This is a genomic window from Diaphorobacter sp. MNS-0 (assembly GCF_019602835.1).
Taxonomy (GTDB): Bacteria; Pseudomonadota; Gammaproteobacteria; order Burkholderiales; family Burkholderiaceae_C; genus Diaphorobacter; species Diaphorobacter nitroreducens.
The window spans coordinates 1116242-1172606 of the sequence record NZ_CP080761.1 but is presented as its reverse complement, the minus strand read 5'-3'; the positions used below and the strand labels follow the sequence as shown (position 1 = coordinate 1172606).

Sequence of the window (56365 nt, the reverse complement as noted above, 5' to 3'; positions counted from 1 at the left end):
CGTCCAAAGGGGGCGCAATGCCGAGGTGCTTTGCCCCAGCCATGCGAGTTGCTCCATAGCCAGCGCAACCACCGCCCCTGCGGCGCCGTAGCCAATCAGGCGCCCCGCGTGAAACTGCGCTACCCGTTGGAGGATTCCGCGGCGGGACGCCCATTGAATGGCGTGGGTGGCGTCCGGCGTGCCACCCAGCCCCGTAAGCGCCGCGCAGGGAACAGAACACATCGCCAAACAGTGAGCCCCTCCCATCAGCCCCATCAGGAAGGCCGTCGTGGCCAGCGCCCACAGCATGGATCAAATAATCCGGGAAAAGCGAGCGCGGTTACGGTCAGCCTGCAGATACTTGTCGAACACCATGGCCACGCCGCGCACGAAATACCATCCCATGGGCGTGACTTCAACGCCCTCATCACTGATTTTCACCAAGCCCTGAGCCGCCATTTCTTGCAGTTGCTGTAATTCCGCATCGAAATAACTGCGGAAATCAATCAGCCAGGACTGTTCCAACGGCTCAAACAGTAATTCACCTTGGCACATCAACGCCATGATGACTGCGCGACGCACCAAGTCGTCCTTGGTCAACGCCAGCCCGCGCACCACAGGCAAATGCCCCTGGTTAATGCAGTCGTAATACTCGTCCAGCGTTTTCACATTTTGGCTGTAAGTAGCGCCCACGCGCCCGATGGCAGAAACGCCCAGACCAATCAGGTCGCAATCGGGCTGCGTGCTATAGCCTTGGAAATTGCGGTGCAGCCTGCCTTGCCGCTTGGCCACCGCCAGCGCATCGTCTGGCAGAGCGAAATGGTCCATGCCCACGTAGACGTAGCCGGCTTCCTGGAACACATCAAGTGACCGGGCCAACATGGACACCTTGGCCGAAGCCATGGGCAACTCGGCCGTGATGATGCGTCGCTGCGACTTGAAGCGTTCTGGCAAGTGAGCGTACGCATACAGCGCGATCCGGTCTGGCCGCAACTCGGCTACCTGCTCCAAGGTGCGATCAAACGACTCCGGTGTCTGGCGCGGCAGCCCGTAGATCAAATCCACGTTCACCGATTCAAACCCGAGCTTCCGAGCCGCATCGACCAACGCGAACACCTTTTCGGCAGGCTGAATGCGGTGCACGGCCTTTTGTACTTCAGGGTCGAAATCCTGCACGCCAAAGCTCAGGCGATTGAAACCCAGCTCCGCCAACAATCCCAGCCGCGCTTCATCCACGGTCCGGGGGTCCACTTCTATGGAGTACTCCCCCCCAGGAACAAGGACGAAACTGCGCCTCAGCATGCCCATCAGTTCGCGCAAACCGTCATCCGTCAGAAAAGTAGGCGTGCCGCCGCCGAAATGCAGCTGGCTCACATGCTGACCCACACCGCAGTGCGCCGTATGCAGGTCGATTTCACGGCTGAGGTAACGCAAGTAGACCTCTGCCCGCTCTGGATGCCGGGTAATGATTTTGTTACACGCGCAGTAATAGCACAGCGATTCACAAAACGGGATGTGGACATAAAGCGACAAAGGCATCGCCTTGGCTACCGACCCCACGCGACGCTGCTGCAGCGCAAGGATGTATTCCCGCTCGCCAAAAGCCTCGACAAAACGATCAGCAGTCGGATAAGAGGTGTAGCGCGGCCCTGGGACGTCAAAGCGACGCAGGAGCTCTGTTGTAACAACGGTCATGACGGGATTCCTTGCACTTTCATATCACTGTGCCGTAGAGTCCCCCATGAGTCCTTGACGTTGATCAAGCGCCCATAAGGTCCTTGTGGCGACAATTTGACTTCGGCTCAAAGTCGTCCAACGGCCTACGGCATTCCATGTCTCCCAGCCGTTCAGAGGTAAGCTCAAGCCATGAACAGGGTTCCCATGCATACGAATCTCCAGACCATCAAAGTTGCCTGCTCAAACTGCAATCTGCGTGAGCTGTGCATGCCCGTGGGTCTGGACGACCAGCAACTCAAGCGCATCGATGACATTGTTGCTGTACGACGCAAGATCAAGCGTGGCGGCACGCTTTTCCGGAACGGTGAACCCTTCACATCCCTTTTTGCTATCCGCACCGGATTCTTCAAGACCTGTGTCGCCACCGAAGACGGTCGCGACCAAGTGACAGGTTTTCAAATGGCGGGCGAGATCATCGGCCTGGATGGCATCGTGAGCGACCGTCACACTTGCGATGCGGTAGCGCTTGAAGACGCCGAAGTATGCGTCATGCCTTTCGATCGTATTGAAGAGTTGTCGCGCGAAGTAACGGCACTACAGCACCATGTGCACAAGATCATGAGCCGCGAGATTGTTCGCGAGCATGGGGTCATGCTGTTGCTGGGGAGTATGCGTGCCGAGGAACGCCTTGCCGCATTCCTGTTGAATCTCGTACAACGCTTGCATGCCCGGGGTTTCTCACAATCCGAATTGGTGCTGCGCATGACACGCGAAGAGATCGGCAGCTACCTGGGATTGAAACTGGAAACCGTCAGCCGCACGTTTTCGAAGTTCGTGGAAGAAGGTATTGTGGAAGTAAAACAGCGCCATGTGCGCATCGTCGATACCGATGCGCTGAAGCGAATTGTCAACAGCCAGCAAGCCTGCCATTAACAGGCTGCTGAAATACTCCCCAGCGTCCGAACCTGTTCAGCGGCTGTAGCCGCATTTTTCCGTATCCTGAAAATCAGCCCCTCAAAATCGCCTGCTTTCAGTCGCAAAGCACGGTTTTTTGCCCCTTTTGCCTTTACACCTGCCCCTGCAGACGGATTAGCCCCAGGCTGCGCAGTCGCGTGAGGTTGTAGCCCGCCATCGTCAGCACAAACAGCTGATCAACCTTCTTGATCCCGCGCACCACCACCTGACGCATGTGCCCCACCGTCTTGGCCCAGCCAAAGCCTTGTTCGATCAGCTTTCTCTTTTGCTGGGAGATGGCGTAGCCTTCGCTGTCTGCAATCGCGTCAGGAACTGCCGACTGGCGCCCTGATTTGTTCTGCGCCACATGGGGCAGCACGTTCATCTCTTGCAGCGCGTCGATGAACTCCCTGGCGTCGTAACCCTTGTCTGCGCCCAGCGTGATCGTGATGGGGTCATCGCCGGGCAGTGCCTGTCGCGCATCGTTGATCATGGCCTTGGCCGCTTCGCGCTCTGCATATCCGTCGGCCTGTGTGACCACGGCGCTGACCACCAGCCCGTGGCGGTTGTCGGTGAGTGTGTGGCCCATGAAGCGCAACTCACTGGCCGTCTTGCCCTTGCGGTACAGCCTTGCATCCGCGTCCGTTGTGGACTCGTGGGTGTCGTTGCTGCGCTTTTGGTCTTTGAAGTTCCCCGCGTCGGTATCGTCGTCGCCCTGGCGGTCTTTGCGCACAAAACTCTTGTGGCCCGCCCAGGCCTGGATCAGGGTGCCATCCACGCTGAAGTGCTCGCCCGAGAGGAGTTCCTGCTCCTGGGCTTGCTGCACGATCTGGTTGAAGAACTCGATGACCGCATCGTGCTCGATCAGGCGTTCGCGGTTCTTGCTGAAGACGGTAGGTACCCACACGGCATCGTCCATGGCCAAGCCAATGAACCAGCGAAACAGCAGGTTGTACTGGGTTTGCTCCATGAGTTGGCGCTCCGAGCGCACGCTGTAGAGCACCTGAATGAGCATGGCGCGCAGCAGCTTCTCGGGGGCAATGCTGGGACGCCCGCCTTTGATGTCGGCTGCGTACATCTGGGCAAACAACTCATCCATGTTCGACAGGGCCTTGTTGACCATCACACGGATCACGCGCAAGGGGTGATCTGCGGGCACGAAGTCATCGAGGTGGCGCATGGTGAACAGGCTCTCGGTGAAGGTGTCGGCTCCGCGCATGTCTGGCTCGTCTGTCTGGTCGCTGGGGTGCCCCGATTGTCCTGCAAAGGCGCCACACGGGGAGCGACGAAAGGGGTATTTCAGCAGCCTGTTAAGCCTCGGTTTTTTGCTCATTCATAACTGATCGGCGGAAAGATCAGGAAACGTATTTGGCGCAATCAGCCGGCCGCGCCCCTTTGGGCACGGGGCAGCGATTCAACTCAAAGGGCGAGAGTGACAACAGCGTCGTCAATGCGCTGGAAGCCATGAGTACGAACCAGAACGTGAAAAAGGCGATGGTATACACACCTTCGCGCGAGAGATGCAGGGGTTGATCAAACCACTGCAGCGCTTCTGGATCCACGAAGGCGAACACCACCATTTCCATGACGCCCGCCATCAAAAAGGCCGGCCACGCGATCCACATCAATCGTTGCATCCACATTCGCCCATCTCCTAGCAGGTGTAGTTGACAGCCTAGCATCTGTTCTCCGGCATGCAAAGAGGACTCGCCCTGCCGGTCAGCGCGGTTGATCCTCCAGCGGAGTAGCTGCATGGTTGCGCCCCTTCATGGCAGGCGTCATGTCGCCCCCAGACTCCTTCAGGGTCTCGTTGATGTTCAATCCCCGTTGGTAATAGTCTTCCGCGATGACGGGGTCAGGTTGGCTCACGGCCAGCCAGAGGGTCACGAAGCCCGCAATGATGACAATCACCGGCCCCGCGATGACAAGCCAGACATGGCCAAACGTCCACCAAGGCTTTCCTGCGTCGTCCAGTTTCATGGGGGAATTACTCAACATTTATATTAACTCCTCGCTCATTTATGAGCACAGCTTGTTCCTTTGTATTCCACGACCGCCTTCAGCGGGGTACGAGGAACACGGATTTCTCTGCCACTTGGGCTTTATCACCCTGCGCTTGAATATCGAAATACACCGTATGCGATCCAGGAGATGCTGAGCCATACGGAATTTGAAGACGGACAACCACCCATCGGGATTCCGCCGGTCCAATGTCAATTGCGGTCTCGGACGCCACTTCCAGCCCTTCCATGCCGTGGGCGCTGATGGTGTAGCGCTGCGCCCCCTCCGTGGCGTTCATGATCTGCAGCCGGTAGATATTTTCCAGCTTGCCTCCCGCCACGATGCGCGAGAGCGCAGCGCGGTCGCGCACGATGTCCACCTTCAACGGCGTGCGTACCACCAAGCTGGCCAGCATGCCGATGCACAACACCACCAGCACCGCTGAATAGAACAACACACGGGGTCGCAGCACGCGTTTGAGCATTTGCGATTGGGTCCAGTGGTTCTTGACGCCGTTCTGCGTCGAGAAGCGAATCAGCCCGCGCGGATACTTCATCTTATCCATCACGGTATTGCAAGCGTCCACGCAGAGACCGCAACCAATGCATTCGTATTGCAGTCCGTTGCGAATATCGATACCCGTTGGGCAGACCTGGACACACAGCGTGCAATCGATGCAGTCACCCAGTCCCGCAGCTTTGTGATCTACGGTCTTGTTACGGGGCCCGCGAGGCTCGCCGCGCTCGGGATCGTAAGAGACGACCAGCGTGTCCCTGTCGAACATTGCGCTTTGGAAACGCGCATAAGGGCACATGTATTTGCACACCTGCTCGCGCAGGAATCCTGCGTTGCCGTACGTGGCCAACCCATAGAAGATCACCCAGAATATCTGCCACCCTCCTTGCAGGGCCAGCAACTCTTCCCCCAGCTCGCGAATCGGAACGAAATAGCCCACAAAGGTGAAGCCGGTCCAGAACGCGACCGCAATCCAAATGGCTTGCTTGACAGTTTTTTTCCAGATCTTCTCAAATGTCCACGGACCATTGTCCAGGCGCATACGGGCACTGCGGTCGCCTTCGACTTTGTGCTCGATCCACATGAACATTTCCGTGTATACGGTCTGGGGACAGGAGAAGCCGCACCACAGGCGTCCCGCCACTGCGGTAAACAGAAAAAGCGACAGCGCGGAAATAATCAGCAAACCCGTCAGATAAATGAAGTCCTGCGGGTAAAGCACCAAACCAAAAATATAGAAACGGCGTGCTCCGAGGTCAAAGAGCACCATTTGGCGCTGGCCCCACTCCAGCCATGGCAGGCCATAGAAAACCAGCTGTGTCAGAAACACCATCGCCCAACGCCAACGGGCGAACACTCCACTTATCGAGCGTGGATAAATTTTCTTTTGCGCCTCATAGAGCGAAATGACCTCGGTCTGCGAACTTTCGGCCCCCACTGGCGTGATAGGAATCACCTTACGGGGCTGACCTTCGGCTGGCTTCATGGTGGAATCTCAAAAAGGAAGTGCAACTTCCAAAACGCAAAACGGCCGGCGCCCCTCGACGGGGAGCCGGCCGCACAGGGAGCATCAGCGCGGGGCGCCGGCCTTATTGGACAAACCCCAGACGTATGCCGTCAACACCTTGATCTGTGCATCGGTCAACTTGCCCGCTTGGGCAGGCATCTCGTTGGTCTTGCCATTGTTGATCATAGCGGTGATGGCAGCTTCGCCCCAGCCATGCAGCCAGATGTCATCCGTCAGATTAGGGGCACCCAGGGCCACATTGCCCTTGCCGTCCATCCCGTGGCATGCAGCGCACGCAGTGAACTTCGACTTGCCCAGAGACGCCTTCAGGGAGTCATGCGGGCTTCCCGACAGGCTCAGGACATAGTGGGCGAGGTTGCGCACATCTTCCGGCGAGCCCACGGCGGCCGCCATGGGAGGCATGACGCCAATGCGCCCATCGTGGATGGTCTTCTGGATCTGATCAGGCGCACCGCCGTGCAGCCAGTCACCGTCGGCCAGGTTGGGGAAGCCCTTGCTGCCGCGGGCATCGGAACCATGACACTGCGCGCAGTTGTTCATGAACAGACGCTCACCAATTGCCATGGCCGCTGCGTCGGCCGCCATCTCTTGGGGCTGCATGGCCTCGAACCGCGCATACAGAGGCTGCAACTCTGCGTTAGCCTTGTCCACTTCGGCTTGGTACTCGCCCAGCTGCGTCCAGCCCAACTTACCCTTAAAGGTCCCCAATCCTGGATAGGCAGCCAGATAGCCAGCGCCGAATACCAGCGTGATGATGAACAGCCACATCCACCAACGGGGCATGGGGTTGTTCATTTCCGTCAGGTCTTCGTCCCAGACGTGACCGGTGGTGTTGTCGGCCGTAGCCTCGACCTTCTTGCGGGACGTGATCCACAGCAGCAAGCCGCAGGCCACGATACCGATGATGGTGATTCCGGCCACGTAGAAGGACCAGAAGTTACTCGTGAAATCGCTCATGGGTTATCTCTTTTCTTGTGGAGACTTCTTCAGTCCTCGGCGAAGGGCAACTGTGCTGCCTCCTCGAACCGGGCCCGGTTGCGGCGCATGAAGGCCCAGAACCAGATGCCCACGAAACACGCCAGCGACGCCAGCGTGGCCACGATACGCATGGTGGTGATGTCCATGACCAGCTCCTCGATTACTTGAGCGCACGGCCCAAAACCTGCAGATAGGCCACCACGGCATCCATCTCTGTCTTGCCCTTGACCTGCTCGGCGGCGCTGGCGATCTCCTCATCCGTATACGGGACGCCGACCGTGCGCAATGCCTTCATGCGAGGAGCAACAACGGAAGGATCGATCTGGTTCTTTTCGAGCCAGGGATAGGCGGGCATATTGGATTCGGGCACCACGTCGCGCGGATTGTTCAGGTGAATGCGATGCCATTCATCGCTGTACTTTCCACCCACGCGATGCAGGTCGGGCCCAGTGCGCTTGCTACCCCATTGAAAGGGATGGTCGTAGACGAACTCGCCAGCCACCGAATAGTGGCCATAACGCAGGGTTTCCGCGCGGAACGGACGGATCATCTGCGAGTGGCAGTTGTAGCAACCCTCGCGCAGGTAGATATCGCGTCCGATCAATTGCACTGCCGTGTAAGGCTTCACGCCTTGAACGGCCTCAGTCGTCGATTTTTGAAAGAACAGAGGAACGATTTCCACCAGGCCGCCGACGGCCACAACCAGCAAGATCAACACGATCATCAGGAAGTTGCTGGTTTCGACCTTCTCGTGCGTGAAGCCGGTGGATGCTTTGTTATGCGTATTGGACATGTAGTTGACCCTCCGAACTTCAGGCGTGAGCGGGTTTCACGGCGGGAATGGCCACCCTGACGGAGCGTCCGGAGATCGCCGTCACCCAGACATTCCATGCCATCACCAACATACCGCCGAGGTACAGCAGACCGCCAAAGAAGCGGATCGCGTAGAACGGATAGGTCGCCTTGACGCCTTCCACGAAGGTATAGGTCAGCGTGCCGTCGGGGTTCACGGCGCGCCACATCAGACCTTGCATCACGCCAGCAATCCACATGGCGGCGATGTACAGCACGATGCCGATGGTGGCCATCCAGAAGTGCAGTTCAATTGCCTTGATGGAGTGCATCTTCTCCTTGCCAAACAGGCGAGGCACCAGGTAATACAGCGAACCCATGGTGATCAGACCCACCCAGCCCAAAGCGCCTGCATGCACGTGGCCCACAGTCCAGTCGGTGTAGTGCGAGAGCGCGTTGACGGTCTTGATCGACATCATCGGGCCTTCGAACGTGGACATGCCGTAGAACGACAGCGACACGATCAGAAAGCGCAGGATGGGGTCGTCACGCAGCTTGTGCCAGGCACCGGACAGCGTCATGATCCCGTTGATCATGCCGCCCCAGCTGGGCGCCAGCAAGATCAGCGAGAACACCATGCCCACAGATTGCGTCCAGTCAGGCAGCGCGGTGTAGTGCAGGTGGTGCGGACCCGCCCACATGTACGTGAAGATCAGCGCCCAGAAGTGGACGATGGAGAGGCGATAGCTGTACACCGGACGGCCAGCCTGCTTCGGGATGAAGTAATACATCATGCCCAGGAAGCCGGTCGTGAGGTAGAAGCCCACGGCGTTGTGGCCGTACCACCACTGCACCATGGCGTCCTGCACGCCTGCGTAGGCGGAGTAGCTCTTCATGAAGCCCGCCGGAATGGCCGCACTGTTGACGATGTGCAGCAGCGCCACGGCGATGATGAACGCACCGAAGAACCAATTGGCCACGTAAATGTGCTTCACCTTGCGCTGGCCGATGGTTCCGAAGAACACCACCGCATAAGAGACCCACACGGCAGCGATCAGGATGTCGATCGGCCATTCCAGCTCGGCATATTCCTTGCCGGAGGTATAGCCCAGCGGCAGGCTGATGGCCGCCGCTACGATGACCAGTTGCCAGCCCCAGAAGGTGAACGCCGCCAACTTGGGCAGAAACAGCCCCGCCTGGCAAGTGCGCTGCACCACGTAATAGCTGGTGGCGAACAGGCCGCAGCCGCCGAATGCGAAGATCACGGCATTGGTGTGCAGCGGACGCAGCCGGCCATAGCTCAGCCATGGAATGCCGAAGTTGAGTTCAGGCCAGGTCAGCTGGGCGGCGATGAACACGCCTACCAGCATGCCGACCACCCCCCATACGACAGCCATGATAGAAAACTGGCGTACTACGGTGTCGTCGTAGTGCGCAACTCTTGTTTGTGAAGAATCCATCGGGCACCTCTAGTATTTGCAGTAAAAAGTTTTAACCAGGCTCGCAGTAGGCCTATTGACGAACATCAACCGTCCCTCAGAATGCGCTCCCCCTCCTGATCGACGTTCTCAAATTGGCCACGGTAGACGGCCCACCACAGTCCCGCCAGTACAAACAGCACCAGTACGACGGAGAGCGGAATCAACAAATACAGGATGTCCATATCAGACGACCTCCAAGGGCGTGCTCACGGCACGTGCGGCACCAGCGCAGTCGCCGGAACTCTCGTGGCTGAGCGGGTCCGGCAGGCGCGCCAGGCGGGCGGCGTTGAGCACGACGAGCAGTGAACTCAGCGCCATGCCCAGGCCTGCGAGCCAAGCCGGCATGTAGCCCGCAATCGCCAGGGGCACGCACAGCGCGTTGTATGCAGCCGCCCACCACAGGTTCTGGCGGACGACGCGCAAGGTGCGCCGCGCCAGCCAGAGTGCCTGCGCAACAAGGGCGAGATTTTCGCCCATAACCACGAAGTCGGACCGTGACTGGGCCAGGGGCACGGCGCGGCCGAACGCAAACGAGACATGCGCACCGGCCAGCACGGGGCCGTCGTTGAGCCCGTCGCCCACCATCGCCACATGGTGTCCTTGCGCCTGCAACGTCTGCAGATGCGCGAGCTTGTCCTGCGGGGTGCAGTCTCCCCGGGCCTGGCCGATGCCCGCCTGGGCAGCCACCCGCTGCACGGACTCGGCCCGGTCACCGGACAGCAGCTCGACCGCCACGCCTTCGGCGCGCAGCCCGCGCACCACCGCCGCGACCTCGGGGCGCAGTTGTTCGCTCAGCACGAACCGCGCGATTTCCACTGCCGCGCCTTCGCATTCCATCGACAGCACGACCTGCGGCCCCGCATCGCCGTCCACGGCGGGCACGCGGGCATGGGCCGCAGAGCCCAGGCGCAGTATCGTTTCCTGGGCGTGTGACGGTGACGATGCACGGGCCACCAGGCCTGCACCCGGCAGCTCCTGCACGGCATGGACCGTCCAGCCCGCGGGCGCCGCGGCAGACTGCGCCGCGGATGCCAGCGCGCGCGACGCGGGATGCAGTGAATGCGCCGCCAGCGCCGAAGCCAGGGCCAGCGCCTCGCCTTCGCCCCAGCCGGCCCCTGGCGCCACATGTACGCTATGCAGCGCAAGTCCATCGCGGGTCAGCGTGCCCGTCTTGTCGAAGACCACCGTATCCACCGCAGCCAGCGCCTCCAGCCCCTGCAGGTTGCGCACCAGCACGCCCCGCCGCGCCAAGGTGCCCGCAGCCGTCAGCATGGCCACCGGCGTGGCCAGAGACAGCGCGCAGGGGCACGTAACAATGAGCACCGCCACCGCCACCATCAAGGCATGGCTGGGGTCGCTCGGCCACCACCACACTGCCGCCAGCACCGCGGCCAACAACACCGCCACCAGGAAAGGCCGGGCCACCCGGTCCGCCAGCTGCGCCAGGCGGGGCTTTTGCAAAGACGCGCTCTCCATCAATGACACGATCTGCCCAAAGCGCGTCTCACTGCCCAGCGCCAAAACCTCCACCGTGACCGGTGCGCGCAGGTTGTAGCTGCCCGCCGTCACGCGGCTGCCTTCGGGTCGGTCCACAGGCGTGGATTCACCGGTGAGCAGCGCCTCGTCGGCCTGGGTACCACCTGAAAGGATGCGGCCATCCGCGGGAAAGGCCTCCCCCGGCAACACGCGCACCACGTCTCCGGCCTGCAGACGGCGCGTGGCCACGCGCGTGAAGCTGCCGTCTTCCGCCCGCCGCTCCACGCTGTCGGGCAACCGGTTCATCACGGCTTCCAGCGCCCCTGCCGTGCGATCGCGCAGGCGCAGCTCCAGCCAGCGGCCCGTGAGCAGGAAAAAGACGAACATGGTCAGCGAGTCGTAGTAGACCTCGCGGCCAAAGGGGCCGGTCGGATCGAACGTGCCCGCCATGCTGACCACGAAGGTGATGAGCATGCCCAGCGCCACGGGCAGATCCATGCTGACCCGCCGCTGCCGGATATCGCGCAGCGCGCTGGAGAAGAAAGGCCCGCAGGCGAACAGCACCACCGGCAGGCTGATGACCCAGGAGGCCCAGCGCAGCAGTTGTTCCATTTCCATGGTCAGGTCGCCGGGCATGGCTTGGTAGGCAGGCCATGCGTACATCATGACCTGCATCATGCAAAAACCCGCCACCAGCCAGCGCCACAGCGCCTTGCGGTTCTCGCGCTGGCGCTGCTCCCGCGCCAGCGCATCCAGGGCAGGCAGCGCGCGGTAACCGGCCTTCTGGACCGCGCCCATCAACTGAGACGGGCGCACTCGTCGCGGGTCCCATACCACGCGTGCGCGGCGGGTGGCGGCGCTCACGTCCGCTTCCGCCACGCCGGGCACACGCCGCAGGGCTTCCTCGATGGTCAGGGCGCAGGCGGCGCAGTGCATTCCGTCGAGCACCACATGCGACTCCCACGGCCCCGCCTGGGCATCCGCACCTGCGGGGGTGGATGCACAGGGCTTGCCAAAGGCCGACCATTCCTGGGGGTCATCAAGCAGCGCGACCTCATCCGGTGCAGCCGTGGAGAGGGGCGACGCCCACGGGTCGGCATCAGGATTTGACATAGCCTCAAGACTATTCGGATTGCGCGAAGGACTCATTGACTTGAATCAAGACATGGACCACGAACTATCCTATGCTTTTACCGTTCTTAACGAAATGAGGAGCTGCACATGTACAAACGCATCCTGATCGCCACCGACGGTTCCCCCTTGTCGCAAAAGGCCGTGGAAAGCGGGCTCTCGCTGGCGGGGCTCACAGGTGCGTCGGTGGTCGCCCTGAAGGTCGTTCCCCGGTATCCGCGCAGCTATTTCGAAGGTGGCCTGCCCGTGGACGCCGCGGACATCAAGCGCATCGAGAAGCAGTGGGCGGATGCGGCCCAGGAACTGGTGGACAAGGTCAAGGTGCAGGGCACCGACGAAGGCGTGACCGTGAAGACCGTGGTCGCCAAGTCCGACCTGGTGGCCGAAGCCGTGATCGCCGCCGCCAAGAAGCACAAGTGCGACCTGATCGTGATGGCCTCGCACGGCCGCAAGGGCATCAAGCGCCTGCTGCTGGGCAGCGAGACGCAGCACGTGCTGACGCACTCGCACATTCCGGTGCTGGTGCTGCGCTAAGCATCAAATCAGGCTCTAGCGCCCTACCATCAAGCGCTAGCAGCTATCATCTAAATAGCAAAGGGCGGCCCAGGCCGCCTTTTTGTATTGCAATGCCGCGCCGGCTCAGGCGAACAGCCCCTTGTACTGGTCGCGCAGCAGGTTCTTTTGCACCTTGCCCATGGTGTTGCGCGGCAATTCGGTGGTGACGAAGCAGCGCTTGGGAATCTTGAAGTTGGCCAGTTGGCTCTTGAGCGATGCGATGACCGTGTCGCCATCCACCTTTGCGCCGGGCTTGGGGATGACCACCACCACACCCACTTCGCCGAAATCCGGGTGCGGCACGCCGACCACGGCGCTCTCGGCCACGCCGGGCATCTCGTTGATGTAGCCCTCGATCTCGGCCGGGTAGACGTTGTAGCCACCGCTGATGATCAGGTCCTTGCTGCGGCCCACGATGCTCACGTAGCCGCGCTCATCCACCTTGCCGACGTCGCCGGTCTTGAACCAGCCGTCGGCGCTGAACTCTTCCTTGGTCTTCTCGGGCATGCGCCAGTAGCCCTTGAACACGTTGGGGCCCTTGACCTGGATGTTGCCGATCTCGCCCACGGGCACCGGCTTGCCGGCATCGTCCACCACGCGCAGGCCCACGCCGGGCAGCGGAAAGCCCACGGTGGAGCCGCGGCGCTCGTCCTGCCCCCCATGGCGCGCGTCGGCCGCGTAGGGATTGCTGGTGAGCATGATGGTCTCGCTCATGCCGTAGCGCTCCAGGATGGTGTGGCCCGTGCGGTCCTGCCATTCCTTGAAAGTCTCGATGAGCAGCGGCGCCGAGCCCGCGATGAACAGCCGCATGTGGCTGGCCGCGGCCTGGGTCAGCGCCGGCTCGGCCAGCATGCGCACGTAGAGCGTGGGCACGCCCATGAACACCGTGGCGCGCGGCATGGCGGCGATCACCGCCTTGGGGTCGAACTTCGCCATCCAGATCATCTTGCTGCCATTGATCAGCGCACCATGAATGGCCACGAACAGGCCGTGCACGTGGAAGATGGGCAGCGCGTGGATCAGCACGTCGCCGGGCTTCCAGCCCCAGTAGTCCTTGAGCACCTGGGCATTGGACAGCAGGTTGCCATGCGTGAGCATCGCGCCCTTGCTGCGTCCCGTGGTGCCGCTGGTGTAGAGGATGGCAGCCAGGTCGTCAGCCTTGCGCGGGACGGCGCGGTGCTCGTCGCCGAAGTGCGCGGCGCGCTCCAGCAGGCTGCCGGTGCGGTCGTCGCCCAGCGTGAACACATGTTGCGTGCCGGCAGTAAAGGCGATCTTCGACACCCAGCCGAAGTTGCCCGGCGTGCAGACCACCACGGCCGGCTCGGCATTGCCGATGAAGTACTCGATCTCTGCGCTCTGGTAGGCGGTGTTCAGCGGCAGGAACACGTAGCCGGCGCGCAGCGTGGCCAGGTACAGCAGCATGGCTTCGACCGACTTTTCCACCTGCACGGCGATGCGGCTGCCCTCGGGCAGCTTCAGCGATGCCAGCAGGTTGGCGATGCGGGCGCTGGCGCGGTCCAGGTCGCGCCAGGTGTAGAGCAGCGGCGCGCCCGCGGCCGAGGCGGCCTCGACGGCGGTCTGGTCCAGGTCAGCAGGAAAGGCGGCGCGCAGCGCGGAAAACAGGTTCTGGGAGGAGGAGCTCATGGTGGTGCACACACAAAGGATTCAGAAAACGGGAGCGCGCTTGGCCAGGAAGGCGTTGATGCCCTCGCGGTGTTCGGCGCTGTCGGCATAGGCATAGGGGTCGGCCAGTGCGTTATTTGCTATCAAATCAGAAGCTGCTTGCGCTTGCTGGTCGGGCGCTAGCGGCACATTCTTCCGTATAGCGCGCAAGGCCTGCTTGTTGAGCCGGGCCGCACCGGGCGCCAAGGCTGCGATGCGCAGCGCCGTGCCCAGGGCTTGCGCGTCCAGCTGCTCGGTGTCGACCACGCGGCTCAGAAAACCCCGCTGCGCCATCTCGGCAGCGCTGAAGGTGGCCGCCTCCAACAGCATCTGGCGCGCCGTCACGTCGCCCACGGCGCCCGCCACCAAGGCAGCCTCGCGCGGCGCCATCGGAAAGCCCAGCTTGGCGATGGGCGCGCCGAAACGCGCGCCGGCAGCGGCAATGCGGATGTCGCAGCAGCTGGCGATCTCCACGCCCGCGCCCATGCAGGCGCCTGCGATGCGCGCGACGATGGGCACGTCGCAGTCCAGCATGGCCGCCAGCCCGCCCCAGACATCGCTCTCGTGGAAGTCGCGCAGCTGCGCGGGGTCGAAGCGAAAGGCGGGGTACTCGGAAATATCCCCCCCCGCGCAGAACGCCTCCCCTGCCCCCTCGATGAGCACGCAGCGCACGCCATCGCTGCGCTGGATGTCCTGGAACACCGTGCGCAACTGGCGCCACATGGCGCGCGACATGGCGTTGAGCCGGCCCTCGTGGCGCAGCGTCACGCGCACCACGCCGCGGCCGGCGGCCTCTCCTGCGGCCATGGCCGCGACAACTTCACCTGGCATGCGATCGGACTCTCTTCGTGGGGGTGGCGGCAGCGCCACTGGAGGGGCGCCGCAGTGGGGGACTACATCACTCCAGCTTGGCGCCCGAGGCCTTCACCACCTGCGCCCAGCGCTTGATCTCGCTGCTGACCATCTTGGCGAAGTCCGCCTGCGACAGCGTGCCGAACTCCGCGCCGTTGCCGGCCCAGATGGCCTTGAGCTCCTCGGCCTGGCCGAGCTTGCGGATCTCCTCGACGATGCGCGCCTGCAGGTCGGCCGGCGTGCCCTTGGGTGCCCACAGGCCATACCAGGTGGACACGGTGTAGTCCGGCAGGCCCACCTCTGCCGCGCAGGGCACGTCGGGGAAGGCCGGGTTGCGCTTGGAGCCCGACACCATCAGCGCCTTGATGCGCCCACCCTTGATGTGCGAGGCCGACGAGCCCAGGCCGTCGAACAGCATGTCCACGTTGCCGCCGATCAGGTCCTGCAGCGCAGGGCCCGCGCCGCGATAGGGGATGTGGGTGATGAAAGTCCCCGTCTGCAGCTTGAACAGCTCGCCCGCCAGGTGGTGCGAGGTGCCCGAGCCGGCCGACGCATAGTTCAGCTTGGCGGGGTTGGCCTTCACGAAATCCATGAACTGTTTCATGTTGGTGGCCGTCACGTTGCGCGGGTTCACCACCAGCACCTGCGGCACGTTGGCCACCAGGGCCAGCGGCACGAAGTCCTTTTCCAGGTCGTAGTCCAGCTTGGGGTACATCGACGGTGCAATCACATGGTGCACGCCACCCATGAACAGGTTGTAGCCATCGGCTGGCGCCTTGGCCGCCACGCTGGCACCCACGGTGCCGCCCGCGCCGCCGCGGTTGTCGATCACAAGCGTCTTGCCCGTGGATTTGGCAAACTGCGCAGCCAATGGGCGCGCAAAGGCATCCGTGCCCCCGCCCGCGGGGAACGGCACCACCATGTTGACCGGCTTGGTCGGCCAGCCGCTGGCGCCTTGCGCCCAGGCACCGCCCGTGGCCAGCGCCAGGCCCGCAGCGCCGGCTGCGCGCAGCATGTCACGGCGTTGCAGCGCGGCGGTGGCGATCTGGCTCAAGTTCTCTCTCTCTCGCATGGCGTTGTCTCCTGTCTTTCTGTTGTGAAAAGGGTGGGTTGGCAGGTGCTCAGGCGCGGCGCGCCCGCTCGGCCAAGGCCGCCGAGGGCAGCTGGGCGCGAGCATACAAGGCCAGCCGCGCCCGCTGGCGCCGAGGCAGCGCGCCGTCAGTCACGGCACAGGCTGTCGATATCGCCCGACACGGGCACGCGCCCCTGCGCAAGCAGGCCGTGGTGCTTGTCGATGCGCTTGAGGTCATACAGGTAGTTGACCATCAGCCCGAAGGACTGCTTGAGCCCCTTGGCCGACGGGTCGCCCGCCCAGTTCAACCGCTCCACGCGCGCGCCATTGCCCAGGTGAAAGCGCGCCACCGGGTCCACCGGCTTGCCGTCGTGCAGCTCGCGTCCCAGGTAGCGCGCCGCGCACTGCATGAGCAGCTGGCGCACGGGTGACTTGGGCGGCAGCTCCAGCGCCTTGTCGGCCGCGGCCAGCACATGCGCGGCCTGCGGCGGCTCGAAGCCCACGGCGCGGCCCAGTTCGGCCAGGCGCTTCTCGTCGAGCTGCTCCAGCTGCGCGGCGCAGTTCTTGGACAGCCAGGAACGAAAGCCCGGGATCGGCGAGAGCGTGGCGAAGGTGCGCAGGCGCGGGAATTCCTGCGTGAGCGTCTCGGCCACGTGCTTGATGAGCGAATCGCCGAAGCTCACGCCGCGCAGCCCCGTCTGCGTGCTGCTGATCGAGTAGAAGATCGCCGTGGTGGCACGCTGGATGTCGGCGGCCTCGGCGGCCTCGTCCAGCAGCGGGGTGATGCTGGACGAAATCTCGTTGACCAGCGCCACCTCCACGAAGATCAGCGGCTCATTGGGCAGGCGGGGGTGAAAGAACCCGTAGCAGCGGCGGTCGCTGTCCAGTCGGTTCTTCAGGTCCGCCCAGCTGCGGATGTCGTGCACCGCCTCGTACTTGATGAGCTTTTCGATCAGCGAGGCGGGCGAATCCCACGACAGGCGCCTCAGTTCGAGGAACGCCACATCGAACCAGGTGGAGAACAATTGCTCCAGCTCCGCGTCCAGCGGCAGCAGGCGCTTGTCGCTCTTGAGCAGGGGCAGCAGCTCGGCGCGCAAGTCCACGAGGAAGCGCATGCCTTCCGGAAACACCGCAAAGCGCTGCAGCAGCCGTGTACGCGGCGACACCATGGCGCGGCGCAGGTGGGCTTCGGCCTGGGGCGCATCGTCGGTGCCGGCGGCGGCCTCGTAGCGCTGCTGGGCCGATTTGAAACGCGTGGCATCGGGCGCGAACTGCTCGCACATCAGCAACCACAGGTCGCGCCGCTCTTCGGGCGTGGCCTCGGCGTACCACGCGGCAATGGCCTGCGCGCGGCGCCCGCCTTCGATCTCGCTCACGCGCGGGGCCACCACTTCCTGCAGGTCGGTCAGCAACCGGCGCAGCACGCGGGGCGACAGCGCCTCGCCGCTCCTGCGCAGCGTGGCCTGCAGGCGCTCGTGCGTGGAGCGTTCGGCCGCAGGCTTGGGCGGCGCGGCGGTTGCGCCGTCCTTGTCCTTGTTCTTGCTGGCGGCTTTGCTGTCTGCGGACCGCAGGCGGTCCACGTTGCGCGAGATCCAGGTGGAGGCGGCGTTCATGGTGTGATCCGTGAGGGGTGGTTGCGTGCAAGCTCGCGCAGCGCGTCGCGCTGCGCCAGAAGGTGGTTGCGCATGGCCTGCTCAGCCGCGGCGGCGTCGCCCTTTTGGAGTGCGGCGAACACCTGCCGGTGCTCCGACAGGCTCTGCTGCAGCCGGCCGGGCACCTGCAACGTCTGGTGCCGCGCCAGGCGCAGGATCTTGCGCAGGTCGCCGATCACCTGGGCCAGCCAGCGGTTGTCCGCCAGGGTGATGAAGGCCTCGTGGATGGCGTAGTTGGCTTCGTAGTATTCGGTGATGCGCCCCGCCTCGGCATGGTCCTGCAGGCGCTGGTGCAGCACCTGCAGCGCGTCGATGTCGGCGGGGCCTGCGTGCTCGGTGGCCTCATAGGCCGCACGGCCCTCCAGCAGCGCGATCACGGGGAATATCTCCTGCAGATCGCGCTCCGTGATCTCGGCCACGAAGCAGCCGCGGCGCGGCTCATGGCGCAGCAGCCCTTCCGCCACCAGCACCTTGAGCGCCTCGCGCAGCGGCGTACGCGACACGGCCAGCCGCTCGCACAGCGCGGCCTCGTCCACGAAGCTGCCCGGCGCCAGTTCGCCCGCAAAGATCTGCTGACGCAGCATCTCGGCGGCCTGGTGGTGCAGGGAATTGGCAGGCGGACGGCGCATGGTGAATGGGCGGCAGGCGTTATGACGTCACGAATGGCACACAAGTGGTCGCGAAACTGCATCATTTCGCGTAATTTTCAATAATTATGAAAGCATGCCCAGCCGCCGGGATGGGGACTATCCCTAGCGGGGCATATTGACGCAACGCGGCAACACACCGCCACCGCGCCGCCCGCAAGGAACAATCAAAAATGAGAGCTGCCGGCGCTTGCTGGACAAGCGCTGGCGCCTTCTTTTATGCAAATCCCTCAGGAGCGTCCTGCCGCTGCGCCCAGACCCACATCGCCACCCCGGCCGCCACCATCGGGATGCACAGCCACTGGCCCATGCTCATGCCCAGCGACAACAGGCCCAGGAAGCTGTCGGGCTCGCGGAAGTATTCGGCCGTGAAGCGCAGCACGCCATAGCCCACGAGGAACGCCGCCGCTACCTCGCCACGCTTGCGCGGCTGGCGCGCATACAGCCACAGCAGCACGAACAGCAGCAGACCTTCGAGCAGAAACTGGTAGATCTGCGACGGATGGCGCGGCAGCATGGAGCCGCTTTGCGGGAACACCATGCCCCAGGGCAGATCCTGCGGCGCGAAGCGCCCCCACAGTTCGCCGTTAATGAAGTTGCCGATGCGCCCGGCCGCCAACCCCGTGGGCACGCAGGGCGCTACGAAATCGGCCACCTGCAGCCAGGGCCTACGGCGCGAATGCGCAAACCACAGCATGGAACCGATCACGCCCAGAAGCCCGCCGTGAAAGCTCATGCCGCCCTGCCACACGTAGAAGATCTCCAGCGGGTGGCTCAGGTAGTAGCCCGGCTTGTAGAACAGGCAGTACCCCAGCCGCCCGCCCACCACCACGCCCAGCACGCCCAGGAACAGGATGTCCTCCACGTCCTTGCGCGACCACGCCTGGTCGCCACGCAGGGATGCGTAGGGCTGGTGGCTCAGGCGTCGCATGCCCAGGAACATGAACAGCGCAAAACCGGCCAGATAGGTCAGGCCGTACCAGTGAATGGACAAAGGCCCGACCTGCAGGGCCACGGGGTCGATTTGGGGGTACATCAGCATGGCGGGCATTGTGCCGCAGGGCCGTGACACGCCCGCGCCTGTCCAACGCTGCCAGGATGAGAATGCGCCTGCGTACGGCCCGCATCCAGGGCGCCCATGCCCGGGAATTGACGGCCGCCATTGAACCGGCGCGCAAGGCGCCGGATACTCACGCCATCACCACCCCCATGAGAACAACAACATGCAAGGCCACCCGGAAGTCATCGACTGCCTCAAGGATCTGCTGCGCGGCGAGCTGGCCGCGCGTGACCAGTACTTCATCCACTCCCGCCAGTACGAGGACCAGGGCCTCACCCGCCTGTACGAGCGCATGGGCCACGAGATGGAGGAGGAAACCCAGCATGCCGACGCCATCCTGCGCCGCATCCTGATGCTGGGCGGGCGCCCCGACATGCGCCCGCACGACTTCACGCCCGGCGAATCCGCGCAGGAGATGCTGCGCAAGGACCTGGACATCGAATACACCGTACAGGCCCGCTTGAAGGCCGCGATGGCCCTGTGCGAATCCCACCGCGACTACGTGAGCCGCGACATGTTGCTGGCCCAGTTGCGCGACACCGAGGAAGACCACGCCTACTGGCTGGAAAAGCAGCTCGGCCTGATCGAGAAGATCGGCCTGCCCAACTACCTGCAAACCCAGGCGGGCGGCCCTTCGGGCGCGTGAGGCTGCGGCGCTCTCAGGCGCCGGCCGGCACGTTGACCATGGTGGCCTGCATCAACGCCACCACCTTGTAGTCGGGCCCGTCGCCCGTGTACGCGCGCACTTCGCCGGTGCACACGGTGAGCATGCGCCCGGCGTTTTGCACCTTGCCCACGGCCAGGAAGCGCCGACCCAGCGCGGGCCGCATGAAGTTGGTCTTGAATTCCGCCGTGACGATCTCGCAGCCGGGGGGCGAGCGGGTCAGCGCCGCGTAGCCGCAGGCGCTGTCCACGATGCTGGTGATGGCCCCCGCGTGCACGAAGCCCTGCTGCTGCGACAGGTGGGTGGAAAACGGCATCTCGATATGCACCTCACCCTCCGCCACCAGCGCCAGGCGGGCGCCGAGGGTGGCCATCAAACCTTGTGCCGCGAAGCTGGCTGCGATGCGTTGCTGGAACTCGTTCATGGGCGATGGCATTCCGTTGCTACAACAAAAAGAGCTGTTGGCGCTGGCAGCGTGGCCATTTGAAGCTTAAACGCACCTGTAAATCGCGTCCGTCCAGCGCGAGCAGCTCATAAATCAGGAGCGCACGCCCGGCATGGGCGTGCACCGCACCACGTCAGTCCAGCAGCGACACGTCGCGCACGGCGCCCTTGTCGGCCGACGTCACGAGCTTGGCATAGGCCTTGAGCGCGGCCGAGACCTTGCGCGGACGTGGCTGGGCGGGCTTCCAGCCCTTGGCGTCCTGCTCGGCGCGGCGCTGGGCCAACTCCTCGTCGCTCACCAGTACGTTGATGGTGCGGTTGGGAATGTCGATGCGGATGCGGTCGCCGTCGCGCACCAGGCCGATCGCGCCGCCGGCTGCCGCCTCGGGCGAGCAGTGGCCGATGGACAGGCCCGAGGTGCCGCCAGAGAAGCGCCCGTCGGTCAGCAGCGCGCAGGCCTTGCCCAGGCCCTTGGATTTGATGTAGCTCGTGGGGTAGAGCATTTCCTGCATGCCGGGGCCGCCCTTGGGGCCCTCGTAGCGCACCACCACCACGTCGCCGGCCTTCACTTTGTCGGCCAGGATGTTCTCCACCGCCTCGTCCTGGCTTTCGACCACATGCGCCGGGCCTTCGAAGACCAGGATGGATTCATGAACGCCCGCGGTCTTGACCACGCAGCCGTCCTTGGCGATGTTGCCGGTGAGCACCGCCAGGCCGCCTTCCTTGCTGAAGGCGTGCTCTGCGGAGCGGATACAGCCCGCGGCGCGGTCCAGGTCCAGGCTGGGCCAGCGCACGCTCTGGCTGAAGGCGACCTGCGTGGGCACGCCGCCGGGGCCGGCCTTGTAGAACGTCTGGACGGCCTCGTCTTGCGTGCGCGTCACGTCCCACTGCGCCAGCGCCTCGCCCAGTGTGGGTGCGTGGATGGTGGGCACGTCGGTGTGCAGCTTGCCCGCACGCTCCAGCTCGCCCAGGATGGCGAAGATGCCGCCGGCGCGGTGCACGTCCTCGATGTGGTACTTGTCGGTGTTGGGTGCGACCTTGCACAGCTGCGGCACGCTGCGCGACAGGCGGTCGATGTCGGCCATGCTGAAGTCGATGCCGGCCTCCTGCGCGATCGCCAGCAGGTGCAGGATGGTGTTGGTGGAGCCGCCCATGGCGATGTCCAGCGTCATCGCGTTCTCGAAGGCCTTGAAGCCGACCGAGCGTGGCAGGATGCGCTCATCGTCCTGTTCGTAGTGCTGGCGCGCCAGCTCCACGATGCGCCGGCCCGCGCGCTTGAACAGCTGCTCGCGGTCGGCGTGCGTGGCCACCACGGTGCCGTTGCCGGGCAGGGACAGGCCCAGCGCCTCGGTCAGGCAATTCATGGAGTTGGCGGTGAACATGCCCGAGCAGGAGCCGCAGGTGGGGCAGGCATTGCGCTCGGCCTCGGCCAGGTCGGCGTCGCTCACCTTGTCGTCGGCGGCCATCACCATGGCGTCGATCAGGTCCAGCTTCTTGATCTGGATGGTGCTGGTGCCGGGCACGGTCTGCTGCACCTTGCCGGCCTCCATGGGGCCGCCGGAGACGAAGATCACCGGAATGTTCAGCCGCATGGCGGCCATGAGCATGCCGGGGGTGATCTTGTCGCAGTTGCTGATGCAGACCATGGCGTCGGCACAGTGCGCGTTCACCATGTATTCCACGCTGTCGGCAATGATGTCGCGGCTGGGCAGCGAATACAGCATGCCGTCGTGGCCCATGGCGATGCCGTCATCCACGGCGATGGTGTTGAATTCCTTGGCCACGCCGCCGGCGGCCTCGATCTCGCGCGCCACGAGCTGGCCCAGGTCCTTCAGGTGCACATGGCCGGGCACGAACTGGGTGAACGAGTTGACCACCGCGATGATGGGCTTGGAGAAATCGGCGTCTTTCATGCCGGTGGCGCGCCACAGGGAGCGGGCCCCTGCCATGTTGCGGCCGGCGGTGGAGGTTTTGGAACGGTATGCGGGCATCGTGGTTGCGGGAGATGAGTGGCTCAGGAAAGTCGATGGGCCCGTGCGCTTGGGGGCCTGCGCGCGCCGCAGCGGAAACCTCTTGAGCCCCGCCCTAGGCAAAACCGTTTGATTATGTCGTAGCCCCGGTACCCACGTTGGCGCCCTGGCCCCGCATTCACCCGCATGGACAGCCGCTGCGGCGGCGTCCACACTCGGCCGTCTCGCCACCGCAGAAGCAGGACCCGCCATGACCGACCCGCTGCCGCTGAACCGCCGCTCCGCCCACATCACGCAGGGCAAGGCGCGCGCGCCCAACCGCTCCATGTTCTACGGCATGGGCTACCAAGAGGGCGACTTCGCCAAGCCCATGGTGGGCGTGGCCAACGGGCACAGCACCATCACGCCCTGCAACAGCGGCCTGCAACGCCTGGCCGACGCGGCCATCGCAGGCATCGAGGAAGCGGGCGGCAACGCCCAGATTTTCGGCACGCCCACCATCAGCGACGGCATGGCCATGGGTACCGAGGGCATGAAGTACAGCCTGGTGAGCCGCGAGGTGATTGCCGACTGCGTCGAGACCTGCGTGCAGGGCCAGTGGATGGACGGCGTGGTCGTGATCGGCGGCTGCGACAAGAACATGCCCGGCGGCCTGATGGGCATGCTGCGCGCCAACGTGCCGGCGATCTACGTGTATGGCGGTACCATCCTGCCGGGCCGCTGGCAGGGGCAGGACCTGAACATCGTGAGCGTGTTCGAGGCCGTGGGCCAGAACGCGGCAGGCAGGATGACCGACCAGGAGCTGAAGGACATCGAGCAGCACGCCATCCCGGGCACGGGCTCGTGCGGCGGCATGTACACGGCCAACACCATGTCCTCGGCCTTCGAGGCGCTGGGCATGAGCCTGCCCTACTCCTCCACCATGGCCAATCCGCACGACGAGAAAATGAACTCGGCCCGCGAATCCGCCCGGGTGCTGATCGAGGCCATCCGCAAGGACTTGAAGCCACGCGACATCGTCACGCGCAAGGCCATCGAGAACGCCGTGGCCGTGATCATGGCCACGGGCGGCTCCACCAACGCGGTGCTGCACTTCCTGGCGATCGCGCACGCGGCGGGTGTGGAGTGGTCCATCGACGACTTCGAGCGCATGCGCAAGAAGGTCCCAGTGATCTGCGACCTCAAGCCCAGCGGCCGGTACCTTGCCGTCGACCTGCACCGCGCGGGCGGCATTCCCCAGGTGATGAAGGTGCTGCTGAATGCCGGCCTGTTGCACGGCGACTGCATGACCATCACCGGCAAAACCATCGCCGAAACCCTGGCCGACGTACCCGACGCGCCACGGCCGGACCAGGACGTGATTCGCCCGATCGACAAAGCGCTGTACCGCGAGGGGCACCTCGCCATCCTCAAGGGCAACCTGAGTCCCGAGGGCGCCGTGGCCAAGATCACCGGGCTGAAAAACCCCGTCATCACCGGGCCCGCGCGTGTGTTCGACGACGAGCAGTCGGCGCTGCAGGCCATCCTGGACGGCAGGATCGTCGCGGGCGACGTGATGGTGTTGCGCTACCTCGGCCCCAAGGGTGGCCCGGGCATGCCGGAGATGCTGGCCCCCACGGGCGCGCTGATCGGTGCGGGCCTGGGCGAAAGCGTGGGCCTGATCACCGACGGGCGCTTCTCGGGCGGCACCTGGGGCATGGTGGTGGGCCACGTCGCGCCCGAGGCGGCTGCGGGGGGCACTATTGCGCTGGTGCAGGAGGGCGACACGATCACCATCGACGCCCACCAACTGCTGCTGCAACTGCACGTGGACGACGCCACGCTGGCACAGCGCCGCGCCGCCTGGCAGCCACCCACGCCGCGCTACATGCGGGGCGTGCAGGCCAAGTTTGCCTTCAACGCCTCCAGCGCCAGCAAGGGTGCGGTGCTGGATGACTTTTCATGAAAAATGCCGCAAACGCTTATCCAATAAGCGCCAGCAGCTATCAAAACAGGATCATTGCTGCGCCATCACCGCCCAAGAAAAACCCGCAGGGCGCGTGCACCGCTGCGGGTTGTCTGGACAGGGAAGAAGCCCTCAGCGCGGTCGGCGCGGACCCATGCCCATGGATTCCTTCTGTTTGTTGATGCGGTCCTTGCGGCGCTGGTCCATCTTTTCCATGGCCTTGCGCTTGGTGTAGCCGGTGGCATCCGCCCAGGCCCACCAGGCCGCAGCTACCGCAAAAGGAGACAACACCCACCACCATGACCAATTCGCCACAGGGCCGATCTCCAGATATTTGAGAAGTATCAACAAGATGCCTAAAAGCAGCGCATACATGGTCACATCCTTTGGTGCCGCGCGAGCTTTGGCCTGGAGCCCGTCAACGGCGAACACTACAATCCCATTGAAGGCTAAATGTACCCCAACCCTAGAGGAAACCCCGCGATGAAGCGCACACTGATCACCCTCGCCATGACGCTGTCGGTTGCAGCCCCTGCATTCGCCGACCAGGCCCTGGCAACCTCCAAGAACTGCATGGCTTGCCACGCCGTGGACAAGAAGCTGGTGGGTCCGTCCTACAAGGACGTTGCCGCCAAATACGCGGGCCAAGCAGGCGCCGCAGACAAACTGGCCGAGAAGATCATGAAGGGAAGTTCCGGCGTGTGGGGCCCCGTGCCCATGCCCGCCAACGCCCAGGTGAACGCCGCCGACGCCAAGAAGCTGGCGACCTGGGTCCTGTCGCTCAAGTAATCCAGAGGGGAAAGCGCCTTCGCGGCGCGCCCTGTAAAAAGGCCGCAGCGCTCACGCCCTGCGGCCTTTGTTATGGCGCAAGGGCCGTCAGAGCCTGAGTTCCGGCTCGGTGCGCACCGGCGGCACGGGCTGCACGGCTTTCGGCTCGCCCCGGCGGTGCAATTGGTCTTCCAACTGTCCCACGTAGGCGGCAGTGATGTTGTCCGATTCCTGCGCCCGCGCGCTCAGGCGCGCCTCCAGCGCGTCCAGGCGCGCCATCAGGGCGTCGTAGCCCGTGCGGTGCTGGGTTTCCAGGAACTGGCGCAGCTCCGTGAAACGCGATGCCTCCGCCCGGTCGGCCAGTTCGCGCTGCGCCGCCATCTCCTTGGCATGGCGGCGCGTCTCCATGAGCACAGAGCCCTGCAGCGTCAGCACATAGGCCAAGAAAAAGGCCCCCAGCAGGACGGTCAGCCCCAGCATGATGAGCCCCAGGGGCGCCTGCACCGTGGCGACGCCCAATGAAACGACGGTGGGCACCGAGAGCGTCGCCCAATTGAGTGCTGCCAACGCACCGATGGCCACGACGATCAATAAAAGGATGAGGGTTTTGAGCTTCATGCGAGGGACTCCTGATGGCCAGCTGGACCGCTATCTGTGTTCAACCCACGGGATGTGCGGCCAATGCGCGGGTTGTACCCCATGGCGGCATGCCCGTCATGGCCCAACCCGGTATTTGCGCCCTGCTCCTACAACGCCAGGGTTCAAAGCTGCTTCGCCCGAAATGAAAAAGCCGCCTGGCAAGAAGCGGCTTGGGTCTGCAAAGTCTGGACGACGACGCCTCGCGGCACCCCTTCACCCGCAGGGCTGGGCCCACCGATGCAGGTTTTGCCGGCACTCCACATCTGCTGCGCAGATAGGAGTGCCGCCCAACCCCGCAAGCGCTGCGCGCCGGCGCCTTGCGGCGCCTCCTGCATCAGTTGGACTGCGCCAACTGATCCAATGTTTTTGCCAGCACATCACATCTGCTGCGCAGATAGGAGTGCCGTTCAACCCCGCAAGCGCTGCGCGCCGGCGCCTTACGGCGCCTCCTGCATCAGTTGGACTGCGCCAACTGATCCAATGTTTTTGCCAGCACATCACATCTGCTGCGCAGATATGAGTGCCGTCCAACCCCGCAAGCGCTGCGCGCCGGCGCCTTGCGGCGCCTCCTGCATCAGTTGGACTGCGCCAACTGATCCAGGATTGCGGGGTTTTCCAGGGTGCTGGTGTCCTGGGTGATGGGTTCGCCCTTGGCGATCGAGCGCAGCAGGCGGCGCATGATCTTGCCGCTGCGGGTCTTGGGCAGGTTGTCACCGAAGCGGATGTCCTTGGGCTTGGCGATGGGGCCGATCTCCTTGGCGACCCAGTTGCGCAGTTCGGTGGCGATCTGCTTGGCCTCCTCGCCCGTGGGGCGCGAGCGCTTGAGCACCACGAAGGCGCAAATCGCCTCGCCCGTCAGGTCGTCGGGACGGCCCACCACGGCGGCCTCAGCCACGAGGTCCGTCTTGGCGACCAGGGCGGACTCGATCTCCATCGTGCCCATGCGGTGGCCCGACACGTTCAGCACGTCGTCGATGCGGCCCGTGATGCGGAAGTAGCCACGGTCGGCACTGCGCACGGCGCCGTCGCCGGCCAGGTAGGTGGTGCCCCCCAACTCTTCGGGGAAGTAGCTTTTCTTGAAGCGCTCGGGGTCGCCCCAGATGGTGCGGATCATCGAGGGCCAGGGCCGCTTGATCACGAGCATGCCGCCCGCGCCGTTGGGCAGGTCTTTGCCGGTTTCATCGACGATGGCGGCCTGGATGCCCGGCAGCGGCAAGGTGCACGAACCCGGCACGAGCGGCGTGGCACCCGGCAGCGGGGTGATGACGTGGCCGCCGTTTTCGGTCTGCCAGAACGTGTCCACGATAGGACAGCGCTCGCCGCCCACATGGCGGTAGTACCACATCCAGGCCTCGGGGTTGATGGGCTCGCCCACGCTGCCCAGGATGCGCAGGCTCGACAGATCCCAGTTCTTGGGGTGCACGCTCTCGTCGGAGTCGGCCGCCTTGATGAGCGAGCGGATGGCAGTGGGCGCCGTGTAGAACACCGTGACCTTGTGGCGCTCGATCATCTGCCAGAAGCGCCCGGCGTTGGGGTACGTGGGTACGCCCTCGAACACCACCTGTGTGGCACCCGCAGCCAGCGGACCGTAGGCCACGTAGGTGTGGCCCGTGATCCAGCCGATATCGGCCGTGCACCAGAACACGTCGTCGGGGCGAATGTCGAAGGTCCACTCCATCGTCACCTTGGCCCACAGCAGGTAGCCGCCGGTGCTGTGCTGCACGCCCTTGGGCTTGCCCGTGGAGCCGCTGGTGTAGAGGATGAACAGCGGATGCTCCGCGCCCACGGGCGTGGGTGGGCATTCGGTGCTCTGGCCGGCCAGGATCTCGGAGAAGGTCTTGTCACGCCCCGCCACCATGTCGCAGGCCGTGGCCGTGCGCTGGTACACGAAGACGTTCTTGATGCTGTCGCAGCCGCCCATGGACAGGCCCTCGTCCACGATGGCCTTCAGGGGTAGCTCCTTGCCGCCGCGCAATTGGTAGTTGGCCGTGATCACCGCCACGGCACCCGCATCAATGATGCGCTCGTTCAGCGCCTTGGCAGAGAAACCGCCGAACACCACGCTGTGCGTGGCGCCGATGCGCGCGCAGGCCTGCATGGCCACCACGCCTTCCACGCCCATCGGCATGTAGATGAGCACGCGGTCGCCCTGCTGCACGCCATGCGCCTTCAGGGCATTGGCGAACTGGCTCACGCGCTCCAGCAGTTGCCGGTAAGTGACCTGGGTGACGGTGCCGTCGTCGGCCTCGAAGAGGATGGCGGCCTTGTTCTCGACCGGCGTGCCCATGTGCTTGTCCAGGCAGTTGGCACTGGCGTTGAGCTCGCCGTCGGCAAACCACTGGTAGAACGGCGCCTTGGACTCGTCCAGTGTCTGCGTGAACGGCTTGGTCCATTGCAGGTGCTCGCGCGCCAGGCGCGCCCAGAAGCCCTCGGGATCCTTGTTGGCTTCGGCGCACAGGGCCTCGTAGCCGGCCATGCCCGACACGCGGGCCGCCTTCACCACGCTATCGGCAGGCGGGAAGACGCGGTTCTCCACCAATACGGATTCGATGGCATTGGACGATGCACTCATGGGTTTGTCTCCTGAAGCTAAGAATTTTGAGTGGTACTTTCAGCCCTGGTACTTACAGGCCACTGACGGAGCGCCACAGCATACGGCAGCGCTCCAGCGCCATGCCCTGGCATGCGTGAAATGCCTGACGGTGGCATGTCTTCGGGGCGAAACGGGCTGCCCCTAAAATGGCGCGCCTCACCTTCCCGACGCATTTCCCGTCACCATGACTTCCCCTTCCCCCCATTCCGCCCACATGGCAAACGCCCCGCTGCGCCCCCTGCCCGCCCTGATCTTTGCCAGCCGCTGGCTGCAACTGCCCCTGTACCTGGGCCTGATCGCCGCCCAGGGCGTCTATGTCTGGCATTTCCTGCTGGAACTGTGGCACCTGGTGGAAGCGGCTTTCGGCAATGAGGCCGCGCTGCAGGCGCTCATCACCAGCATCGGCTACAAGCCGGACGCGCCGGTCACCTCGCTCAACGAGACGGTGATCATGCTGGTGGTGCTGGCGCTGATCGATGTGGTGATGATCTCCAACCTGCTCATCATGGTGATCGTCGGGGGCTACGAGACCTTCGTGAGCCGCCTTGGCCTGGACCGCCACCCTGACCAGCCCGAGTGGCTGGGCCATGTGAACGCCTCGGTGCTCAAGGTGAAGCTGGGCCTGTCGATCATCGGCATCAGTTCGATCCACCTGCTCAAGACCTTCATCAACGCCGCCAACTACAGCGAGAAGGTGCTCATGTGGCAGACCATCATCCACGTCACTTTCCTGTTCAGCGCGCTGGCCATCGCACTCACCGACCGGCTGCTGCACACCTCTGAGGAGAAGCACTGAGGCATGCGGCCGGTCACCCGGCCAATCGCCCGCAAACCCATGGAGCGCCCGCGCTCCATGGGTTTTTTGCTTCAAAAGCCCTCCAGCGCCCATGCAGCAAGCGCGAGCAGCTATTAATTTTGCAGCGATCGGCGAGCCTGCCATCCGTCCACGCGCGAAATAGCACAAATCAAAAAACCCGTTTTTTGACTAAAAAATACCGAATAACTATACTTTCACGGTGTTTTACAACCTGCCACGCAGGTAATTCGCTCTTTGTGGCTGCGTTGCCCGAGAGCGCCCCGTGCCAACGCGCCTCCCACTGCTGGCGGCCCTGGCACACAGGCCGAAGTATTCGCCCCTGATGCCCCAGGGTGCCCTGCCGCCAATGCGCGGCGCACGGTACCCGCGTGACTGCGCAAGTCCTCAGCCAGACCTCTTGCGCCGCGCACCCAGGCCCTTGCGCACCGTTCGCGTGCCATTCGGGCCGATCTGGTCACTTTTCGTGTCCGCCCTCTTCCCGGCCCTGCAGGCCGCGCCCGTCGATTGGCGACGCGCGTGCCCTCGCGGGGACGCCGCATCGGGGTCGTGTGTGCCGCTTTGGCCTTTGCGTTCCTGCCGCCATTGGTGCGGCAGGGGCCCGTTCAACCCGTCACAACCGAGGAAGGACCCACACGGTGGCCAAGCAAATCATCATCGACCATGTCTTCAAGGTCTTCGGCGACACGCCGCAGGAAGCGCTGCTCCTGGTGCAGCAGGGCCTGAGCAAGCAGCAGATCCTGGAGCGCACGGGCCATTCCATCGGCGTGTTCGATGCCAGCTTCACCATCGAGGCCGGCGAAATCTTCGTCGTCATGGGCCTATCGGGCTCGGGCAAGTCCACGCTGGTGCGCATGCTCAACCGCCTGATCGAGCCCACCAGCGGCCGCATCCTGGTGGACGGCCAAGACATCAACCGTCTGGGCGACCGCGAGTTGCGCGCGCTGCGGCGCAAGGACATCAGCATGGTGTTCCAGTCGTTCGCCCTGATGCCGCACATGACGGTGCTGGACAACGCCGCCTTCGGGCTGGAACTCGCCGGAGTGGACCGTGCCGAGCGCCAGCAGGCAGCGCAGGAGGCCCTGCAGCAGGTGGGCCTGGGCGCCTGGGGCGCCAGCTACCCCGACGAACTCTCGGGCGGCATGCAGCAACGCGTGGGGCTGGCGCGCGCGCTGGCAGCCGACCCGTCCATCCTGCTCATGGACGAGGCGTTCTCCGCGCTGGACCCGATCATCCGCACCGAGATGCAAAGCGAGCTGCTGCGCCTGCAGCAGATCAAGCGCCGCACCATCGTCTTCATCTCGCACGACCTGGACGAGGCCATGCGCATCGGCGACCGCATCGCCATCATGAAGGACGGCCACGTGGTGCAGGTGGGCACGCCCGACGAGATCCTGCGCGCGCCTGCCAACGACTACGTGCGCAGCTTCGTGCGCGGCGTGGACGCTGCGGCGGTGTTCAAGGCGGCCGACATCGCGCGCCAGGCGCTCACCGTGGTGTCCGAGCACGACGACCGCGGCTGCCGCGCGGCACTGCGCCTGCTGGAGGACTCGGACCGCGACCACGCCTACGTGCTCAACAGCCGCAAGCGCCTGCTGGGCGTGGTGTCGTCGCAGTCGCTGCGCGAAGCGCTGCACGGCCGCCAGGGCGCGCTGGGCCTGCACCATGCGTTCCTGCCCAATGCCCAGCCGCTGGATGCCTCCACGCCGGTGGCGGACCTGTTCGGCCCCATGAGCAGTGCGCCCTGCCCGCTGCCGGTGGTGGACGAGGACGGCATCTACCAGGGCGTGATCAGCCGCACCACGCTGATGAAGTTCCTGGACCGCGACACGCCGCCCGTGCCGCCGCCGCAGGCGGAGGTGCCACCCATCCAGCTCAACCCCCACTTCCCGGCGCAAGCCAGCACGCCGGTGGCAGCGCCCCGCTAAGAACAACACAAGGAGAGGAAACGCATGAACGACACAACGCAAGAGACCGCCGCCATCGACGATCCCAGGGCACCCGCCGACGCCGCGCCCGCTCAGGCGCAAGCACAAGCCAGCGACCCCTGGGCCGGCGACACGGCGCTGCAACCCGCGGATGCCGATCCGTGGGGCGCTGGCGGCACCGCCGGCACCGATGCCACGGCCGGCGTGGACTGGCTTGACGCCGCGGCGGCGCCGATGCCCGAGCCCGACGCCGGCCTGGCCGGCCTGTGGCAGCAGATCGCCACGGACGGCCTGCCCGTGCAGGGCTGGATCAACGAGGGCCTGCATTGGGTGGTGGAGAACTTCCGCCCGTTCTTCCAGGCGGTGCGCGCGCCCATCGACGCCACGCTCACCGGCGTGACCGACCTGCTGCTGGCCGTGCCTGCGCCCGCGCTCATCGCGCTGGTCACGCTGCTGGCCTGGCAGTTCGCCGGCCGCGGCCTGGCCGTGGGCGCGGCGCTGTCGCTGGGGCTGGTGGCGCTCTTGGGCATCTGGCCCGACGCCATGGTGACGCTGGCGCTGGTGCTCACATCGCTGTTGTTCTGCGTCGTCATCGGCCTGCCCATGGGCATCGTGCTGGCGGCCAGCGAACGCGCACAGCGCTGGACGCGCCCGCTGCTGGACGCCATGCAGACCACGCCCGCCTTCGTGTACCTGGTGCCGGTGGTGATGCTGTTCGGCATCGGCAACGTGCCGGGCGTGATCGTGACCATCGTGTTCGCGCTGCCGCCGTTGGTCCGCCTGACCAACCTGGGCCTGCGCCAGGTGCGCCCTGATCTGATCGAGGCCAGCCGCGCCTATGGCGCTTCGCCCCTGCAATTGCTGTGGAAGGTGCAGCTGCCGCTGGCCATGCCCTCGATCATGGCCGGCATCAACCAGGCGCTGATGCTGTCGCTGTCGATGGTGGTCATCGCCTCGATGATCGCCGTGGGCGGCCTGGGCCAGATGGTGCTGCGCGGCATCGGCCGGCTGGACATGGGCCTGGCCACCGTGGGCGGCCTGGGGATCGTGCTGCTGGCCATCGTGCTGGACCGCCTCACCCAGGCCATGGGCCAGCCGCGGCGCGCCAGTGCGCGCTGGTGGCACACCGGCCCCGCGGGCCTGGTGCTGCGCGCCGTGCGCGGCAAGCCCGTAGCGCCCGCATCGCAAGCCGCCCCGCTTGCCACCCCCCGCAACTCCGCGGCCTGACACCACTCCCGTTCACCACCAGAAAGGAAACCCCGGATGACTCTTCTGTCGCTGACCTCTCCCACACACACTGCACGTTCCGGCGCATGCGCCGCCCTCGCCCGCCGCCTGCGCGCGCCGTTGGCCGCGGTTGCCGCGGGTCTGGGCCTGGCGCTGGGCGCCACCGCTGCGCTGGCCCAGCCCACCGCCCTGCCCGGCAAGGGCGTGAAGGTGCTGCCTCTCAAGAGCTCGATCGCCGAGGAGACCTTCCAGACACTGCTGGTCATGAAGGGCCTGGAAAAACTCGGCTACGACGTGCAGCCCATCCAGGAGGTGGAGTACCCCACGGCCCACATCGCCATCGGCAATGGCGACGCCACGTTCATGGCCGACCACTGGAACCCGCTGCATGCCGACTATTACAAGAACGCCGGCGGCGACGCGAAGCTCTACCGGCGCGGCACCTACTCGGGCAACGCGGCGCAGGGTTACCTGATCGACAAGAAGACCGCCGACGCGCATGGCATCACCAACGTCGAGCAGCTCAAGGACCCGAAAATTGCCCAGCTGTTCGACACCAACGGCGACGGCAAGGCCGACCTGACGGGCTGCACGCCCGGCTGGGGCTGCGAGGCCATGATCGAGCACCACCTGGACGCCTACGGCCTGCGCAACACCGTCACGCACCAGCAGGGCACCTACTCCGCGCTGATCGCCGACACCATCACGCGCTACCGCGCGGGCAAGCCCGTCCTGTACTACACCTGGACGCCCTATTGGGTGAGCAACGAGCTCAAGCCCGGCAAGGACGTGGTCTGGCTGGAAGTGCCCTTTTCCTCCCTGCCCGGCGAGCAAAAAGGCCTGGACACGCGCCTGCCCAACGGCAAGAACTACGGCTTCGTGGTGAACCAGCAGCAGATCGTGGCCAACAAGGCCTGGGCCGAGGCCAACCCCGCCGCCGCCAAGCTGTTCGAAGTGATGCAGCTGCCCGTGGCCGACATCAACGCCCAGAACCACCTGATGAGCCGGGGCCAGAACAAGGCCGCCGACATCGAACGCCATGTGAACGGCTGGATCAAGGCACACCAGAAGACCTTTGACGGCTGGGTGCAGCAGGCGCTGGCCGCGGCCCGCTGACGGGTGCCTTTGCAACAATTTGCATAAAAACAGGAGATAACGCCCGTCCCTCATGCGCGAACAGCTATCTTTTAAGTAGCGCAAGAGTCGGACGGGGCGGGCTTTCGCCCCGCCCATGCCTGCGGGCGAGGCGTTGCCATTGGTTGCATTTGGCGCGCTTCGTGCCACCGCGGCCAGACCCCGGGGGTGGCCCGGCCATGCCATCCTCGGCGTTTTACCACGGTCAAGCGGCTCCCCACTTCATGCAACTTCCGCGTCTCACCCTCCAAGGCAAGGCCTTTGCAGCCCTGTCGGCGCTGCTGGGGGTGATGCTGGTGCTGTTCGTGGGCTTCTCGCTGCTGGGGCTGCAGCGGGGGCTGGGCCCCTACGTGGCCGAGGTGGAGTTGGCGCGCATGGACTGGCTGGTGTTCCGCCTGCAGGCCGCGTATGAACAGCAGGGCGGCTGGCAGACACTGCGCGAGCAGCCCGGCCTGTGGCGCGAGCTGCGCCGCCCGCGCAACGTCCAGATGCCGACCTTCGGACCCGCTCCCGTGCCTGCGCCCGAGCCCCTGTTGCTACCCCAGGTCACGCCCGGCACGGCCCCGCCACCGGTGGATGCGCTGTCGCGCCGCCTGGGCGTGGTGGATACGCAGGGCCGCGTGGTGGCCGGCGCCGCACCCGTTGCCGGCGGTGCGCGGACCGCGCTGCGCGACGGCGAGGGGCGCCTGATCGGCCACCTGGTGCTGGCGCCGCTTGACGGGCTGGAGCGCGATGCGGACCGCGCATTTCTGTCCAAGCAGCTCGGTTTCGTGGTGTGGAGCGGCGTGACGGGCCTGGCGCTGGCACTGCTGCTGTCCTGGTGGCTGGCGCGGCGCTGGCTGCGCCCCATCGACACGCTGGTGACCGGCGCGCAGGCCATTGCGGCCGGCGAGCTGCACACCCGCGTGCCCGAACAGGCCGACAGCGAGGAATTCACCCGCCTGATCCACACCTTCAACGCCATGGCCGAGCAGCTTGCGAGCGTCGAGGCCTCGCGCCGCCAGTGGATCGGGGACACCGCGCATGAACTGCGCACGCCGCTGGCCGCGATGCGCGCCGAGATCGAGGCCGTGCAGGACGGCGTGCGCCCGTTCGACGAAAAGACCGCGCGCCGCCTGCACCGCCAGGTGATGCGGCTGATCCAGCTCGTGGGCGATCTGCGCGCCAGCGTGGACATGGCCGGCGACCAGCCCCCGCCCGTCATGAGCGCCGTGCAGCCGCTCGCGCTGCTGCGCGAGGCCATGGCCGGCATGCAGTCGCGCTTCGACCAGACGGGTGTCGCCCTGCAGGCCGCGCCAGACCTGGCCACGCTCGCCAAGCAGCCGCTGCAGGTGCACGGCAACGCACAGCAGTTGCACCGCGTGTTCCTGAACCTGCTGGAAAACAGCCTGCGCTACACCGACCCTGGCGGGCGGCTGCAGGTGTCGGCCTGCGTGCTGCGCAATGGCGGCCCGCCGCGCCTCACGCTGCGCCTGGACGACACGGCGCCCGGCGTGGCGCCGCACGAGCTGCCGCACCTGTTTGAGCGCCTGTACCGTGCCGAGGCCTCGCGCCGCCGCGCCTCGGGCGACCTGGGCGGCTCGGGCCTGGGCCTGGCCATCTGCCGCACCATCGTGCAGGCGCACGGCGGCCAGATCGAAGCCAGCGCCTCGCCGCTGGGCGGTCTGCGCATCACCCTCACGCTGCCTCTACTGGAGAACCCCTCGCCATGACCACGCCCGCACGCATCCTCGTCGTGGAGGACGAGCAGGACATCGCCGACGTGCTGCTGGACTACCTGCGCCACGCGGGCTACGCCCCGGAGCACGCGGCCGACGGCCGCACGGCCCTGCAGGCCCTGACAGCCCCCCAGCCGCCCGACCTGACGCTGCTGGACGTCATGCTGCCCGGCATCGACGGGCTGGAGGTGCTGCGCCAGGCGCGCCGCCACACCGACAACCCCATCGTGGTGATCACCGCCCGCGTGGAAGAAGTGGACCGCCTCATCGGCCTGGAACTGGGCGCGGACGACTACATCTGCAAGCCCTTCTCGCCGCGCGAGGTGGTGGCGCGCGTGAAGGCCGTGCTGCGCCGGCGCGCACCGCCGGCCCAGGCCGCCGCGCAGGCGGAGCTGGCCTACGGCGCGCTGGTGCTGGACGAGGCCCAGCTGCAAGCCACGCTGCACGGCACTCTCGTGGCGCTGACACCGCGCGAATGGCATCTGCTGCGCACCCTGCTGGCACACCCGCGCAGCGTGCTGTCGCGCGCCCAGTTGCTGCAGCACGCCTACCCGGACTCGCCGCAGGAGCCCAACGAGCGCGCCGTGGACAGCCACATCAAGAATCTGCGCCGCAAGCTGCGCAGCGCCGACCCCGCCGGGCACGACTGGATCCGCTCGGTCTATGGCGTGGGCTTTGCCTTCGACCCGCCCGCGGCGCCGCAGGACGCGCAGGACTGAAGTCGCTCCTTTTTCAATAGCTGCTTGCGCTTGCCGCAAGCGCATTTAGAGCACTTTTTTCTTTAAACGCACCCCGGCAGCCACAGCGGCCTACGCCGGGTGGGGACAAGGGTTTGTTACCGAGCGTGACGGCGCCTAGAATGCCGCAGCCGCTGTTCCCGCGCCCGGCGCCCTTTACCGACGAACCACCATGCCCGCTCCCCTGCGCTTTTGTGCCGACGTGTCGCTGCAACGTCCCCTGTTGTCGGCGCGCGAGCGCGAGGCCCTGGACCGCAGCCCCTGGTTCTCCACCCTCTCGCCCTCGCTGCGGCACGACATCTTCCGCCTGGGCCACGTGACGCGCCATGCACACGGCGACCTGATCGTCGAGCAGGGCCGCCCCATCCGCGAATGGTTCACCTGCGCCAGTGGCGCGCTGCGCTTTCAACGCACCACGCCCTCGGGCAAGCTGGTCACGCTGGCCTATGTGGAGCCCGGCATCTGGGTGGGTGAGGCCGAGGTGCTCTACGGCCGTCCCTGCACCTACGACGCGCATGCCCATGGCCCCACCACGCTGTTGAGCGTGCCCGAACCCACCTTCCGCACGCTGCTGCAGGAGCATCCCTCGTTCGGCGAGGCGCTGCTCACGCTGCAGGCGTGGAGCATGCGGTCGCTGTATTGCATGATGGAAGACATGGCCACGCTGCCGCTGCGCGCGCGCCTGGCCAAGCAACTGCTACAGCTGCTGCAGCGCTTCGGCCCGCAGCGCACCGAGCCGGGCGAGAGCGTGCCGCTGGGCCTGTCGCTGGCGCAAGACGAGCTGGCCTGCCTGCTGGGCGGCTCGCGCCAGCGCGTGAACGTGGAGCTGAAGTGGCTGGAGCGCGAGGGCCTGATCAGCGTGCGCCCCCGCGGCATCGAGATCCTGGACGCCACCGGCCTGCAGACGCTGGTGGACCAGGCTGCGGCAGACGGCCGCGGCGACGATTGAGCGCGCCGCCCACCGTCGCAACGTCCCTCCCAGCCGTCAGCGCCCCACCATCCGGGCGGGCACCACCCACTCATCGAACTGCGCGGGCGTCACGTAGCCCAGCGCCAGCGCGGCCTCGCGCAGCGTGCTGCCTTCCTTGTGCGCCTTCTTGGCAATCGCCGCGGCCTTGTCGTAGCCGATGTGCGGGGTGAGCGCCGTCACCAGCATCAGCGAGCGCTCCACCAGCTCCGCAATGCGCGCGCGGTTGGGCTCGATACCCACGGCGCAGTGCTCGTTGAAGCTCACCATGCCGTCGGCCAGCAACCGCACGCTCTGCAGGAAGTTGTGCGCCACCAGCGGGCGGAACACGTTCAGCTCGAAGTTGCCACTGGCCCCGCCGATGTTGATGGCCACGTCGTTGCCCAGCACCTGGGCGCACAGCATGGTCAGCGCCTCGCACTGCGTGGGGTTCACTTTGCCGGGCATGATGGACGAGCCGGGCTCGTTCTCAGGGATGGTGATCTCGCCGATGCCGCAGCGCGGGCCGCTGGCCAGCCACCGCACGTCGTTGGCGATCTTCGTGAGGCTGGCCGCCAGCGTCTTCAGCGCGCCGTGGGCATGCACCAGCGCGTCCTGCGATGCGAGCGATTCGAACTTGTTGGGCGATGTCACGAAGGGCTGGCCGGTGAACTGGGCCAGCTCCTGCGCCACACGTTCGGCGTAGCCCTCGGGCGCATTCAGGCCCGTGCCCACGGCCGTCCCGCCCAGGGCCAGTTCATACAGGTGTGGCAGCGCCGCGCGCACGTGGCGCTCCCCATGGGCAAGCTGCGCCACCCAGCCCGAGATCTCCTGCCCCAGCGTGAGCGGCGTCGCGTCCTGCAAATGGGTGCGGCCGATCTTCACGATGTCGTCGAACGCCTCGGCCTTGGCCTGCAGGGTGGCGCGAAGCTCCTCCATGGCGGGCAACAGCCGGTGCACCAGCGCCTGCACCGCGGCCACATGCGTGGCGGTGGGGAACACGTCGTTGCTGGACTGGCTCTTGTTCACGTCGTCGTTGGGATGTACCAGCCGTGCCTCGCCGCGCTCGCCGCCCAACAGCTCGCTGGCGCGGTTGGCCAGCACCTCGTTGACGTTCATGTTGGTCTGCGTGCCCGAGCCGGTCTGCCAGACCACCAGCGGGAACTCGTCGTCGTGCTGGCCCAGCAGCACCTCGTCGGCCGCGGCGACGATGGCGCGCGTCTTGTCCGCCCCCAGCAGCCCCAGCGCGTGGTTGACCCGGGCCGACGCGCGCTTGACCTGCGCCAGCGCGCGGATGAGTTCCTGCGGCTGTCGTTCGCCCGAGATGGCGAAGTTCTGCAGCGAGCGCTGCGTCTGCGCGCCCCAGAGCCTGTCGGCCGGCACCTCGATGGGGCCGAAGGTGTCGCGTTCGATACGGGTGTTGGAATTCATGGAAACGCCTTTCTGATCCGGGAAGGAGCAACGGGGCGATTTCACCGCAAATGGCCGCGAGGCCACTGAAAGCCCCTGCCGCCACGCCGGGCGGACGGGCGGACGGGCGGGCGGGCGGGCGGGCGGGCGGGCGGGCGGGCGGGCGGGACTTTTCCCCTTGCTTTTGCCCTTGCATCAGGCGCGTGCAAGGTGCAGGGCGATAATCGCGGGCGTCCGTTTCACAAGAATCCTCCCCCACATGACCACGACCATCCGGTACAACGACCTTGTGGAGTCCGTAGCTGCCGCGCTGCAGTACATCTCCTACTACCACCCCGCCGACTACATCCAGCACCTGGCCCGCGCCTACGAGCGCGAGCAGAGCCCCGCGGCCAAGGACGCGATGGCGCAGATCCTCACCAACAGCAAGATGAGCGCCACGGGCCACCGCCCGATCTGCCAGGACACGGGCATCGTGAACGTGTTCCTGAAGGTGGGCATGGGCGTGCGCTTCGAGGGCTTCGCCGCCGACCAAAGCCTGGAGGACGCCATCAACGAAGGCGTGCGCCGCGGCTACAACCACCCCGACAACACGCTGCGCGCGTCGGTCGTCGCCGACCCGCAGTTTGCTCGCAAGAACACCAAGGACAACACACCCGCCGTCATCAGCGTGCAGATCGTGCCCGGCGACACGCTGGACGTGACGGTGGCCGCCAAGGGCGGCGGCAGCGAGAACAAGTCCAAGATGGTCATGATGAACCCCAGCGACAACCTGGTGGACTGGGTGCTCAAGACCGTACCCACCATGGGCGCCGGCTGGTGCCCGCCGGGCATGCTGGGCATCGGCATCGGCGGTACGGCGGAAAAGGCCGTGCTGCTGGCCAAGGAAAGCCTGATGGAAGACCTGGACATGTACGAGCTGCTGGCCAAGAGCCAGCGCGGCGAGAAGCTAACCCAAGTCGAGGAGCTGCGCCTGGAGCTGTACGAGAAGGTCAACGCCCTGGGCATCGGCGCCCAGGGCCTGGGCGGCCTGGCCACCGTGCTGGACGTGAAGATCAAGATGTACCCCACGCACGCGGCCAGCAAGCCCGTGGCCATGATCCCCAACTGCGCGGCCACGCGCCACGCGCACTTCGTGATGGACGGCTCCGGCCCCGTCTACATGGACCCGCCGAGCCTGGACCTGTGGCCCAAGGTGGACTGGGCGCCCAACACCGAGACCAGCAAGCGCGTGGACCTCAACACCCTGACCAAGGAAGAGGTCGCGAGCTGGAAGCCTGGCCAGACGCTGCTGCTGAACGGCAAGATGCTCACCGGCCGCGACGCCGCGCACAAACGCATCCAGGACATGCTGGCCAAGGGTGAGAAGCTGCCCGTGGACTTCACCAACCGCGTGATCTACTACGTGGGCCCCGTGGACCCGGTGAAGGACGAGGCCGTGGGCCCCGCCGGCCCCACCACCGCCACGCGCATGGACAAGTTCACCGACATGATGCTGGAGCAAACCGGCCTGATCGCCATGATCGGCAAGGCCGAGCGCGGCCCGGTCGCCATCGAGTCCATCAAGAACCACAAGAGCGCCTACCTGATGGCCGTGGGCGGCGCCGCCTACCTGGTCAGCAAGGCCATCAAGAACGCCAAGGTGGTGGGCTTTGCCGACTTGGGCATGGAAGCCATCTATGAGTTCGACGTGGTGGACATGCCCGTCACCGTGGCCGTGGACGCGGGCGGCACCAGCGCCCACATCACCGGCCCGGCCGAGTGGCAAAAGAAAATCGCCGCGGGCGAATACAAGGTCGTGCCCATGGTGGCCGCCTGACGGCCTCGCGATGTGAACCGTCCGTGACAAAAACCGCCCTCGGGCGGTTTTTGTTTTTCCAACGGGTAAAGGGCCAGCGCGGCAGGGAACCCCGCTGCCGCCTTGCACTCCCATCTGCATCTCTTCACCGCCTCAGGAGCACCATGACCGCAGAAGAAATCCGCGCCACCCTCACCTTGTGCCTGATGGCCTCGTACGCAGACGGCGAGAAGCACGACCGCGAACGCGAGCAGATCCGCGAGGTCGCGCAAGGCCTTGCGGGCGACGCGCAGATCAACCTGCCCGGCCTGTACCAGGACGTGCTGCTGCGCCGCGTGCAGCTACCAGAAGTGTTGGGCCGCCTGGCCTCTCCCGAGTCGCGCCAGCTGGCCTATGAGATGGCCGTGTGCGTGTGCGAAGCCGACGGCCACACCAGCGCCAAGGAAGACGCCTTCCTGGCCCAGGTGCGCCAGGCCTGGGGTCTGGGGGGCGCGCATACCACAGAGGGATTCGATGCCGAGGCCCAGGCCGTGGCCGACGCCCCTCTGCAAGCGCCTCTGCAAGCGCCTCTGCAAACGCCATTGGACGCATCCACTGCGCCTGCGACACCGGCCCCCCACCCCGCCGCTGCGGACGCGTTGCCCACCACCGCCGCGCAGCGCCGCCCCGGCAGCCTGCCGCCCGCCGAGATGGACCGCAAGATTCTGCAGGCGTCGATCATGAACGGCGCCATCGAACTGCTGCCTGAGAACCTGTCCACCCTGGCCATCATCCCGCTGCAAATGCGGCTGGTCTACCAGATCGGCCAGAGCTACGGCTATGAGCTGGACCGCGGGCACATCAAGGACTTCCTCGCGACGCTGGGCGTGGGGCTCACCTCGCAGTACCTGGAGCAGGCAGGCCGCAAGCTGCTCAGCGGCCTGCTGGGCAAGGCCGGCAAGGGCCTGCTGGGCGGCCTGGGGCGCCAGGCGGTGAGCAGCAGCATGAGCTTTGCGGCCACCTATGCGCTGGGGCATGTGGCCAACCAGTACTACGCGGGCGGGCGCACCCTGTCCACCGACATGCTCAAGGACGCCTACCAGCACGTGATGCAGGACGGCCAGCAACTGCAGGCGCGCTACCTGCCGCAGATGCAGGCCACCGCGCGCCAGCTCGACACGGCCAAGATCCTCTCCATGGTGCGCGGCGGCTGAGACGCAAGCTGCCGCGCCGAGCGCGGGTGATTTGCTACTCTTTCAGGAGCTTCTAGCGCTTGACTGGTAAGCGCTAGAGCCATTTTTTATATAGATCCCGCCCCGCGGCGGCGCTTGGCCCACAGCCCGCCGAACTGGTTGATCACCATGCCCGCCAGCACGCCCAGCGTGCCCATCCATTGCCAGGCCGTGGGGCGCTCGCCCAGCAGCAGCATGGCCGACAGCAGTCCCACCACCGGCACCAGCAGCGACAGCGGCGCCACGGTGCTGACGGCGTAGCGCTGCAGCAGGCGCGTCCACAGGCCATAGCCCAGCAGGGTGGACAACAGCGCCAGATAGGCCACCACGCCCAACTCGCGCCCGCCCAGGCCGCGCAGCTGCTGCACCACGGCCTCCGTGCCGTCCACCACGCAGGCCAGCAGCAACAGCGGCACGATGGGGAACACGCTGCTCCAAACAATGAAGGACACGGGCTCGTACGGCCCCTGGCGCGCCGCCACGCGCGTGAGCAGGTTGGAGCCGGCCCACATGGCCGCGGCCCCCACGGTGAGCAGGAAGCCCGCCAGGGTCATGCCGGAGGCGCCATCGCCGTGCGCCGCGCCGATGAACGCCAGCCCGCCGATGGCGATGCACAGGCCCAGCCACTGCCAGCGGTGTGGCGTCTCGCCCAACAAGGCTGCAGCCATGAGCATGGTGATGAATGCCTGCGTCTGCAGCACCACCGAGGACATGCCCGCCGGCATGCCCAGCTGCATGCCGGTGAACAGCAGGCCGAACTGTCCCACACCCTGCACCAAGCCATAGGCCGCCATCACGCCCCAGGACAGGTGCCGCGGCGGGCGCACGAACAGCAGGAACGGCAGCGACGCCGTCAGGAAGCGCAGCGCGCACAGCACCAGCGGCGACAGCGTGGCCAGGCCCCACTTCATGACGACGAAGTTCAGCCCCCAGACCACAACCACCACCAGCGCCTTGGCCCAGTCGGCCCGCGACAGCGACGTGCTCATGCGCGGACTGCCGGCGCGGCGCGGCTCAACTGCCCGCCACCTTCATGCGGTTGATGAGGATGGAGCCCACCGTCTTGGCACCATAGGTGTAGGCGTCGGCACCCACGGCCTCGATGCCGCGCAGCATGTCCTTGAGGTTGCCGGCGATGGTGATCTCGTGCACCGGATAAGCGATGCGGCCGTTCTCCACCCAGAAGCCGCTGGCGCCGCGCGAGTAGTCGCCCGTCACGTAGTTCACGCCCTGGCCCATGAGCTCGATCACGAACAGGCCCGTGCCCAGCTTTTGCAGCATGGCGTCCAGGTCGTCGCCGGGCTTCGTAAGGCGCGACGACAGCACCAGGTTGTGCGAGCCGCCGGCGTTGCCGGTGGTCGGCATGCCGAGCTTGCGCGCCGAATAGGTGCTGAGGAAATAGCCCTGCACGCGGCCCGCCTCCACCACCTGGCGCGGCGCCACGCGCACGCCCTCGTCGTCGAACGGCGAGCTGCCCTTGCCGCCCAGGATGAACGGGTCCTCGGCCACGTCGATGTGCTTGGCGAACACCTGCTTGCCCAGCGAATCGACGAGGAAGCTGCTCTTGCGGTACAGCGCGCCGCCGCTCACGGCCTGCACGAAGCCGCCCAGCAGGCCGGCGGCCAGGGGCGACTCGAACAGCACCGGGCATTCGGTGGTGGGGATCTTGCGGCTGCCCAGGCGGCTCAACGCGCGCTGGGCGGCGTAGCGGCCCACGGCCTCGGGCGCGGCCAGTTCGCGCGCGTCGCGCATGGAGCTGTACCAGGCGTCGCGCTGCATCTCGGCATTGCGCCCTGGCAGCGAGGCGATGGGCGCCACCGAGATGCTGTGGCGCGAACTGGCGTAGCCGCCGCGAAAGCCGCGTGTGTGGGCGCTGAAGAAATGGCTCTGCTGCGCCGACACGCCCGCGCCTTCGCTGTTGGTGATGCGCTTGTGGGTCTTGAAGGCGGCGGCCTCGCACTCCAGCGCGAGAAGCGCGGCCTCTTCGCTGGTGATGGCCCAGGGGTGGAACAGTTGCAGGTCGCGGTGCGTTTCCTGTGGCGCGATGTCGGCCGCGTCGGGCAGGCCGGCCACCGGGTCCTCGGCGGTGAAGCGGGCGATGTCGTAGGCCGCCTGCACCGTGCGCTCCACGGCGGCCAGCGAGAAGTCGGACGTGCTCGCATTGCCACGGCGGTGGCCCACGTACACCGTCACGCCCAGCGACTTGTCGCGGTTGCGCTCCACCGTCTCCAGCTCGCCCTTGCGTACGTTCACCGACAGGCCGCAGCCTTCCGAGGCGTCCGCCCCCGCGTCGGTAGCGCCCAACTTCTTGGCATGGGCCAGGGCATGGTCCACCAGGCCTTCAAAGAACTCTCGGGTATAGCTGAAGCCGCTGTCGGGCTGGGAAGAAGTGCCGCTGGCGGCGCGGTTGCTGGATGTATTCATAGCGGCGGCTATGATACTTGCCGACCCGCGCCGCCGCGCGGCAGGCGCCATTGCCGCTGCGCCGCGCAGGGCCTGTTTCCGCCCCCAGCACACCCATGTCACGCAAACCCAAAAAAGGCTATTTTGTGAAGGGCCATTTCGTTGCCGAAGGCAGCGAGATGGACCTGCAGCTCAAGGCCGAACTCAAAGGCACCGACGGTGCCACCAAGACCGACCTCAAGCGCGAGATGGAGGCGCTGCAGGACCTGGGCTCCGAGCTGCTCACGCTGCGCAGCGACCTGTTCGCGCGCCTGGACCTGCCCGAAAAGCTCCAGGATGCATTAGCCGAGGCCCGCCGCATCACCAACTTCGAGGGCAAGCGCCGGCAGATGCAGTTCGTGGGCAAGCTCATGCGCAAGCTGGAAGAAGGCACCGTGGCGGCCATCCACGCCGCGCTGGACGAACAGCGCAACGGCTCCGCCGCCGAGAAGCTGGCCCTGCACCAGGCCGAGCACTGGCGCGACCGCCTCATTGCGGACGACAATGCGCTGGCAGCATGGCTGGAGCAGTTTCCGCGCACGGACACGCAACAGATCCGCGCGCTGATTCGCCAGGCGCGCAAGGATGCGCCGTCCGACCATGAGGCGCGGTTGGCCCAGTCGCAGGGCGAGGCTCCGCGCAAGGGGCGCGCCTACCGCGAACTGTTCCAGCTGGTGCGCCACCAGATGACCGAAGCGGCCGCCCTGGCCGTGCATGAGGAGCGCGAAGACGATGCCTGACACCCACAAAGCCCCGTCCTACGAGCCGGTCAAGATCGGCATCGTCTCCATCAGCGACCGCGCCAGCAGCGGCACGTACGAAGACAAGGGCCTGCCCGCCCTGCACGACTGGCTCAAGCGCGCGCTGCACAACCCGATTGCTTTCGAGCCGCGCCTGATTCCCGACGAGAAAGAGCGCATCAGCGCCACGCTGGTCGAACTGGTGGACGCTGGTTGCAGCCTGGTGCTGACCACCGGCGGCACTGGCCCCGCGCTGCGCGACGTGACGCCCGAGGCCACGCTGGCCGTGGCCGACAAGGAGATGCCGGGCTTTGGCGAGCAGATGCGCCAGATCTCGCTGACGTTCGTGCCCACGGCCATCCTGTCGCGCCAGGTGGCGGTGATTCGCGGCCAGAGCCTCATCATCAACCTGCCGGGCCAGCCCAAGGCGATTGCCGAGACGCTGGAGGGCCTCAAGGACGACAGCGGCGCACAGCGCGTGCCGGGCATCTTCGCCGCCGTGCCCTACTGCATCGACCTGATCGGCGGGCCCTACCTGGAGACACGCCCCGAGGTCTGCAAGGCCTTCCGCCCCAAGACCGCCGTGCGCCCCCAGCGCTGAGCGCGCCGCCCCGCCACGGGGCCGTGCCATGCTGCCCACCGATCGTCCTGCCGCGCCTTCGCGCCCCCGCGCAGGCCACACGTTCCTGGCCGGCCTGGCCATCGCCGGCCTGCTGGTTCCCGAGGCGGTGGCGTACGCCGCCATCGCCGGCGTACCGCCGGCCCATGCGCTGGTGGCCGCGCTCGTCGGGCTGCTCGTCTATCCGTTCATCGGCACCAGCCGCTTCGCCACGCTCTCGGTCACGTCGTCGGCCGCGGCGATCTTCGCGTCCGTCGTGGCGGCGGAAGGCACGGGCGGCGCGTTTGCGCTGGTCGGTGTCACCGGCGGACTGTTCATCGTGGCGGCGCTCGCGCGCGCCGACTTCCTGGCGGCGTTCGTCTCGCGCCCCGTGCTGCGCGGCTTTGCGTGGGCGCTCGCGGTCACCATCGTCGTCAAGCAACTGCCCGGCCTCACGGGCGTTCCGGCCCAGGGCACGCACACGCCCGGCCTGCTGTGGGACTGGCTGGGCGGGCTCGGCAACGCACAGGGTCTGACGGCAGCGCTGGGCTGCGGCGCGCTGGCTCTGTGGCTGGCGCTACAGCGCGCCCAGGCGCGGCATGCCTGGGTGCAGCCCTCGGTGCTGGTGCTGGCGCTGGGCATCGCGCTGTCCGCGGCGCTGCCTTTGGCGGCGCACGGCGTGGTGCTGGTGGGGCCGGTCACGCTGCAGGGGCTGCAGTGGGGCTGGCCGCGGCTGGACTGGGACCACTGGGTGCGCGCCGCCCAGGTGGCGCCGGCGCTGATGATGATCCTGTTCGCCGAGTCGTGGGGATCGGCCCGCTCCCTGGCCCTGCAAGCGGGCGACCGCGTGCACGCGCGGCGCGAGATGCTGGCCCTGGGCGCCGCCAACATCGGCAGCAGCCTGCTGCAGGGCCTGCCCGTGGGCGCAGGCTTCTCGGCTTCGTCGGCCAACTACGAGGCTGGGGGGCACAGCCGATGGACGGGCCTCGTCGCCGCAGCGGCGATTGCGTTGGCGCTGGGATTGGCGCAAGGCGCACTGGCGCTTGTGCCGCTGCCGGTGCTGTCTGCGGTGGTGATCGGCATCCTGTCGCACAAGCTGGGCCCGCGCCCCTTGTGGGCCACGCTGCGCTGGAATGGCGACGCCTGGATGGCATTGGCCGCCGCGGCCGGCGTGTTGGTGCTGGGCGTGCTGTTCGGCATGCTGCTCGCGGTGGGGCTTTCGCTGCTGCTGGCGCTGCGCCGCTTTGCGCAGCCGGCCGCCAGTGAGCTGGGCCGCCTGCCGGGCACGCATGATTTCGTCGCGCTCAAGCTGCACCCGCACGCGCAGCGCACGCCGGGCGTGCTGGTGCTGCGGCCGGACGAACCGCTGTTCTTTGCCAATGCCGAGGCCATGGCGCATATCGTGGCCACGCACGCAGGAGCCCAGGGCGTGCGCGCCGTGGTGCTGAGCGTGGAGTCCAGCGACGACATGGACGTGACCACGCTGGAGGCCCTGCAGGAGTTGCAGGCCGATCTGGCGCGCCGGGGACTGGCGCTGCTGCTCGCGCGCATCAAGGACCACCCGCGTGCCGCGCTTCAGCGCGCCGGGCTCACGCATATTCCGCTGTTCTGGAGCGTGGACGACGCCGTGGGCGCGGCACAGGGCATGGCCATACCCGAGCAGTCCACTCAACCGTAGCCCCGCCGCCGCGTACCCGGCGTAATGTAGCGGCTTCACCCCGCAAAGGAGCCCCGCATGACCGCCATGATGAAAGCCGCTGTCTTCGTCGAAAAAGGCCGCATCGAACTGGCCGACAAGCCCATTCCCGGCGTGGGCCCCAACGACGCGCTGGTGCGCATCACCACCACCACCATCTGCGGCACCGACGTGCACATCCTCAAGGGTGAATACCCGGTGGCCAAGGGCCTGACCGTGGGCCATGAGCCCGTGGGTGTGATCGAGAAACTGGGCAGCGCCGTGCAGGGCTACCAGGAAGGCCAGCGCGTGATCGCCGGCGCCATCTGCCCCAACTTCAACAGCTACGCGGCGCAGGACGGCTATCCCAGCCAGGACGGCAGCTACCTGGTGCCGCGTGGTCTGTGCGGCTGCCACGGCTACAAGGCCACGGCAGGCTGGCGCTTTGGCAATCTGATCGACGGCACCCAGGCCGAGTACGTGCTGGTGCCCGATGCCCAGGCCAATCTGGCGCCGATTCCCGAGGGGCTGACCGACGAGCAGGTGCTGATGTGCCCGGACATCATGTCCACCGGCTTCAAGGGCGCGGAAAACGCCAACATCAAGATCGGCGACACCGTGGTGGTGTTCGCGCAGGGCCCCATCGGCCTGTGCGCCACCGCCGGCGCGCGCCTGCTGGGTGCCACCACCATCATCGCCGTGGACGGCAACGACGACCGCCTGGCGGTTGCGAAGAAGATGGGCGCCGACGTGACGCTGAACTTCCGCAACGTGGATGTGGTGGAGGAGGTGATGAAGCTCACCGGCGGCAAGGGCGCTGACGGCTCCATCGAGGCCCTGGGCACGCAGGCCACGTTCGCCCAGGCCATGAAGGTGCTCAAGCCCGGCGGCACGCTGTCCAGCCTGGGGGTGTACTCGGAAGATCTGTCGATCCCGCTGGCGCAGTTCGCTGCCGGCCTGGGCGACCACACCATCCGCACCGCGCTGTGCCCCGGCGGCAAGGAGCGCATGCGCCGCCTGATGAACGTGATCGCCGCCAACCGCCTGGACCTGGGGCTGCTGGTGACGCACCAGCGCAAGCTGGACGACATCGTGGAGGCCTACGACCTGTTTGCGCACCAGCGCGACGGGGTGCTGAAGATCGCCATCAAGCCTCACTGAGGCGAGCCAACGCCCATCAAGGGAAAATAGGCCGCTAGCGCTTATACATCAAGCGCTGGCAGCTATTGAATTAGGAGCATTCATCCAACAAAAGGCCCCGGCGGCCCTTCCTCGGGCTCAGAACCCGCGCATCTCGCCCCACTCGGCCCAGGGAGCCCGCGAGGAGCGCAGGGTATTGATGGGCGCCGCCGCATCCTCATAGCCCAGCGCCACGCCAAAGGCCACGCGGTACGGCTCGGGCAGTCCCAGCTGCTGCTGCAGCGTGCCGGCATAGCGGCGCCAGAAGCCCTGGGCGCAGGTGGCCAGCCCATGCTGCACCGCCAGCAGCATCAGCGACTGCAGGTAGATCCCCAGATCAGCCCATTGCGGCTGACCCATGCGCTCGTCCACGCACACGAAGATGCCCACGGGCGCGCCAAACAGCTCGGCATTCTTGGCCAGCTGCTGCAGGCGCCCGGCCTTGTCCTCGCGCGGAATGCCGATGCTGCGGTACAGGTCTTCGCCGTTGGCGAAGCGGCGTGTGCGGTAGGGCTCCCACAGGCCCGGCGGGTAGGACTGGTTGTCCGGTCCTTCCTCGGGTTGCGCCTGGGCGACGACCGCCAGCAACTCCTGCAGCGGCGCGCCCGTGAGGGCCACCACGCGCCAGGGCTGCAGATTGCCGCCGGAGGCCGCCTGTGCGGCTTCTTGAAGAATCGTCTGCACCGTCGCTGCGGGGGGCGCGTCGGGCAGGAAGGCGCGCACCGAGCGGCGCGCACGCAGGGCCTGGGTGACTTCCATGGATTGTTTACTTGCCAATGATGTCGTTGAGCTTGGCCGCCTGGAATTGCTCGCAGCGCACGGCCTCGTCGGGTACGCAGCCGCCGCTTTGCGGGGTGGACCTGGAGAGCTTTTCAATGGCCTGCCACAGCAGTGCGATCTGGTGCTCCTGCGTGGCGGCGGAATCGATCAGGCCGCGCATGGCCTGGGTCAGCGGGTCGTCCTGCAGGGAGGTCACGCCGTAGGCGCTGAACTTGGCCTCCTCGGGCTTGTGCGGCTCGGTCACATCGGCGCTCTGGCCTTCCTTCGACGGAATGATGCGCGCGGGGATGCCCACGGCCGTCGCACCCGCCGGCACCGGCTTGATGACCACGGCGTTGCTGCCGATCTTGGCCCCATCGCCCACCTCGAAGCCGCCCAGCACCTTGGCGCCCGCGCTCACCACCACGTTCTTGCCCAGCGTGGGATGGCGCTTGGTGCCCTTGTAGAGCGAGGTTCCGCCCAGCGTCACGCCCTGGTAGATGGTGCAGCCGTCGCCGATCTCGGCGGTCTCGCCCACCACCACCCCCATGGCGTGGTCGAAGAAAACCCGCTCGCCGATCTTGGCGCCCGGGTGGATCTCGATGCCCGTGAACCAGCGCGCAAAGTGCGAGATGAAGCGCCCCAGCCACTTGAAACCGTTCGTCCAGCACCAGTGCGCCGGCCGGTGCAGCCAGATGGCGTGCAGGCCGGGATAGCAGGTAATGACCTCCCAGGTGCTGCGCGCAGCCGGGTCGCGTTCGAGGATGCACTGGACGTCGGATCGCAGGCGGGCAAGCATGAAGGGCAATGGTGTAACGAGAAGCTTGGCAGTCTAGCGGTTTGCCTGCGTGGCCTGCAGCATGGATTTGGCGACACCGCGCAGGATGTGGATTTCCTCCTGCGTGAGTTGCGCGCGGTTGAAAAGCTGGTTCAAGCGCGGCATGAGCTTCTTGGGCGCGGCCGGGTCCAGGAAACCGATGCCCGTGAGCGCCTGCTCCCAGTGCGCCAGCATGCCGGCCACCTGCGCGGCGTCCGCGCGCTCGCCCTGAGGGGCGGACTCCTGCACCGCAAAGCCCTCCCCACGGGTGGCGAGGGCCTGCCGCCATTCATAGGCGATGACCTGTACCGCCGCGCCCAGGTTGAGCGAGCCGAACTGCGGATTGGTGGGAATGCTCAGCGCCACATGGCAGCGGTACACATCCTCGTTGGCCATGCCAAAACGCTCGGAGCCGAACAGGAAGGCCACGCCAGTTTCCGGCGACGGGTTTCTAGCCAAATCAGCCCCTGGCGCTTTGCCATCAAGCGCTGGCAGCTCATTATTCAATAGCATCTCAAAATGCTGGCGCGGCGTGCGCGTGGGCGGGCCGAAGTCGCGCGGCGTCATCGCCGTGGCACACAGGTGGCTCACGCCCTCCAACGCCTCGTCCAGCGTGGCGACGATGCGGGCATGGGCCAGCACGTCCAGCGCGCCGCTGGCCCGCTGGATGGTCTCCTCCTTGCGCAGCACGTTGGGCCAGCGCGGTGCGACCAGCACCAGGTCATCGAAACCCATGGTCTTCATGGCGCGGGCCGTGGCGCCCACGTTGCCGGCATGGCTGGTCTGGATCAGGATGAAGCGGGTTCTCATGGCGCGAAGTGACTCGGGAGCAAGCCTGCCATTGTCGCCGCTGCTGCAAAGCGCCCGAAGGCCCGCGCGTGCAAGCCCGGAGGGTGATGGGTAAAATGCCCGTTTTGCGCCCGCATCGCCGGCTGCGCGCCCCGCGGCCACCAGCCGCCCCGCTCCTTCGTCACAATCCAATGTCGTCCAATCTGCACCCCATGCTCAACGTGGCCATCAAGGCCGCTCGCGCCGCCGGCGCCATCATCAACCGCGCGGCCCTTGACGTGGAGGCCGTGCGTATTTCGCAAAAGCAGATCAACGACTTCGTGACCGAGGTGGACCATGCCGCCGAGCAGGCCATCATCGAGACGCTGCTCACCGCCTACCCCGGCCACGGCATCCTGGCCGAGGAATCGGGTTCGGAGCATGGCTCCAAGCATTCCGAATACGTCTGGATCATCGACCCGCTGGACGGCACCACCAATTTCATCCACGGCTTTCCCGTGTACTGCGTGAGCATCGCCCTGGCCGTGCGCGGCAAGGTCGAGCAGGCCGTGGTGTACGACCCCTCGCGCAACGACCTTTTCACCGCCACGCGCGGGCGCGGCGCCTTCCTGAACGAGCGCCGCATCCGCGTGAGCAAGCGCACGCGCCTGGGCGAATGCCTGATCTCCACGGGCTTCCCCTTCCGCCCCGGCGACAACTTCAAGCAATACCTGAACATGATGGCCGAGGTGATGCCCCGCACCGCGGGCCTGCGCCGCCCCGGCGCTGCCGCGCTGGACCTGGCCTATGTGGCCGCCGGCTACACGGACGGCTTCTTCGAGAGCGGCCTGTCGATCTGGGACGTGGCCGCGGGCGGTCTGCTGGTGACCGAGGCCGGAGGTTTGGTGGGCAACTTCACGGGCGAGGCCGACTACATGGAGCAGCGCGAATGCCTGGCCGGCGCGCCACGCATCTATGGCCAGCTGGTGACTCTGCTGGGCAAATACAGCAAGTTCGCCAGCGCGGGCGACAAGGCCGCAGTGCGCCAGGCCGCCGAGGTCACGGAAGTCGCTGGCGTGGCCGACGACGAGGCGGCCGCGCAGTCGCCAGACGACGCCACGCCCACCGCACCGGACAGCGCCGCGGAGGACACCCAGACCCGGCCCACGGCAGCGCCGTAATCCTCATACTCATAAAACAATAGCTGCCCGCGCTTGCTGCAAGCGCCATGGCAGCTATTTTTATTTGAACTGCGGCAGCACTTCAATGGGGATCGGGGTAGCGCTGTGCGATGCCGCGGAAGTCGTCGGCCAGTTCCACGAACGCATCCACCATGTCCGGGTCGAAGTGCGTGCCCCGCCCCTTGAGGATGATGGTGCAAGCCTGTTCGTGGGAGAACGCCGGCTTGTACACGCGCTTGCTGATGAGTGCGTCATACACGTCGGCCACGGCCATCAGGCGCGCAGATACGGGAATGGCGTCGCCCTTGAGGCCTTCGGGGTAGCCCGATCCGTCCCACTTCTCCTGGTGGCTGTACGCGATCTCCTTGGACACGCTGAGGAAGGCCACGCGCATGCCCAGGCGCTGCTCGGCATCCTCGATGGCCTTGCGCCCCAGCGTGGTGTGGGTCTTCATGATCTCGAACTCCTCCACCGTGAGCTTGCCCGGCTTGAGCAGGATGCTGTCGGGGATGCCGATCTTGCCGATGTCGTGCAGCGGCGCCGACTTGTACAGCAGGTCGATCATGCGGTCGTTCAAGGCCGCCTCGAAGCGCGGGTGGTGGCGCAGACGCTCAGCCAGGGCCTTGACGTACAGCTGCGTGCGGCGGATGTGGTTGCCGGTTTCGTTGTCGCGCGTCTCGGCCAGAGAAGTCATCGCCATGATGGTCACGTCCTGGATCGCCTGCACCTCCAGCGTGCGCATCGCCACCTCGCGCTCCAGGTAGACGCTCTTGTCGCGCAGGAAGTCGGCCGTGGCCTTGAGCGCCAGGTGCGTGGCCACGCGCGCCAGCAGGATGGAGGGGCTGATGGGCTTGGTGATGTAGTCCACCGCCCCCAGCGCCAGGCCTTCGCGCTCGTCGTCGGGATCGGAGCGCGCGGTGAGAAAGATCACCGGAATGTGACGCGTGGCCCCGTTGGCCTTGAGGCGCCGGCAGACCTCGTAGCCGTCGATGCCGGGCATCATGATGTCCAGCAGCAGCAGGTCGGGCGGAGCGTCGGACTGCGCGATTACCAGGGCCTTCTCACCGCTGGCCGCCACCTTGACGCGGTAATGCCCCTGCAGCAGTCCGGCCATGAGCGTCAGGTTGTCGGGCGTGTCGTCCACTACCAGCACGGTGGCGATGGGCTTGTCGACCAGGCGGTCCGGGGCGGCGTTCACGTAGCGTTGCTGATCCATGGGATGTCCTGCCAAAGAGTTGGTGGGATGGGGCGTCATTCCTCCGGGGCCGCCGGGCATGTCTCCAGCCGCCGCAGCGCGTCGTCATAGGCGAAGCTGCGCACGCTGCGCTCCAGCGCATCGAAGTCCGCACCCAGCAAGGCTGCCAGCCCAGCCGCGTTGCGCTGGAGGTAGTCGCCCGCGGCCGGGTCGTCCGCGCGCAGCAGCGTACGCAGCCCGCGCAGCAGCTGGACGGGCGTCTGCGGCGGCACGGTGGCCTCGCGAGCGTCCGCGCCCGGAGCTTGCCGGGCCCAGGCACCCAACGCCTGCAGCAAAGGCGCCATATGCTCTGACAGGACCGCCAGCAGGGGCTGGAGCGTTTCTGCCGGCGCCTGAGAGCGCAGCGCCTGCTCCAGTGCCTGCGCATGCCGCGACACCGGCTGCGCACCGAGGTTGGCGGCCACCGAGCGCAGCGTGTGCGCGGTGCGCTCGGCCAGTGCCCAGTCCTCCGCCTGTATGGCCGCCTGCAGGTTCTGGACGACGTCACTCTGGCTCAGCGCGAAGCGCTGCAACAGTTCGGCGTACAGCCCCGGCTTACCCGAAGCCCGCTTCAGGCCCAGCGCGGTATCCAGACCCGGCACGCCCTGTGGCAGGGCAGGCGCGAATGCAGGTGCCAGCGGCGCGTCCGCCGGGGGCGCGGGCGACTGCGACGCCGCCTCGGGGCGCGGCGACAGCCAGCGCACCAGCGTGGCCCACAGCACGTCGGGGTCGATGGGCTTGGGCACGTGGTCGTTCATGCCCGCGGCAAAGCAGCGCTCCCGGTCGGCCTGCATGGCATTGGCAGTCATGGCGATGATCGGCAGGCCGGCGTGGCGTGGGTCGGCACGCAGTTGCCGCGTGGCCGTTTCGCCATCCATCACGGGCATCTGCATGTCCATGAGCACCGCGTCGTACCGGCGCCGGTCGATGCATGCGATGGCCTCCTGGCCGTTGGACGCCACATCCACTTGCATGCCCGCATCGCGCAGCAGCTCCTGCGCCACGATCTGGTTGAGCTCGTTGTCTTCCACCAGCAGCACCACCGCGCCGCGCAGCACGGCGGGTGCGGCGCCGGACGCAGACCGCGGCAGCGGATGCACGTCCCACGCCTGGGCCATCGGCTGCATGAGCGTGTCGAACAACACCGACGCGCTCACCGGCTTGACGAGCACGTTGTCGATCCCCTCGCTGCGCGCGGCGTCCATCACATCGTCGCGCCCGTGCGCCGTAACCATCAACATCTGCGGGATATGCGCAAGGCCCAGTCCGCGAATGCGGCGCGCCAACTCGATCCCGTCCATGCCCGGCATGTGCCAGTCCAGCAGCAGCAGGCCGTAGGGGCGCTGCTCGGCCACCGCGTCGCGCAGTGCCTGCAGCGCCTGCACGCCCGAGTGCACCTGCGTGGCCTGCAGGCCCATGGTCTGCAGCATGTCCACCAGCACCTGGGCGGCGGTGTGGTTGTCGTCCACCACCAGCACCCGGCTGCCACGCCAATCGCTGCGCAACAGCGCACGGGGCAGGGGCTCGCCACGCTCCAGCGGCACGGTCACCCAAAAGGCCGAGCCATGCCCCAGCTCGCTGCGCACGCCTACCTCACCGCCCATCAACTCGGCCAGGCTCTTGCTAATGGCCAGGCCCAAGCCGGTCCCACCGTATCGGCGCGTGGTAGACGTGTCCGCCTGTTCAAAGCTCTGGAACAAGCGCTGCATCTGCTGCGGCGCGATGCCGATGCCCGTGTCGCGCACCTCGAAGCGCAGCCATACGCGCGCGCCCTCGTCGCGCTCCAGCCGCACCAGCAGATGGATCTCTCCTTGCTCGGTGAACTTAACGGCGTTATTGGCAAAGTTGATGAGGATCTGCCCCAGGCGCAACGCGTCGCCCACCAAGTGCTGCGGCACGTCGGGGGCCACATCCAGCACCAGCTCCAGCCCCTTGGCCGCCGCCTTGAAGCCCACCACGTCGGCCACGCCTTCCAGCATACGGTCCAGCGCGAAGGGGCTGCGCTCCACCACGAGCTTGCCGGCCTCGATCTTGGAGAAGTCCAGGATGTCGTTGATCACGCCCAGCAGATGCTGGCCCGCCTGCTGCATGCGCACCACGTAGCCGCTTTGGCGCGCATCCAGCCCCGACTTGAGGGCCAGGTGCGACATGCCGATGATCGCGTTGAGCGGCGTGCGGATCTCATGGCTCATGTTGGCCAGGAAACGCGACTTGAGCGCCGCCGTCTCCTCGGCCAGTTCCTTGGCGCGGCGCAGTTCCACTTCGGCGCGCTGGCGGTCGGAGACGTCCACGAAGGTGCCGATGACTCCGCCCGCCGAGCCGTCCGGGCGGTTGAACCCATGCAGCCAGAACATCGTGTGGTGCACCAGTCCATCGGCATACGGCATGGCCACCTCGCGGTGCACGGACTGCGCGCCCCGCAGCGCGGCCTCGGTATCCGCGTGCAGGCGTTCGCGCTCCAGCAAAGGCAGGAACTCCAGGTCCAGCACCGTCTTGCCGATGAAGTCTTCCGTATGGATGTCGAAGGCCTGGACATAGGCCCGGTTGAAACCCAGGTAGCGCCCCTGCGCGTCTTTGTAGAAGAGCGGCACCGGAATGGCATCGATCAGCGCCTGCTGGAAGGCGAGCTGCTCGGCCACGCGCGCCTCCAACATCTTCTGGTCATGCACATCCACCTGCACGCCGATGATGCGCGCGGCCTGTCCTGCTTCGTCGCGCACCACGCGCGCGGTACACAGGATCCAGCGCGTACTGCCATCGGCGCGCACGATGCGCCAGGAATCGCGCAGACGGCCGCCGCCCTGGCCGGCCTGTGCCTGCGCCAGCAGGCCTTGCACGCGCGCACGGTCTTCGGGATGGATCACATCCACCCACGCCTGGAACGGTCTCTCTGCGGCATGCCCGTCCTTTTGCGCCGGCAGCGACGCCGCGCCATACAGCTGCTCCAGTTGGGGCGACCACACCATGCGCTGCGTCAGCAGGTTGTAGTCGAACACGCCGATGTGCCCCGCCTCCTGCGCCAGCTCCAGCCGCGCGTTGGCTTCGCGCGTGGCAGCCTCGGCGCGCTGCGCCTCGGTCACGTCCTCGATCACCCACAGCGATGCGATCTGCACGCCTTCCATCTTCAGCCCGCGGCCCGCCATGCGCGCCGTGAACGACGTGCCGTCCGGACGCCGCAGCACGGCCTGCTCGCGCACCGAGCCACCGGCCAGAAGCATGGGAACGGTCCGTGCGGTGAAGGCGCCGTAGCCGGCCTCGCCTGCGAACAGCTCCTGTACCGGGGTTCCCGCCAGGGCATCGTCCAAGGAGCGCAGCAGTTCCGCCAGGGCGCGGTTGAACTGCCGTATCTGCCCGTCGCAGACGAGCACGATGGGCGGCGCGTTGTCAAAAAGCGCTGTCTGTTGTTCCAGCAGTTCGCTCAGGCGGCGCTCACGCCGCTCCAGTTCCTGCGCCGCCTCGATACGCGCGGTCACGTCCTGCTGCAGCCCCACGATCGCGATGCGCCGGCCCTTGG

50 protein-coding genes (2 of these 50 cut by a window edge) are annotated in these 56365 nt (G+C 66.3%); 19 read left to right on the top strand and 31 right to left on the bottom strand.

The genetic code is table 11. The features are described from left to right. Positions 1-288 carry the 5' end (the start) of a sulfite exporter TauE/SafE family protein gene (locus tag K2L43_RS05605; protein ID WP_220638667.1) on the bottom strand. 432 nt of this gene lie to the left of the window's left edge, so the window shows 288 of its 720 coding nt (coding positions 1-288); the start codon lies at positions 286-288; its stop codon lies off the left edge, out of view. A 3-nt stretch (positions 289-291) separates the two neighbouring features. Then, entirely contained in the window at positions 292-1674 is a 1383-nt protein-coding gene (gene hemN, locus K2L43_RS05600; protein ID WP_011804527.1) for an oxygen-independent coproporphyrinogen III oxidase, read from the bottom strand. 171 nt (positions 1675-1845) lie between these two features. Here hemN and fnr point away from each other — a divergent pair, with 171 nt between their 5' ends. Further along, positions 1846-2589, top strand: a complete 744-nt coding sequence (fnr, locus tag K2L43_RS05595) for a fumarate/nitrate reduction transcriptional regulator Fnr (RefSeq protein WP_011804526.1) — start codon at positions 1846-1848, stop codon at positions 2587-2589. 133 nt (positions 2590-2722) lie between these two features. Here fnr and K2L43_RS05590 read toward each other — a convergent pair whose 3' ends face one another. The 10 genes from K2L43_RS05590 to K2L43_RS05545 all read right to left on the bottom strand — a co-directional run bounded on the left by K2L43_RS05590 (position 2723) and on the right by K2L43_RS05545 (position 11994). Further along, positions 2723-3829, bottom strand: coding sequence for an IS5 family transposase (locus K2L43_RS05590; RefSeq protein WP_135148687.1), 1107 nt, complete (start codon positions 3827-3829; stop codon positions 2723-2725). Positions 3830-3965: 136 nt separating this feature from the next. After that, positions 3966-4253, bottom strand: a complete 288-nt coding sequence (locus tag K2L43_RS05585; RefSeq protein ID WP_015912721.1) for a hypothetical protein — start codon at positions 4251-4253, stop codon at positions 3966-3968. 76 nt (positions 4254-4329) lie between these two features. Beyond that, positions 4330-4608, bottom strand: coding sequence for a FixH family protein (locus K2L43_RS05580; protein WP_220638666.1), 279 nt, complete (start codon positions 4606-4608; stop codon positions 4330-4332). A 61-nt stretch (positions 4609-4669) separates the two neighbouring features. Next, a complete protein-coding gene (ccoG, locus tag K2L43_RS05575; RefSeq protein WP_220638665.1) occupies positions 4670-6112 on the bottom strand; it encodes a cytochrome c oxidase accessory protein CcoG in 1443 nt (480 codons plus the stop codon). 84 nt (positions 6113-6196) lie between these two features. Beyond that, on the bottom strand, positions 6197-7111 hold the full coding sequence (gene ccoP / locus K2L43_RS05570; protein ID WP_011804522.1) for a cytochrome-c oxidase, cbb3-type subunit III: 915 nt from the start codon (positions 7109-7111) through the stop codon (positions 6197-6199). Between the two features lie 29 nt (positions 7112-7140). Next, positions 7141-7278, bottom strand: a complete 138-nt coding sequence (locus tag K2L43_RS05565; protein ID WP_011804521.1) for a cbb3-type cytochrome c oxidase subunit 3 — start codon at positions 7276-7278, stop codon at positions 7141-7143. Positions 7279-7292: 14 nt separating this feature from the next. Continuing rightward, entirely contained in the window at positions 7293-7925 is a 633-nt protein-coding gene (ccoO, locus tag K2L43_RS05560) for a cytochrome-c oxidase, cbb3-type subunit II (protein ID WP_011804520.1), read from the bottom strand. A gap of 19 nt (positions 7926-7944) precedes the next feature. Continuing rightward, positions 7945-9384 (bottom strand): cytochrome-c oxidase, cbb3-type subunit I, encoded by a 1440-nt coding sequence (gene ccoN, locus K2L43_RS05555; protein WP_196995105.1) that lies wholly within the window; start codon positions 9382-9384, stop codon positions 7945-7947. A gap of 65 nt (positions 9385-9449) precedes the next feature. Next, complete coding sequence (ccoS, locus tag K2L43_RS05550; protein WP_011804518.1) at positions 9450-9587, bottom strand: cbb3-type cytochrome oxidase assembly protein CcoS; 138 nt, start codon at positions 9585-9587, stop codon at positions 9450-9452. A gap of 1 nt (position 9588) precedes the next feature. Next, positions 9589-11994: a cation-translocating P-type ATPase gene (locus tag K2L43_RS05545; RefSeq protein WP_220638664.1), complete on the bottom strand. Its 2406-nt coding sequence runs from the start codon at positions 11992-11994 to the stop codon at positions 9589-9591. 108 nt (positions 11995-12102) lie between these two features. On the opposite strand from K2L43_RS05545, the gene K2L43_RS05540 reads away from it, so the two are divergent. After that, a complete protein-coding gene (locus tag K2L43_RS05540; RefSeq protein ID WP_220638663.1) occupies positions 12103-12546 on the top strand; it encodes a universal stress protein in 444 nt (147 codons plus the stop codon). 105 nt (positions 12547-12651) lie between these two features. Here the strand turns inward: K2L43_RS05540 and K2L43_RS05535 are convergent, their stop codons facing one another. The 6 genes from K2L43_RS05535 to lgt form a co-directional block, all read right to left on the bottom strand. Next, on the bottom strand, positions 12652-14211 hold the full coding sequence (locus K2L43_RS05535) for a malonyl-CoA synthase (RefSeq protein WP_220638662.1): 1560 nt from the start codon (positions 14209-14211) through the stop codon (positions 12652-12654). A gap of 21 nt (positions 14212-14232) precedes the next feature. Further along, positions 14233-15060, bottom strand: coding sequence for an enoyl-CoA hydratase/isomerase family protein (locus tag K2L43_RS05530; protein WP_220638661.1), 828 nt, complete (start codon positions 15058-15060; stop codon positions 14233-14235). 67 nt (positions 15061-15127) lie between these two features. Beyond that, positions 15128-16153, bottom strand: a complete 1026-nt coding sequence (locus K2L43_RS05525) for a tripartite tricarboxylate transporter substrate binding protein (protein ID WP_088887419.1) — start codon at positions 16151-16153, stop codon at positions 15128-15130. 146 nt (positions 16154-16299) lie between these two features. Beyond that, positions 16300-17766: a malonyl-CoA decarboxylase gene (locus tag K2L43_RS05520; protein WP_220638660.1), complete on the bottom strand. Its 1467-nt coding sequence runs from the start codon at positions 17764-17766 to the stop codon at positions 16300-16302. Continuing rightward, the gene (locus K2L43_RS05515; protein ID WP_011804511.1) at positions 17763-18434 is read right to left on the bottom strand and encodes a GntR family transcriptional regulator; all 672 of its coding nucleotides are present in this window, start codon (positions 18432-18434) and stop codon (positions 17763-17765) included. The genes K2L43_RS05520 and K2L43_RS05515 overlap by 4 nt, the downstream gene beginning before the upstream one ends. Before the next feature lie 235 nt (positions 18435-18669). Next, a complete protein-coding gene (gene lgt / locus K2L43_RS05510) occupies positions 18670-19494 on the bottom strand; it encodes a prolipoprotein diacylglyceryl transferase (protein ID WP_172206531.1) in 825 nt (274 codons plus the stop codon). A gap of 181 nt (positions 19495-19675) precedes the next feature. On the opposite strand from lgt, the gene bfr reads away from it, so the two are divergent. Continuing rightward, positions 19676-20158, top strand: a complete 483-nt coding sequence (gene bfr / locus K2L43_RS05505) for a bacterioferritin (RefSeq protein ID WP_220638659.1) — start codon at positions 19676-19678, stop codon at positions 20156-20158. 13 nt (positions 20159-20171) lie between these two features. Here the strand turns inward: bfr and K2L43_RS05500 are convergent, their stop codons facing one another. Then, complete coding sequence (locus K2L43_RS05500) at positions 20172-20600, bottom strand: PaaI family thioesterase (protein ID WP_047350771.1); 429 nt, start codon at positions 20598-20600, stop codon at positions 20172-20174. A gap of 154 nt (positions 20601-20754) precedes the next feature. Continuing rightward, positions 20755-22611 (bottom strand): dihydroxy-acid dehydratase, encoded by a 1857-nt coding sequence (gene ilvD, locus K2L43_RS05495; RefSeq protein WP_011804507.1) that lies wholly within the window; start codon positions 22609-22611, stop codon positions 20755-20757. Between the two features lie 229 nt (positions 22612-22840). On the opposite strand from ilvD (K2L43_RS05495), the gene ilvD (K2L43_RS05490) reads away from it, so the two are divergent. Then, positions 22841-24535, top strand: a complete 1695-nt coding sequence (gene ilvD, locus K2L43_RS05490) for a dihydroxy-acid dehydratase (RefSeq protein ID WP_220638658.1) — start codon at positions 22841-22843, stop codon at positions 24533-24535. Positions 24536-24667: 132 nt separating this feature from the next. Here ilvD (K2L43_RS05490) and K2L43_RS05485 read toward each other — a convergent pair whose 3' ends face one another. After that, entirely contained in the window at positions 24668-24910 is a 243-nt protein-coding gene (locus tag K2L43_RS05485; RefSeq protein WP_011804505.1) for a TIGR04438 family Trp-rich protein, read from the bottom strand. A gap of 108 nt (positions 24911-25018) precedes the next feature. On the opposite strand from K2L43_RS05485, the gene K2L43_RS05480 reads away from it, so the two are divergent. Continuing rightward, entirely contained in the window at positions 25019-25324 is a 306-nt protein-coding gene (locus K2L43_RS05480; protein ID WP_011804504.1) for a c-type cytochrome, read from the top strand. A gap of 87 nt (positions 25325-25411) precedes the next feature. Here K2L43_RS05480 and K2L43_RS05475 read toward each other — a convergent pair whose 3' ends face one another. Together K2L43_RS05475 and acs are read right to left on the bottom strand one after the other, a co-directional pair. After that, complete coding sequence (locus tag K2L43_RS05475) at positions 25412-25921, bottom strand: hypothetical protein (protein ID WP_011804503.1); 510 nt, start codon at positions 25919-25921, stop codon at positions 25412-25414. Between the two features lie 595 nt (positions 25922-26516). Continuing rightward, complete coding sequence (gene acs / locus K2L43_RS05470; protein WP_015912709.1) at positions 26517-28514, bottom strand: acetate--CoA ligase; 1998 nt, start codon at positions 28512-28514, stop codon at positions 26517-26519. A 235-nt stretch (positions 28515-28749) separates the two neighbouring features. On the opposite strand from acs, the gene K2L43_RS05465 reads away from it, so the two are divergent. The 7 genes from K2L43_RS05465 to K2L43_RS05435 all read left to right on the top strand — a co-directional run bounded on the left by K2L43_RS05465 (position 28750) and on the right by K2L43_RS05435 (position 37042). Continuing rightward, positions 28750-29331 (top strand): TIGR00645 family protein, encoded by a 582-nt coding sequence (locus tag K2L43_RS05465; protein WP_255580537.1) that lies wholly within the window; start codon positions 28750-28752, stop codon positions 29329-29331. Positions 29332-29987: 656 nt separating this feature from the next. Next, entirely contained in the window at positions 29988-31277 is a 1290-nt protein-coding gene (proV, locus tag K2L43_RS05460; protein ID WP_220638656.1) for a glycine betaine/L-proline ABC transporter ATP-binding protein ProV, read from the top strand. A 24-nt stretch (positions 31278-31301) separates the two neighbouring features. Then, positions 31302-32504: a glycine betaine/L-proline ABC transporter permease ProW gene (proW, locus tag K2L43_RS05455; protein WP_220638655.1), complete on the top strand. Its 1203-nt coding sequence runs from the start codon at positions 31302-31304 to the stop codon at positions 32502-32504. Positions 32505-32540: 36 nt separating this feature from the next. Then, positions 32541-33620, top strand: a complete 1080-nt coding sequence (gene proX, locus K2L43_RS05450) for a glycine betaine/L-proline ABC transporter substrate-binding protein ProX (RefSeq protein WP_231403361.1) — start codon at positions 32541-32543, stop codon at positions 33618-33620. Positions 33621-33862: 242 nt separating this feature from the next. Beyond that, the gene (locus K2L43_RS05445; RefSeq protein ID WP_220638654.1) at positions 33863-35350 is read left to right on the top strand and encodes an ATP-binding protein; all 1488 of its coding nucleotides are present in this window, start codon (positions 33863-33865) and stop codon (positions 35348-35350) included. Next, on the top strand, positions 35347-36075 hold the full coding sequence (locus tag K2L43_RS05440; protein ID WP_011804495.1) for a response regulator: 729 nt from the start codon (positions 35347-35349) through the stop codon (positions 36073-36075). Before K2L43_RS05445 ends, K2L43_RS05440 begins: the two co-directional genes overlap by 4 nt. A 190-nt stretch (positions 36076-36265) precedes the next feature. After that, entirely contained in the window at positions 36266-37042 is a 777-nt protein-coding gene (locus K2L43_RS05435) for a Crp/Fnr family transcriptional regulator (protein ID WP_103737291.1), read from the top strand. Between the two features lie 36 nt (positions 37043-37078). Here K2L43_RS05435 and fumC read toward each other — a convergent pair whose 3' ends face one another. Then, positions 37079-38470: a class II fumarate hydratase gene (gene fumC / locus K2L43_RS05430; RefSeq protein WP_220638653.1), complete on the bottom strand. Its 1392-nt coding sequence runs from the start codon at positions 38468-38470 to the stop codon at positions 37079-37081. A gap of 238 nt (positions 38471-38708) precedes the next feature. Between fumC and K2L43_RS05425 the strand changes: the two genes are divergently transcribed. Beyond that, entirely contained in the window at positions 38709-40268 is a 1560-nt protein-coding gene (locus K2L43_RS05425; protein WP_220638652.1) for a fumarate hydratase, read from the top strand. A 143-nt stretch (positions 40269-40411) separates the two neighbouring features. Then, entirely contained in the window at positions 40412-41440 is a 1029-nt protein-coding gene (locus K2L43_RS05420) for a YcjF family protein (RefSeq protein WP_220638651.1), read from the top strand. Between the two features lie 86 nt (positions 41441-41526). Here the strand turns inward: K2L43_RS05420 and K2L43_RS05415 are convergent, their stop codons facing one another. Next, entirely contained in the window at positions 41527-42447 is a 921-nt protein-coding gene (locus tag K2L43_RS05415) for an EamA family transporter (RefSeq protein WP_220638650.1), read from the bottom strand. Positions 42448-42472: 25 nt separating this feature from the next. Then, positions 42473-43882, bottom strand: a complete 1410-nt coding sequence (gene pmbA / locus K2L43_RS05410; RefSeq protein ID WP_015912698.1) for a metalloprotease PmbA — start codon at positions 43880-43882, stop codon at positions 42473-42475. 95 nt (positions 43883-43977) lie between these two features. Here pmbA and yjgA point away from each other — a divergent pair, with 95 nt between their 5' ends. Genes yjgA through K2L43_RS05390 form a run of 4 tightly spaced genes read left to right on the top strand, consistent with a single transcriptional unit; the run spans position 43978 to position 48074 of the window. Then, a complete protein-coding gene (yjgA, locus tag K2L43_RS05405; RefSeq protein WP_135149292.1) occupies positions 43978-44640 on the top strand; it encodes a ribosome biogenesis factor YjgA in 663 nt (220 codons plus the stop codon). Further along, positions 44633-45241, top strand: coding sequence for a molybdopterin adenylyltransferase (gene mog / locus K2L43_RS05400; RefSeq protein ID WP_011804487.1), 609 nt, complete (start codon positions 44633-44635; stop codon positions 45239-45241). The genes yjgA and mog overlap by 8 nt, the downstream gene beginning before the upstream one ends. A gap of 28 nt (positions 45242-45269) precedes the next feature. Then, positions 45270-46916 carry a SulP family inorganic anion transporter gene (locus K2L43_RS05395; protein ID WP_220638649.1) on the top strand — a complete coding sequence of 549 codons (1647 nt, stop codon included), beginning with the start codon at positions 45270-45272 and terminating at the stop codon, positions 46914-46916. A 57-nt stretch (positions 46917-46973) separates the two neighbouring features. After that, the gene (locus K2L43_RS05390) at positions 46974-48074 is read left to right on the top strand and encodes an NAD(P)-dependent alcohol dehydrogenase (RefSeq protein ID WP_047349620.1); all 1101 of its coding nucleotides are present in this window, start codon (positions 46974-46976) and stop codon (positions 48072-48074) included. 117 nt (positions 48075-48191) lie between these two features. On the opposite strand, the gene K2L43_RS05385 is transcribed toward K2L43_RS05390, so the two are convergent. The 3 genes from K2L43_RS05385 to K2L43_RS05375 are packed head-to-tail and all read right to left on the bottom strand — an operon-like array spanning position 48192 to position 50478. After that, positions 48192-48851 (bottom strand): nitroreductase, encoded by a 660-nt coding sequence (locus K2L43_RS05385; protein ID WP_123675151.1) that lies wholly within the window; start codon positions 48849-48851, stop codon positions 48192-48194. Positions 48852-48858: 7 nt separating this feature from the next. Further along, positions 48859-49650, bottom strand: a complete 792-nt coding sequence (gene cysE, locus K2L43_RS05380; protein ID WP_047349618.1) for a serine O-acetyltransferase — start codon at positions 49648-49650, stop codon at positions 48859-48861. 33 nt (positions 49651-49683) lie between these two features. Continuing rightward, positions 49684-50478: an RNA methyltransferase gene (locus K2L43_RS05375; protein ID WP_088887432.1), complete on the bottom strand. Its 795-nt coding sequence runs from the start codon at positions 50476-50478 to the stop codon at positions 49684-49686. Positions 50479-50648: 170 nt separating this feature from the next. On the opposite strand from K2L43_RS05375, the gene K2L43_RS05370 reads away from it, so the two are divergent. Further along, positions 50649-51617, top strand: coding sequence for an inositol monophosphatase family protein (locus K2L43_RS05370; RefSeq protein ID WP_015912691.1), 969 nt, complete (start codon positions 50649-50651; stop codon positions 51615-51617). An 82-nt stretch (positions 51618-51699) separates the two neighbouring features. Here the strand turns inward: K2L43_RS05370 and K2L43_RS05365 are convergent, their stop codons facing one another. Together K2L43_RS05365 and K2L43_RS05360 are read right to left on the bottom strand one after the other, a co-directional pair. Then, positions 51700-52833 carry a two-component system response regulator gene (locus tag K2L43_RS05365; protein ID WP_220638648.1) on the bottom strand — a complete coding sequence of 378 codons (1134 nt, stop codon included), beginning with the start codon at positions 52831-52833 and terminating at the stop codon, positions 51700-51702. 35 nt (positions 52834-52868) lie between these two features. Next, positions 52869-56365 carry the 3' portion of a response regulator gene (locus K2L43_RS05360; protein ID WP_220638647.1) on the bottom strand. The gene runs 1339 nt beyond the window's last position, so 3497 of the gene's 4836 nt are visible here — the last part of the coding sequence; the start codon falls outside the window, past its right edge — the gene reads right to left on this strand; it ends in the stop codon at positions 52869-52871.

What these genes read in the sequence shown, in the direction of transcription:
- K2L43_RS05565 (WP_011804521.1), bottom strand. Translation starts at nt 7,278, where the DNA reads ATGGACATCACCACCATGCGTATCGTGGCCACGCTGGCGTCGCTGGCG.
- bfr (WP_220638659.1), top strand. Translation starts at nt 19,676, where the DNA reads ATGCAAGGCCACCCGGAAGTCATCGACTGCCTCAAGGATCTGCTGCGC.
- K2L43_RS05540 (WP_220638663.1), top strand. Translation starts at nt 12,103, where the DNA reads ATGTACAAACGCATCCTGATCGCCACCGACGGTTCCCCCTTGTCGCAA.
- K2L43_RS05590 (WP_135148687.1), bottom strand. Translation starts at nt 3,829, where the DNA reads ATGCGCGGAGCCGACACCTTCACCGAGAGCCTGTTCACCATGCGCCAC.
- K2L43_RS05585 (WP_015912721.1), bottom strand. Translation starts at nt 4,253, where the DNA reads ATGTGGATGCAACGATTGATGTGGATCGCGTGGCCGGCCTTTTTGATG.
- K2L43_RS05465 (WP_255580537.1), top strand. Translation starts at nt 28,750, where the DNA reads ATGGCAAACGCCCCGCTGCGCCCCCTGCCCGCCCTGATCTTTGCCAGC.
- K2L43_RS05375 (WP_088887432.1), bottom strand. Translation starts at nt 50,478, where the DNA reads ATGAGAACCCGCTTCATCCTGATCCAGACCAGCCATGCCGGCAACGTG.
- proX (WP_231403361.1), top strand. Translation starts at nt 32,541, where the DNA reads ATGACTCTTCTGTCGCTGACCTCTCCCACACACACTGCACGTTCCGGC.
- K2L43_RS05500 (WP_047350771.1), bottom strand. Translation starts at nt 20,600, where the DNA reads ATGAACGAGTTCCAGCAACGCATCGCAGCCAGCTTCGCGGCACAAGGT.
- yjgA (WP_135149292.1), top strand. Translation starts at nt 43,978, where the DNA reads ATGTCACGCAAACCCAAAAAAGGCTATTTTGTGAAGGGCCATTTCGTT.
- K2L43_RS05545 (WP_220638664.1), bottom strand. Translation starts at nt 11,994, where the DNA reads ATGTCAAATCCTGATGCCGACCCGTGGGCGTCGCCCCTCTCCACGGCT.
- lgt (WP_172206531.1), bottom strand. Translation starts at nt 19,494, where the DNA reads ATGCTGATGTACCCCCAAATCGACCCCGTGGCCCTGCAGGTCGGGCCT.
- ccoS (WP_011804518.1), bottom strand. Translation starts at nt 9,587, where the DNA reads ATGGACATCCTGTATTTGTTGATTCCGCTCTCCGTCGTACTGGTGCTG.
- ccoN (WP_196995105.1), bottom strand. Translation starts at nt 9,384, where the DNA reads ATGGATTCTTCACAAACAAGAGTTGCGCACTACGACGACACCGTAGTA.
- K2L43_RS05370 (WP_015912691.1), top strand. Translation starts at nt 50,649, where the DNA reads ATGTCGTCCAATCTGCACCCCATGCTCAACGTGGCCATCAAGGCCGCT.
- pmbA (WP_015912698.1), bottom strand. Translation starts at nt 43,882, where the DNA reads ATGAATACATCCAGCAACCGCGCCGCCAGCGGCACTTCTTCCCAGCCC.
- K2L43_RS05415 (WP_220638650.1), bottom strand. Translation starts at nt 42,447, where the DNA reads ATGAGCACGTCGCTGTCGCGGGCCGACTGGGCCAAGGCGCTGGTGGTG.
- ccoG (WP_220638665.1), bottom strand. Translation starts at nt 6,112, where the DNA reads ATGAAGCCAGCCGAAGGTCAGCCCCGTAAGGTGATTCCTATCACGCCA.
- ccoO (WP_011804520.1), bottom strand. Translation starts at nt 7,925, where the DNA reads ATGTCCAATACGCATAACAAAGCATCCACCGGCTTCACGCACGAGAAG.
- fnr (WP_011804526.1), top strand. Translation starts at nt 1,846, where the DNA reads ATGAACAGGGTTCCCATGCATACGAATCTCCAGACCATCAAAGTTGCC.
- K2L43_RS05520 (WP_220638660.1), bottom strand. Translation starts at nt 17,766, where the DNA reads ATGAACGCCGCCTCCACCTGGATCTCGCGCAACGTGGACCGCCTGCGG.
- ccoP (WP_011804522.1), bottom strand. Translation starts at nt 7,111, where the DNA reads ATGAGCGATTTCACGAGTAACTTCTGGTCCTTCTACGTGGCCGGAATC.
- K2L43_RS05395 (WP_220638649.1), top strand. Translation starts at nt 45,270, where the DNA reads ATGCTGCCCACCGATCGTCCTGCCGCGCCTTCGCGCCCCCGCGCAGGC.
- proW (WP_220638655.1), top strand. Translation starts at nt 31,302, where the DNA reads ATGAACGACACAACGCAAGAGACCGCCGCCATCGACGATCCCAGGGCA.
- K2L43_RS05445 (WP_220638654.1), top strand. Translation starts at nt 33,863, where the DNA reads ATGCAACTTCCGCGTCTCACCCTCCAAGGCAAGGCCTTTGCAGCCCTG.
- cysE (WP_047349618.1), bottom strand. Translation starts at nt 49,650, where the DNA reads ATGCTTGCCCGCCTGCGATCCGACGTCCAGTGCATCCTCGAACGCGAC.
- K2L43_RS05515 (WP_011804511.1), bottom strand. Translation starts at nt 18,434, where the DNA reads ATGCGCCGTCCGCCTGCCAATTCCCTGCACCACCAGGCCGCCGAGATG.
- ilvD (WP_011804507.1), bottom strand. Translation starts at nt 22,611, where the DNA reads ATGCCCGCATACCGTTCCAAAACCTCCACCGCCGGCCGCAACATGGCA.
- K2L43_RS05480 (WP_011804504.1), top strand. Translation starts at nt 25,019, where the DNA reads ATGAAGCGCACACTGATCACCCTCGCCATGACGCTGTCGGTTGCAGCC.
- K2L43_RS05425 (WP_220638652.1), top strand. Translation starts at nt 38,709, where the DNA reads ATGACCACGACCATCCGGTACAACGACCTTGTGGAGTCCGTAGCTGCC.
- K2L43_RS05385 (WP_123675151.1), bottom strand. Translation starts at nt 48,851, where the DNA reads ATGGAAGTCACCCAGGCCCTGCGTGCGCGCCGCTCGGTGCGCGCCTTC.
- acs (WP_015912709.1), bottom strand. Translation starts at nt 28,514, where the DNA reads ATGAGTGCATCGTCCAATGCCATCGAATCCGTATTGGTGGAGAACCGC.
- ilvD (WP_220638658.1), top strand. Translation starts at nt 22,841, where the DNA reads ATGACCGACCCGCTGCCGCTGAACCGCCGCTCCGCCCACATCACGCAG.
- K2L43_RS05440 (WP_011804495.1), top strand. Translation starts at nt 35,347, where the DNA reads ATGACCACGCCCGCACGCATCCTCGTCGTGGAGGACGAGCAGGACATC.
- K2L43_RS05390 (WP_047349620.1), top strand. Translation starts at nt 46,974, where the DNA reads ATGACCGCCATGATGAAAGCCGCTGTCTTCGTCGAAAAAGGCCGCATC.
- fumC (WP_220638653.1), bottom strand. Translation starts at nt 38,470, where the DNA reads ATGAATTCCAACACCCGTATCGAACGCGACACCTTCGGCCCCATCGAG.
- K2L43_RS05580 (WP_220638666.1), bottom strand. Translation starts at nt 4,608, where the DNA reads ATGTTGAGTAATTCCCCCATGAAACTGGACGACGCAGGAAAGCCTTGG.
- K2L43_RS05485 (WP_011804505.1), bottom strand. Translation starts at nt 24,910, where the DNA reads ATGTATGCGCTGCTTTTAGGCATCTTGTTGATACTTCTCAAATATCTG.
- K2L43_RS05435 (WP_103737291.1), top strand. Translation starts at nt 36,266, where the DNA reads ATGCCCGCTCCCCTGCGCTTTTGTGCCGACGTGTCGCTGCAACGTCCC.
- K2L43_RS05535 (WP_220638662.1), bottom strand. Translation starts at nt 14,211, where the DNA reads ATGAGCTCCTCCTCCCAGAACCTGTTTTCCGCGCTGCGCGCCGCCTTT.
- mog (WP_011804487.1), top strand. Translation starts at nt 44,633, where the DNA reads ATGCCTGACACCCACAAAGCCCCGTCCTACGAGCCGGTCAAGATCGGC.
- K2L43_RS05525 (WP_088887419.1), bottom strand. Translation starts at nt 16,153, where the DNA reads ATGCGAGAGAGAGAGAACTTGAGCCAGATCGCCACCGCCGCGCTGCAA.
- K2L43_RS05365 (WP_220638648.1), bottom strand. Translation starts at nt 52,833, where the DNA reads ATGGATCAGCAACGCTACGTGAACGCCGCCCCGGACCGCCTGGTCGAC.
- hemN (WP_011804527.1), bottom strand. Translation starts at nt 1,674, where the DNA reads ATGACCGTTGTTACAACAGAGCTCCTGCGTCGCTTTGACGTCCCAGGG.
- K2L43_RS05420 (WP_220638651.1), top strand. Translation starts at nt 40,412, where the DNA reads ATGACCGCAGAAGAAATCCGCGCCACCCTCACCTTGTGCCTGATGGCC.
- K2L43_RS05530 (WP_220638661.1), bottom strand. Translation starts at nt 15,060, where the DNA reads ATGCCAGGTGAAGTTGTCGCGGCCATGGCCGCAGGAGAGGCCGCCGGC.
- K2L43_RS05475 (WP_011804503.1), bottom strand. Translation starts at nt 25,921, where the DNA reads ATGAAGCTCAAAACCCTCATCCTTTTATTGATCGTCGTGGCCATCGGT.